The organism is Vibrio mytili (assembly GCF_000830505.1).
GTDB classification, from domain to species: domain Bacteria; phylum Pseudomonadota; class Gammaproteobacteria; order Enterobacterales; family Vibrionaceae; genus Vibrio; species Vibrio mytili.
Genome location: NZ_JXOK01000082.1, coordinates 57,672 through 115,342, shown reverse-complemented (window position 1 = coordinate 115,342; position 57,671 = coordinate 57,672). Strand labels below are relative to the sequence as shown.

The window sequence follows — 57,671 nt, the reverse complement described above, 5'->3', positions numbered from 1 at the left end:
GTGCATGGTGAATATTCGATTACAAGGGCAAATCGCTCTTTGCATTCTAAATGTGAGCTATGTACAATCTGTGTTCCGATAATGGTCCGGTATTCGTGTTACCGAGAGGCCGTTAACGCTCTCCAAAATATCTTTTAATTTGAATAACATGTGTTGCTTGGTATGCAACACCACTGTAAAGGACATAGCATGCCTATAATTACTCTTCCTGACGGTAGTCAGCGTCAATTTGACAATCCAGTATCTACAATGGAAGTTGCGCAATCGATCGGTCCTGGTCTTGCAAAAGCAACCATCGCTGGCCGTGTTAATGGTAATCGCGTTGATGCGTGTGACCCTATCGAAGAAGATGCAAGCCTAGAAATCATCACAGCAAAAGATGAAGTAGACGGTCTGGAAATCGTTCGTCACTCTTGTGCTCACCTTCTTGGTCACGCCTTAAAACAACTTTATCCGCACGCTAAAATGGCGATCGGTCCAACGATTGATAGCGGTTTCTACTACGATATCGACTTAGACGAGTCTCTAACGCAAGACGATCTTGAAAAGATTGAAAAGCGTATGAAAGAGCTTGCGAAAACCAAGTACGAAGTCGTTAAGAAGAAAGTCAGCTGGCAGGAAGCACGTGATACGTTTGAATCACGTGGCGAACCGTACAAAGTGGAAATCCTAGACGAAAACGTTTCTCGTGACGATCGTCCAGGCCTTTACCACCACGAAGAATACATCGACATGTGTCGTGGTCCTCACGTTCCTAATATGAGCTTTTGTCAACATTTCACGCTATTGAATGTTGCAGGTGCATACTGGCGTGGTAACAGCGACAACAAAATGCTTCAGCGTATCTATGGTACAGCCTTCCACGACAAGAAAGCATTGAAAGCTCACCTAACTCGTCTTGAAGAAGCTGCGAAGCGTGACCACCGTAAAATCGGTAAGCAACTAGACCTGTTCCATATGCAGCAAGAAGCGCCGGGTATGGTGTTCTGGCATCACAATGGTTGGTCAATCTTCCGTGATCTTGAGGTTTTCATTCGAGCGAAGCTAGACGAATATGGTTACCAAGAAGTAAAAGGTCCACTTATGATGGATCGTGTACTTTGGGAGCGCTCTGGTCACTGGGATAAATACGCAGATGCCATGTTCACGACTTCTTCTGAGAACCGTGAATACGCAATTAAACCAATGAACTGCCCTGGTCACGTACAGATCTTTAATCAAGGTCTAAAATCATACCGTGATCTACCGCTACGTATGGCTGAGTTTGGCTCATGTCACCGTAATGAACCATCAGGTGCACTACACGGTATTATGCGTGTACGTGGCTTTACTCAGGATGACGCTCATATCTTCTGTACAGAGAGTCAGATCCAAGAGGAAGTAACAAACTGCATTAAGATGGTTTATGATACGTACCAAACTTTCGGTTTTGACAATATCGTAGTGAAGCTGTCTACTCGTCCAGAAAAACGTGTAGGTTCTGATGAAATCTGGGACCAATCTGAAGAAGCATTGAAACTGTCGCTTGAATCAATGGAAATTCCATATGAGATTCAAGAAGGCGAGGGTGCATTCTACGGTCCTAAGATTGAGTTCACGCTATATGACTGTCTAGACCGTGCATGGCAATGTGGTACTGTTCAATTAGACTTCAATCTACCAGGTCGCCTAGGTGCAACTTATGTAGGTGAAAACAATGAACGTCTTGTTCCGGTAATGATTCACCGTGCGATTCTAGGTTCACTAGAACGTTTTATCGGTATTCTTATCGAAGAGTATGCTGGTTTCTTCCCAACGTGGTTGGCGCCAGAACAAGCAGTTCTTATGAATATTACTGATAAGCAGTCAGATTATGTTCATGAAATCGTACAAAAACTGCAAAAAAGTGGAATTAGAGCAAAAGCGGACTTGAGAAATGAGAAGATTGGCTTTAAAATCCGCGAACACACTTTGAAGCGTGTACCATATATGCTTGTTGTCGGTGACCAAGAAATGGAAGCTGGCGAAATTGCAGTTCGTACTCGCAAAGGTAAAGATCTCGGTAAATTTAAAGTGGATGACTTTATTGCATACATCCAAGACGAGATTTCAAGCCGTAAGCTCAATCTGGAGGAATAAGCTATTAAAGGCGGAAGACGCGGCCAACAGCCGGTAAAACAAAACCCACACCGTTTAAACGGTGAAATTCGTGGCGTTCGTGAAGTTCGACTAACAGGTGCTGATGGTGAATCAGTTGGTGTTGTATCGATCCAAGAAGCGATTGCTGCTGCTGAAGAAGCAGGTATGGATCTTGTTGAGATTAGTCCTAACGCTGAGCCGCCAGTTTGTCGTGTGATGGACTACGGTAAATTCCTCTTTGAGAAGAGCAAAGCTGCGAAAGAGCAGAAGAAGAAGCAAAAGCAGATCCAGATTAAGGAAGTTAAATTCCGTCCTGGGACTGATATCGGAGACTATCAGGTAAAACTACGCAACCTGACTGGTTTCCTTGAAGACGGCAACAAAGTGAAGGTAACAATTCGCTTCCGTGGCCGCGAGATGGCACACCAAGACATCGGTGTCGACGTTCTAAACCGCTTGAAAGAAGACACTGCAGAAATTGCTGTAGTGGAATCTTTCCCTAGCCGTATTGAAGGTCGTCAGATGATCATGGTGCTAGCCCCTAAAAAGAAGTAATTAACGGCTCATCAAGTAATTAAAGCCTAGCCGGTTCCTTATAATAAAGGTATATACGGCTAGGTTTTGTTCGCCCTAATTACATTGTTATTAAACTACTACAATGCGGAGTTATTCATCATGCCTAAGATGAAAACCAACAAAGGTGCTGCTAAGCGTTTCAAGAAAACTGCTGGTGGTATTAAGTACAAGCACGCTACAAAACGTCACATCCTGACTAAGCGTACTACTAAGAACAAGCGTCAACTACGTCCTAATGCAATCCTTCCTAAATGTGAAGTGGCTGCAGTAATTCGTATGTTGCCATACGCTTAATTCTTTTTAGTTATCAATCGTTTAGTTTAGGAGAAGCATAATGCCTCGCGTAAAACGTGGTGTACAAGCTCGTGCACGTCATAAGAAAGTTCTAAAACAAGCTAAAGGTTACTACGGAGCACGTTCACGTGTTTACCGCGTAGCTTTCCAAGCAATCACTAAAGCTGGTCAATACGCTTACCGTGACCGTCGCGCTAAGAAACGTCAATTCCGTCAACTTTGGATTGCACGTATCAATGCGGCATCTCGTCAAAATGGTCTATCTTACAGCCGTTTCATCAACGGTCTTAAGAAAGCATCTATCGAGATCGACCGTAAGATCCTAGCGGACATCGCAGTATTCGACAAATCTGCATTTGCAGTTCTAGTTGAAAAAGCGAAAGCTGCTCTTTAATTAGCAGTTTAGGTTTAAGAAAAGGAGAGCATTCGCTCTCCTTTTTTATTTTTATTTTTATTTTTATTTTTATTTTTCTATACCCTACAAAGTCACTTTTTCCAGTCTATGCTTGTCTCTAATCTCTGGTCAGCCCACCTCACCGTCTCTCTCATACAATAACCTTGTTTGTCGCAATAACCCTATCATTGTCTTATCCAGACCTAATTTTAATGCTAGATTAATTCAGGTAAGTTTTAATGCGCTAGGAGAATCAAATGATTTATACAACAACGGACACTATTCCCGGAAAAAACATTGCTGAAATCAAAGGGGTCGTTACAGGGAACGTGGTTCAATCTAAACATATTGGTCGTGACTTAATGGCTGGAATAAAAAGCATTGTTGGTGGGGAGATCCGCGGCTATACCGAAATGATGACTGAGGCAAGGGACATCGCAATCCAGCGCATGGTAGAAGAAGCGACGAACAAGGGGGCTGATGCTATTGTCGGGATTCGTTTTACAACAAGCTCTATTGTTGATGGTTCCTCTGAAATCCTGGCTTTTGGTACTGCGGTGAAGCTTGCAGACTAGTCGTTTATTTGCGATGACTGCATGGTATAAGTGAAGTATCAAAAAGTATGATGGGGCTTGAGTGAAAGCCTCATTTGTTAATGTCTCTTAAAAGCTTTCTGCGTCATTCTAAATCCAACTATAAACAACTCGACCAATGAGTATATTTGTGAATTATTATTCACAATTCCTGCCTTTTATTGCATTGGATTATCCACGTATCTTAACGTTATTTTTCTTAGTACGCCTTTTAATGATGTTTTATTAACGCAAAGTGTGATTTTGTGCCAAGCATTTGTGTCTTTAATAAGTGATGTAGACCATAAACCTATCAATAATATCAATGAAATTGAGCGAAGTAATATGTCATGGAAATGTGAAAACTGATATATTGATGAATAATTATTATAACAATTAAATTGTACAAACTGGTTATTATCAAAAGGAAAATGAATGCGAGATTTGACTCCTGAATATTTGCTCGCGGCTCTACGACAAGCAATTAAAACGAAAGGGCTCACATATCGAGAACTGTCAGAGAAAATGGGGATGCCTCTATCTACACTCAAAAGGCATTTGACGAGTAGTAACTTAGGGGTGGATAAGTTACTTGAGTATTGTCGCGCCGTTGATTGTACTTTAGATGAGCTACAAAAATTAGCCGACCAACTTCAAGGTGATGACGAAGATTACTTCAGTCGAACGCAAGATGAAGTCTTCTTCCAATTTCCTCGCCTTTATGATTTTTACCGCGAGCTGCGCATGCTACGAGGCAAAGACGGGTACTCAATTATTAAGAAAAAGTATGAACTAAGTGAACAGAGTATGTCTGATTACCTTAATGCTTTAGAGTTGCTTGATCTGGTTTATGTTGATGAAAACAATAACATCACACTTCACGGTCCGCTTTACTACAGTTATGCAGAGAACTCAAAGCTCAACGACAAATACACAGAAATCATTAAGAAGCAGGCGACCTCACACGATAAATGCGTTCGCGTAGCGCTAGCTCGGATGAAGATAACTGAAGAGCAACTACTGCAGTTAGAAGAGCAAGTGGCGAAAGCAGTACTTGATTTCCATTCTGAAAACATGGTGGCGGAAAACTTTGATGTGTCAGATTTTAGCAATGTTGTCTTGTTGGCAGGTCCGCATCAACCTGTCACGTTTTCTGATGGTATCACTGAAACCGAAGCGCGCTTTATCGACGATATTCGTTATGCGATAGCTTCCGCTGGAGAAAAACCAAGTTTGTCCATTTAGGACAAATCTGTCCCTCGGACTCAGCCAATATTTTTCGGAATCTGTTTACCGGAGCGTCATTGGTTGGGTTCTGGCGCTTTACCTCTTCACACTTGTTCCCATTTCTCAACAGACCCTAGATAAGTATTAGATCAGATTCATACTTGTAATACGTAATTTATGTATTATTATGACGATGTGTCATTTATGACGGTTCGTCATTTTTCATCTGGCGTTCCTGCATTGCATAATCGTGTTACAATTACCAAGAATGTGTTGGTATACGGATCAAAGGATTATGTTTAACTTTCTCAGTGAGAAGGATAGTAAGCAAGATGGGTTGTGTACTTCTTCCGGATTAACGAAAAAGCAACAGGCGATTGCGGATCGAGAGGTAGAGCTGATTCAGTTGGCAAAGTCTCTGGTTCAAGAGCAAGGTTTTGCTAACTTAACGATGGATAAGCTGACAGCGGCTAGCCCTTATTCGAAGGGGACGATCTACAATCACTTTTGTAGCAAAGAAGATGTCATCTTAGCGCTTTGTATTCATTCGTTAAAAAGTGAGGCATTGTTTTTTCAGCGGGCTATTAACTTTGAGGGTAATACCCGGGAGAAAATTATCGCTATGCACGTTGGTTATCGCATCTATGCTCGTATGGAGCCGGTGCTTTCTACCTGTGCTATTGTCGCTAAGACCCCTTGGGTGCTGGAGAAAGCATCACCTAAGCGCGTGAATGAGTTGAATAACTTGGAAGAGCAGGTGATAGACGGCGCTGATTCGTTGGTCAACAGTGCTGTAGAGTGTGGAGACCTTAAGTTTTCGCCCGCAATTGGTGCTGATGCTATCGTTTTCGCCAATTGGTCTATTGCTTTTGGTTCCAATGCGCTCGCGCAAAATGCATCAAATAGCCGGTGCATTCAACGCATTCAAGACCCATTCTCGGTATTGCATAACGCGAACATGTTGCTCGATGGCTTGGGCTGGACTCCATTATCAACCGAATGGGATTACCGGAAAACTTGGCGTCGTGTCGAGCAGGAGTTGTTCGGTGACGAGCTTGCTTATTTAGAATCAGTGAATCGCTAAGTGGATAAGCCAGTCTGAGGTTAGATTGGCTTTTTAATACAACTAAGTGACGAATCGTCAAAAACTATCATTCAGTCTTGAGGCTATATCGAGGCTTATTGAGTACTGAGGGCTAAAATCCTCAACACAAAACGATGTCATGCAGCAATTGCTGTTTTTTTAGTTATTAAATTTGACGAAACGTCACAAAGGAGAGTGTGATGCCTGATCATAACGTCCACAAGAGTGAAGAAGCCGGATGGGGTAAGGTTCCAATCAAGTACAGTGTTTGGGTCGTTATGGCCACGATTATACTGATTACCATTGCAACCATTGGAGGGAAGAATCTCTATTTTCGCGGAGATTACGATATCTTCTTCGATGAAAGTAACCCCCAACTGCTAGCATTTGATGAAATCCAAACAACGTTTGCAAAGTCAGATAGCCTAGCATTAGTGATTGCACCTGAGAGTGGCACCGTTTTTACGCCAACGACTTTAACTCTGATTCAAGAAATTACGGATGAAGCATGGCAGGTTCCGTATTCGACCCGTGTTGATTCTATGGCTAACTATCAACATACAGAAGCATCGGATCATGATCTCCTTGTAGAAGATTTACTCTATCAAGACTACCCACTGACTCCGGAAAGAATAGACAAAATCAAGCAAGTCGCACTCAGTGAACCGTTATTGAAAAACGGACTCGTTTCAGAAAATGGCGATGTGGCAGTGGTGAATATCACGGTGAATCTTCCAGAAGTTGATAAAACTGCAGAAGTGCAAGAGGTGGTGGCCTATATCGACAAAATGGTCGCACGTTACCAGCAAGCGTATCCCAATATGGTGTTTCACAAAGCGGGTATCATCGCAATGAATCATGCCTTTATGACCGCCGCTCAAGATGACAGCTCGGTATTAGTACCAACGATGTTGTTGGTTATCTTGGTGTTTCTGACCTTGATGTTGCGTTCATTTCTGAGCGTTATCGCAACACTCATTGTGATTGTTGGCTCTGTGATGGTCACAATGGGGTTATCCGGTTGGGCGGGCATGTTCTTGAGCACAGCAACGGTAAATGTCCCTACGTTGATCATGACACTCGCAGTCGCTGACTGTGTGCACGTTATTGCCTCGATGCGTCAATCGATGCAAAACGGTATGAGTAAAGCCAGTTCTATTCAACGCAGCATCACGCTTAACTTCATGCCTATCTTGATTACTTCTGTGACCACCGCGATTGGATTTTTGATGATGAATATGTCGGATTCTCCAATCCTAAGAGACTTTGGCAATTTGTCTGCGCTAGGTGTAATTATTGCGTTCTTACTTTCGATTACTTTGCTTCCTGCATTACTTAACCTATTGCCAATTAAGGTAAAACCTCACCAAGCAGACAAACGTAAACACGTTATGGACCATTTAGGTGACTTTGTGGTGTCAAAGAGACGCACGTTGTTGCCGTTATCTGTGCTCGTCATTGCTGTGAGCGCGAGTTTGATTCCATTAAATAGCGTGAATGATGAATCGGTGGAGTACTTTGATAACAGTAACGAATTTCGCCGAGCGGCTGATTTTATGGAAGAGCGAATCAGTGGCATGACAAATATCAGTATTGCGATTAAAACCAATGAGTCACAAGGAATCGCAGCGCCAGAATTTCTCAATACCGTAGGAGACTTTTCAGATTGGTTAAGAGAGCAGCCAGAAGCGGATCACGTGGCGACACTCAGTGATGTTTATAAACGTCTGAATAAAAACATGCATGGAGACGATCACTCGTTTTATTCGCTGCCACAAGATCGGGAGCTCGCCGCACAGTATTTACTCCTGTATGAAATGTCATTGCCATACGGGTTGGATCTCAACAATCAAATCAATGTCGACAAGTCGTCGCTCAAAATGGTTCTTACCGTAGAAAACTTAGGTAGTGTCGAACTTGTCGACTTGGAAAATCGAATCTATCAATGGTTTGAGACAAACGCGCCGCAGTATGAGGTTGTAGCGTCTAGCCCTTCATTGATGTTTGCGCATATTGGCGAAACGAACATGGCCAGTATGTTGTCGACTTTGCCAATTACACTGGTGTTGATTTCTGCACTGCTAATTTTTGCGCTTCGCTCACTGAAACTTGGTGTTGTCAGCCTTGTACCTAATGTTGCTCCCGCGATCATAGGGTTTGGTATATGGGCTTTATTCTCCGGTGAAATCAATTTGGGACTGTCGGTGGTTGTTACTCTCACACTTGGCATTGTAGTAGATGATGCGGTTCACTTTCTGTCCAAATACCAAAGGGCGCGTAAGGCAGGCCAAAATGCAGAACAGGCGGTTCGTTATGCATTTCACACTGTTGGGCGAGCGTTGTGGATAACCACAGTGGTACTTGTCGCTGGTTTTTCTGTGCTTGCGATGTCCAGTTTTCGTCTTAACGCGGATATGGGGCAACTCAGCGCTATCGTTATATTCATCGCACTGGTCGTGGACTTTGTGTTCTTGCCAACCTTGTTGATGTTGTTTGACAAAGCCTCTTATGGCGATGTGGCGAATCATCACAAATTGAAATCAAACGACGCTCAAAATATCACCGCGACTCAGTTATAGCGGATCAAAGTCAATTACCACTAAGCAAAGGAGTGAACAATGAGTTTATTAAAACATGTCGTAACGGTATCGACGATCATGGTTTCATTATGTGCCAGCCATGTCTCGTTAGCGGATGAAACCAAAGGTTTAGAAATCGCAAAAGAGCGCAAAGCCCGAGATGAAGGCTGGGGAGATTCGGTAGCAACAATGGAGATGATTTTACGAAACGCTCAGGGCGAAAGCAGCACACGATTAATTCGATTGAATTCACTTGAGGTCGCCGATGACGGTGATAAAGGGTTGACCATATTTGATGAGCCAAGAGACGTTAAAGGAACGGCTTTCTTAAATCACTCGCATACGGTCGGAGCCGATGATCAATGGCTTTATCTTCCTGCACTGAAACGAGTGAAGCGCATCTCTTCACGCAACAAATCAGGGCCGTTTATGGGCAGTGAGTTTGCGTATGAGGATCTCAGTTCATTTGAGATTGAAAAGTATCACTTTAATTACCTCAAAGATGACTCGATAAACGGTCAAGATGCGTTTGTTGTAGAGCAAATTCCTACGGATAAGAACTCGGGTTATACAAAGCAAATTGTATGGGTAGACAAGGCTTATTATCGTCCTCTAAAGGTGGAGTATTATGACCGAAAGGGCACGTTGCTGAAGACCTTGACGTATTCGGATTACCAACACTATCTCGACCAATATTGGCGCGCTCACACCATGGCGATGATCAATCATCAAACAGGAAAAAGTACCGAGCTAACGACAACCGAAATGACGTTTAAGACCGGGCTAACTGATAATGATTTTCATAAAAACGTGTTAAAGCGAGTGAGGTAGTGGGGGAGACATGAAGAGATCAAACATTGGGTGGTTGCTGATTACAGCAGTCACCCTCTGCCCGGTGCCTCTAATGGCCGCTGAGCTAGCAGGTCAAGTGAACGTAGAGCATCGTCAGTTTTTTGAGCAAGGTTTGCAAGGCCAGGGAAAAGCGCAGACATCACTGGTGTTGCAGCCAGAATGGTACTGGGAAATACAAAATGGTGATGCGAGTTTTACCTTCACGCCTTTTTACCGTTTGGATAGTCTCGATGATGAGCGAAGCCATGGCGACATAAGGGAGGCTCTGTATCTTACCTATTGGGAGGATTATGAGTTTCGAGTTGGCATCAGCAAAGTATTTTGGGGAGTGACAGAGTCAGCACATTTAGTTGATGTCGTAAACCAGACGGATGCGATTGAAGCGGTGGATGGCGAAGACAAACTCGGTCAGCCAATGGTCCATTTTACTGCGTTCAAAGAGTGGGGAACCGTCCACGCCATGTTACTGCCTTATTTTAGGGAGCGCACGTTTGCGGGCAGTGACGGAAGGTTACGCACCGAACCGGTAGTGTCAGACGATGCTATGTACGAATCAAACCGAGAAGAAAAGCAGCTGGATGTGGCGCTTCGCTACTCAAAAATGCTTGGTGACTGGGACGTCGGGCTGAGTTATTTGTATGGGACAAACCGAGATCCTTACTTTCGTTTTAAAGATGGTGAGCTTAAGCCCTATTACGCTCTGATGAGTCACGTAGGTCTCGATGTACAAGGTATTGTTGGGGACTGGTTATGGAAGCTTGAAAGTGTGTATCGAGATAGTACCGATCACCATGTTGGGCTTGTCACCGGTTTTGAGTATACGGTCGTCGGTGCATTTGACACCGTATGGGATGTAGGGTTGATTGGTGAGTACCTCTATGACAGTCGTGGAAATAACGCACAAACTATTGGTCAAAATGACGTATTTGCTGGAGTTCGTCTGGCGTTCAATGACGAGGATGGAACGGAAGTACTAACAGGAATCACTCAGGATCTCGATAACGCTGACGTATACAACGCCAAATTGGAAGCATCAAGCCGACTATCTAATCACCTTAAATGGCAAATCGATGCTTGGTTGTTCAAAAATGAAACGCCGACGGATTTGCTCTATTTCGCTCGAGATGATGACTTTATCGAGTTTTCCATTCAGTACTATTTCTAAAACAAATCCCGAATACAAAAGGGCGCAATTTAACGAAAGATGACATTTTTGACGTTTTTGTGCTCTTTTTATTCAATAACCTCTTCTTTTCGTAATTCAATTTGGCATTGGTGTCCGGTTTGGCTACTATGTACAGCTATCAAAAAACCAATCACTCCCTTATGGATACTACCAGCAGGTAGATGAGGAAACGATGCAACATCTAGAAGAGATCATTGCTAGCGCGAGCACTGCAATTGAAGCTGCCGAATCGCTAGTCGCACTTGATGAAGTGCGTGTTCAGTATCTGGGTAAAAAAGGTGAGCTCACTGCTCAACTTCAAAGCTAGGCAAACTACCACCAGAAGAACGCCGTGAAGCTGGTCAAGAGATCAACAAAGCGAAAGGCGCTGTTCAGCAAGCGATCGCAGCTCGTAAAGATGCACTACAACGTGCTGAGCTAGAAGCGAAACTAGCGGCTGAAACTATCGACGTAACACTACCAGGTCGTCGTATTGAAAACGGTGGTTTACACCCAGTCACTCGCACGGTAGAGCGTATTGAAAAGTTCTTTGGTGAGCTCGGCTTTAACACTGAAGCGGGTCCTGAAATCGAAGATGCATTCCACAACTTTGATGCGCTAAACATTGCCGCTGATCACCCAGCGCGTACTGATCATGATACCTTCTTCTTTAATCCAGACTTGATGCTTCGTACTCATACGTCTGGCGTACAGATCCGTACGATGGAAAATGGCAAACCACCATTCCGTTTCATCGCACCGGGCCGCGTATACCGTAACGACTACGACCAAACACACACGCCAATGTTCCACCAAGTGGAAGGTATGCTGGTTGATGAGAACGTAAACTTTGCCCAATTGAAAGGTATTCTGCACGATTTCTTATGTAACTTCTTCGAAGAGGAAGTGGAAGTGCGTTTCCGTCCATCTTACTTCCCATTCACTGAGCCTTCAGCTGAAGTAGACGTGAAAGGCAAAAACGGTAAATGGTTAGAAGTTCTAGGCTGCGGTATGGTTCACCCGAACGTACTACGTAGCGTAGGCATCGATCCTGAAAAATACTCTGGTTTCGCATTCGGTATGGGTGTTGAGCGTCTAACGATGCTTCGTTACGGCGTGAACGATCTACGTGCGTTCTTCGAGAACGATCTTCGTTTCCTAAAACAGTTCAAGTAATCCAGAGGGTTCATCAACATGAAATTCAGCGAATCATGGCTTCGTGAGTGGGTAAACCCAGCGGTTACTACTGACGAACTCACTCATCAAATTACAATGGCCGGCCTAGAGGTAGACGACGTTCTTCCTGTCGCGGGTTCTTTCACTGGCGTTAAAGTGGGTCACGTTGTTGAATGTGGTCAACACCCTGACGCAGACAAACTACGCGTGACTAAAATCGATGTTGGCGAAGAAGAGCTTCTAGACATCGTGTGTGGCGCACCTAACTGTCGCCAAGGTCTGAAAGTAGCAGTAGCAACCGTTGGTGCTGTTCTTCCAGGCGATTTCAAAATCAAAAAAGCGAAACTACGTGGTCAGCCATCTCACGGCATGCTTTGTTCATTCACTGAACTAGGCATCGACGTTGAGTCAGACGGCATCATGGAACTAGCAGAAGACGCAGTAATCGGTACTGATTTCCGTGAATTCCTAGGTCTAAACGACGTCACGGTAGACGTTGACCTAACAGCAAACCGCGCTGACTGTTTCAGCATCCGTGGTATGGCTCGTGAAGTGGGCGTACTTAACCGCGCTGATGTGACTGAGCCAGCAGTAGAATCCGTTGCCCCTTCCATCGACGACAAAATCTCTATTGAAGTTAGCGCGCCTGCTGCGTGTCCACGTTACCTAGGTCGAGTGGTTAAAAACGTAAATGTTCAAGCAGAAACACCACTGTGGATGCAAGAAAAGCTGCGTCGTTGTGGTATTCGCTCTATCGATCCGGTAGTGGACATCACTAACTACGTGCTGCTAGAGCAAGGCCAACCAATGCACGCGTTTGATCTTGCGAAGATTGACGGTGGCATCGTGGTTCGTATGGCTGAGCAAGGCGAGAAGCTAACCCTTCTAGACGGCAGCGAAGCAGAGCTAAATGCTGATACTCTAGTGGTTGCTGACCACAACAAAGCCCTAGCAATTGCAGGTATCTTTGGTGGTGAAGAGTCTGGTGTAACTTCAGAAACAAAAGACGTTCTACTTGAGTGTGCATTCTTTGCACCTGACCACATCCGTGGTCGCGCTCGTAACTACGGTCTACACACCGATTCTTCTATGCGTTTTGAGCGTGGTGTGGATTACGCACTGCAAGTAAGCGCAATGGAACGTGCAACTCAGCTTCTTGTTGAAATTTGTGGCGGTGAAGTAGCACCTGTTGTTGCTGTTGAGTCTGAAGCAGACCTACCTAAGCCAAACAAAGTTGCTCTACGTCGTACTAAACTAGACAACCTACTAGGTCATCACATCGCTGATGCTGACGTAGTAGAAATTCTAGAGCGCCTAGGTTTAACTGTTGAAGCTTCAGAAGAAGGTTGGATGGCAGTAGCGCCAACATGGCGTTTCGATATCGCTATCGAGCAAGATCTGATTGAAGAAGTTGGCCGTATCTACGGTTACGACAACATTCCTAACCAACACCCAGCAGCAGCACTTAAGATGCACAACCACGTTGAAGCGGATATGCCACTTAAACGCGTTCGTGATCTTCTTGTTGACCGTGGTTACCACGAAGCCATCACTTACAGCTTCGTTGAGCCTGAGCAACAAAAGCTAGTTGTACCTGGTGTTGAGCCTCTAGTGCTTCCAAACCCAATTTCTGCAGACATGTCAGCAATGCGTCTTGGTCTTATCCAAGGTCTGCTGAACACGGTTGTTCACAACCAGAAGCGTCAACAGCCACGCGTTCGTTTATTTGAATACGGTCTACGTTTTATCCCATGTGAATCTGCAGAAAACGGTATGCGCCAAGAGCCTATGCTGGCCGGTGTAATTGCTGGTACTCGTAGTGAAGAGCATTGGGATATCGAAACAAACACGGTTGATTTCTTCGACCTTAAGGGCGATCTAGAAGCGATTCTAGAGCTATCTGCGAACGAAAAAGCGTACTCTTTTGCAGCAGCGAAGCATCCGGCACTTCACCCTGGTCAATCAGCGACAATCATCGTTGATGGCAAAGAGGTTGGTGTTATCGGTACCGTTCACCCAGAACTAGAGCGTAAGTTCGGTCTAAATGGTCGTACTATCGTATTCGAAATCGAATGGTCTGCAATCAACTCGAAAGTGATCCCTGAAGCGGTTCAGCTTTCTAAGTTCCCATCAAACCGTCGTGATATCGCGGTCGTTGTGGATGAAACAGTCGCATCTGGTGACATCGTTAACGCTTGTCTTGAGCAAGGCGGTGAGTTCCTAAAAGATGCAAAACTATTCGACGTTTACGTAGGTAAAGGCGTTGAAGAAGGTAAGAAGAGCTTAGCTATTGCGCTGACTCTGCAGTCCGTTGAGCGCACGCTTGAAGATGCAGATATCGCTGGTGCGGTAGACGCGATTGTTGCTCATGTTTCTGAGAAGTTTGGTGCAGCACTACGTGACTAAACGTTAGGTGGTTACCTTTCTTAAGAGACAAGAAACCCTGCTGATTCAGCAGGGTTTTTTTATGCTTATACGGAATACGGAACAGGTAATTGCCCTGTTCGACGCTCGACATAGGAACGATTGTACGTACGCGCAATTTATCCCAACGACAAGGTGTAAGTTAAGAGAATTGGCAACGTTAATATGCTGAAAAAGTTACCGAAGAGGACCATGGAGGCGACTTTCATTGGTTCAATATTCAGACGTTCTGCAAACAGGTAGTTCATCACCGCTGGTGGTAACATGGTAAACAAGACCATCATCTGCAGTTGCATCGTCGGAAGAGGGATAAACCAATAAATTAATCCAAACGCAATGGCGCCTGTGGTTAATGACTGTACACTGCATATCACACCCACTTTTAAACCATCCAACCTTAAGTGACACATCTGTGCGCCAAGGGACAGTAACATGACCGGAATGGCGGCTTGGCCCAAAAGCGCTGTGGCTTCATACAGCGGACCCCATGCACCAAAGCCAGATAAGTTCAGCGCCATTGCAAGCGAAGCAGACAAAAATATCGGCATCTTAATCATTTGTTTGAAAGGGTTTCCGTTACTCAATATAGAGACACCCAAACTAACGTGAAGACAGCCAGAAACCACAAATAGCATGACTGCAGAAGAAAGAGCAACATCTCCAAAGGTATAAGTAAACAGGGGAATGGCTAGGTTGCCGCTGTTTCGGAACATGTGTGGTGGTGCCCAAGATTTAAAAGATAACCCAGTGATTTTACATACAGGGAGCATCACTAAACCAGGCACGACAACTGCCACAATTGCAGCCAACAGAAGAGGGCCTTGGTTTGAATTTAATGGCATACTCACCAGCGATGAGAATACGAGGGCGGGAGTAAACACCTCCATATTGATGCGATTAATCGGCCGAAAGTCAGGCTTAATATATCGTCCGACAAGATAGCCAACGCCAACTAGAGCGAACACTGGGAACAGAATGCTGATGACTTGGTGAATCATGAATGCTCTTAAAAATGAGTAATTTGAAGAGGAACAAACAAAAGACACTAGCAGCCTTTATTCAAACCGTCACGAATAACCCTTGAGAACTTTGGGTTCAATCATTCTTTATCATCGCTTAGTTGTACTGCGCAAAATTAGAGACTTAGATGTGAAATTGAGACAATCCTCTGAATTTACGTGAGATTTTATGTCAATTGTCCGTCAAATTAGCAATCTCTGATATTTTTATTGAGTAGTGGTTAATATTGGCAATGTATTTATTTATAGTTTTATAAACTATAAATAAATTTAATAAACAGTGGTATGAAATAGTTTATGTTAGATTGTTGGTTTTTAACAATGTTTTGATTGTGGTTGTTGTATTTCTACGTGGTCAAAAAAAGTTGGCGAAAATCAGAAGCTTGTCATACACTTCCTGATGTAACCCCGATATGTTGTTGAATTGGTAGGGTAAAACTGCTCTGGCGCTACACTAAGTAGCATTGTTAAACATAGCTTTGAGGAAAGTTTTATGGCGCTCACAAAAGCCGAACTGGCAGAAAACCTGTTTGATAAGCTGGGATTTAGTAAACGGGACGCCAAGGAAACGGTGGAAGTGTTCTTTGAAGAAATTCGTAAGGCACTGGAAAGTGGCGAACAGGTAAAACTGTCAGGTTTTGGTAACTTTGATCTTCGAGACAAGAATGAACGTCCTGGTCGTAACCCAAAGACCGGTGAAGATATTCCTATTACTGCTCGACGTGTAGTTACATTTCGCCCGGGTCAAAAATTGAAAGCTCGTGTAGAAAACTTGAAGAAATAACCGTAACTGCGACCCCGAACAAAAGATCACACTAAATGGTGATCTTTTGTTGTATTTAACCTTTGTTAATACCTTCACCCCATTAAAAAACCACCGCTCTTCGGAGCGGTGGTTTTGTTTCTTGCTCAAAGTAAGACGATAGTCTTGCGTTAGGCTGCTTCCAAGTGTGTAGTTAAGTACGGCTGCCACGCTTGTTGATACAGGTTTTTGGATTGAGTACGCATACGCTGAATTGACGCCATCTCAATCTCATTTAAATCACGTTTCTCCTGCATGGCTAGTCTTTCAAGTTTTTGAATTTTTTCATACAAGTCGTGTTCTGGCCCACTTTTTACGTCTGCAATGGCTTTTAGGTGAAGTTGAACTTCAGCGATAAGATTCGTTTTGGGTAACCGAACCAATAAGTTTAAATCACGGTAGCCCGATGGACCTGGTTTCTTGAAACGGTTTTTGACTTTTACGATCGTCGTCTCTCGTTCGAGGGTCTCATAAATCGAGATTAAACTAGGCACATCGTCCGCCACAATTGTGCCTCGGGCAAGGTCAGTAATCCTTTCTACTTGGTTATTGAGTTCAATACGTACTTTTTCTTCGGCGCGATGTTGGGATTTTACTCCCGCGAAAAGTGGTAGGGCATTATTTAATAACGCTGAACTTTTGCAGATGGTTTCAAGCTCAAACTGTGCTTGATGTGCTTTGCTGTAGATAATGTCGAAATCGGAGTAGGGTTGAGTTGCTTGGGTATCGAATGATTGAATGCCATATAAGCCGCTAAGGCTGTGTTTGAATCGTTTCGGACACACTTCGTTTTGGCTGGCAGAACGATTTTGTATGTTGCTCGTCGTTGACGTGTTAGGGATTGCAGCGAATGCTGGGGCACGGCTTAGTACTAAAAGCATCAAAGCGGTAGTACGTAAAAATAAGCTCATTCACACTCCTTTAGTTGCTTGCACTTAGAAAATTGGGAACAAAATGTCACTAAGTGTGGCAAGTTAGGTACTCATATTATGAATGGGGTCTTGTCGACAGATTCCAAGGTTATAAATAAACTTAATAGTAGAATCGTGCGCTAGGTCGCCATTTATATTTTTATTATTCTGATATTTCGGTATCAGAGCTTTCACTTAAGGTATGGAAATATCCTATCACTTGAGTATTAACGAAAGATGAACGGCATAGACAAATTCTGAAAAACCATTAGGCTTAACGCACAAAATGACAATCAGCTAACAAGAAGAAAACGATGAGAGACCCAGAATTTTGGCACAACAAATGGGCCAGTAATAAAATCGGATTTCACCTGGAAGATGTGAACCCATTATTGCCAACACATTGGCATCATACGCAACCAACACGTAGTGACCGGGTGCTGGTTCCTTTATGTGGTAAATCGGAAGATCTCGCTTGGCTTGCAACCAAACATGAAGAAGTTGTCGGCGTAGAGCTAAGTCAAATTGCCGTTCGCGCTTTCTTTGCTGAGCACTTCTACACACCAATGGTCACGCCAATCAACGGCATGCACGAGCTGTATCAGTTTGATGAGTTGTCCATTTATACGGGTGACTTCTTTACTGCGCCGCTTTCACAAGTTGATATTATTTACGACCGAGCCGCTCTTGTGGCACTGCCGCAAGATATGAGAGAAGAATACGCAAGTCGACTAAAACAGTTACTTAACCCAGGTGGACGAATTCTATTGATCACGTTGAACTACGTACAAGAAGAAATGGCGGGCCCACCGTTTAGTGTGCCTGTGAGTGAAATAGAGCAGTTGTTCTCGGGTTATAAAGTAACGTGCTTGAACGTTGATGAAGCAGATGAGAACCACCCAAAAATCAAAGACAAAGGATTAAGTCGTTTCTCTGAAGAAGTGTATTTAATTGAAGCTCCGTAGTTCTCAATTCTGAGCATTACGAAATACGTAAAGCAACGAAAAAGCGCAGCCCTTGAGCTGCGCTATTGTTTCTATCCTTAAAATGGCAGACGTCATTATCATCGCTTGATGAATAAGTCACTTAGTAGATAACGTTAACTTTAGCCGCGCTTGCGACCGCATCTTGAACGGACTCTTCCGTCGAGTTTCGGCGAGTCAATACCACGCCCAAACGACGACGTCCGTCGATTTCTGGCTTACCAAATAGACGAACTTGCGTTTGAGGTTGCGCCACCGCTTCAGCAACATTATCAAAACGAATGTTCGTTGAGGTACCTTGACCAAGGATAACAGCGGATGCCGATGGGCCATATTGAACAATGCTATTGATAGGCATACCCGTAAACGCGCGCACGTGAAGTGCAAACTCAGACATCTCTTGAGAAATCATAGTGACCATGCCGGTATCGTGTGGGCGAGGGGAGACTTCATTGAAGATGACTTCATCACCTTTAACAAATAGCTCCACGCCAAAAATCCCGTAGCCTCCAAGCGCATTCACCACTTTCTCAGCGGCATACTCAGCGGCTTTTATCGCATTCTCGGACATAACTTGTGGCTGCCAAGACTCACGGTAGTCTCCGTCTTCTTGACGATGACCGATAGGTGCACAGAAGTGAACGCCATCGACCGCGCGAACCGTTAACAGGGTGATTTCGTAATCGAAGTCGATAAAGCCTTCAACAATGACACGTCCCGCACCAGTACGACCGCCTTCTTGCGCGTAGTTCCAAGCGTTTTCTATATCTTCTTCGGATTTAATAACGCTTTGGCCTTTACCTGACGAGCTCATCACTGGCTTAACTACGCAAGGAATACCCGCAAAATCGACAGCTGCTTTGAAGTCTTCGTAGTTATCCGCAAAACGGTAAGGCGATGTTGTTAAGCCAAGCTCTTCTGCTGCTAGACGACGAATACCTTCACGGTTCATTGTGAGCTTGGTGGCTTTTGCCGTCGGGACAACATTCAGTCCTTTCTCTTCGAGTTCAACCAGTTTATCGGTCGCGATAGCTTCGATTTCAGGGACTACGTAAGCCGGCTGTTCTTTGTTAATGATTGCTTCCAAAGCTTGGCCGTCTAGCATGTCGATTACATAACTACGGTGGGCGACTTGCATTGCCGGGGCGTCAGCGTAACGATCACAGGCGATCACTTCTAAGCCAAGTCTTTGGCATTCGATCGCGACCTCTTTACCTAGTTCTCCAGAGCCAAGAAGTAATACGCGGGTAGCATTTGAGCTGGTTGCAGTACCGAACATAGTGTTCCCTTACAAAATATGGATACCAATCGTAGAAAATGACTGTGATTAGTATGATGAGACAGAATTTGCAGGGGATCATACTGAATTTTGTCAGTGAAGCAAACGTTTGCGCAAGGTTTTTGTCAATAAAAAAGCTCTACCTGTTGTAGAGCTCTTATCTTTGTCACGTGTTCTATACGTTAACGAAACTTAACGGTATATCCGGGTTTAACGACTCTAATGTGGACTGAGTATCCGCAAGGTGGCTAATTTTACCCTGTGAGTTTTCTACCAACGCCGCGGCTTGAATATTCTCGAATGTTTCACCGGCAAGCAATACTTGAATCAAGGCGACTTGAAGCGGCGGTAAGCTTGGATTAAACGCTGCGTTTTCAGCGTATGCACCTTGGAATTGGCGACCATTTTTGAGCTCTAATGCTAAACCGCTTAAGTTGTTTGTATAAGGGGCATGACTCATATTCATCGCCTCTACGGCTTTTTGAATCAACGCATCTTGATCATCACAGCTGAACTGATGATTCACTTCTGCCATCAGCGCAGATTCGATGCCTAAGTCACTCGGTCCAAATGCCTCTGGTAGGTATTCGTGCAGTGTCTTTTCTTCACGTTCGGGTAATTGAACCTTGAGCTCTTTCGCAGTGGAAAGCTCATTCATAAATTGGCGGCAGTGGCCACATGGACTGAAGTTAATGGTTATATCTTTCACACCACGTTCGCCTTTCATCCAGGCATGACTGATCGCCGCCTGCTCGGCATGAACGGTTTGTCCTAACTGGACGTGGAGAAATTCCATATTTCCGCCAAAGTACAGACGACCGGAAAGGCCACGGACAATGGCACCGACATAGAATTCTGAAATAGGCGTATAGGCATAAGCGGCAGCAAAAGGCAGTAGGGCAACGCGAAGATCTTTATCTGATAAGCCAGTAGTTGCGCGCAACTGTTCGAACTGTTGTGCTGAAATAGTAGCATCAAAATCGTCCGATTGGACAATTGGCGCAAGTTGAGTTGAAAGTGCTTCAGGAGCGCTTGCGAGCGCCTGTTCAATGCGACTTTTCATGTTGAATCCTTGTTATTGCATGGAACATTATTGTATGTGAGACAGAAAAATGTTCCGTGCCTCCCGTCACATTGTGAAATGCAATGGTTACATCTGTTACATAATTAGAGAGAGCTCACACATGTATTCGATTGCATCTCATTTTACTGCGACAAGTTTAACGATTCTCTATCCATCGAAGTGGAGAATGACGAGTTAATTATAGGGTAAAACTCTTTTTTAGTTGTTTCACAAGCCGTGTAGGTTGGAGGCTTATTGATACAGCCACACCGCGAGTGCAAAAAAGCTTGGTGCCAGTATCGACGTAATAATGCCGCACAAAACCAAAGCGAGTGAGGAAAAGGCGGCATCTTCTGGCTGCTTTTCTGCACAAGTAGCGGTGCCAAGCGCGTGAGAAACCGTCCCCATCGTCAGACCACGAGCAATAGGGTGTTTGATGCCAATAAGGTTGTAAATGGGATAAGCGATGATAGACCCTAACAGCCCAGCAATCAGTACCAGAATCGCCGCAACGGCTGCCTCACCGCCAAGGTGGCTCGAGATTTCCATTGCAATAGGCGTCGTCACCGATTTACCTAATAAACTGGCGATCAAGGTAATATCGGCTTTAAACACTACCGCAATTAAGGTTGTCGTCAGCATCGACATAATACTGCCTAGCGTGCAAGCAAACGTAATGATGCGCCAATTCGCTTTAATCTGAGGTAACTGCTCATAAAGTGGGTAAGCAAGCGCGACAACAGCGGGTTGCAGTAAAAAACTCACCACACTATTGTCTGCGTAATACGTCTCGTATGGGATGTCTAAATAGATCAACAGAGGAATGAGCACCGCAATACAGATAAGCAGTGGGTTAGCAAGGGGTGAGTTAAGTTTGATAGCGATTGTACGAGCGATCAGGAAAACAACAATAGTGACAATTAACCACATATTAATAGTTCTCCTTTAGCAGGTAATCCAATAGCCATGCCAAGCTCACTAGTACGATAAGGGAGCCACCAACCGCACTAGCAAGGACGGGTAACGCATTGGCGATCAGCATGTCAAAATGCTCCATTAACCCGACACTAATGGGAACAAACAGCAAAATCATGTAGCGGATAAACAAGCTCGCGCCGGGTTTAACCCACTCGACTTTTACAATGCCCAGTGTCATAGAGAAGAACAATACCAGCATGCCAATCACACTACCCGGTACTGAAACGTTGGTGAATTTTTGAATAGTCAGGCCGATCCCAAGTGCGCCCATGATAAGAAAGAGGGAGATGAGCAGTTGGATCAGTTGTAAGAATCGATCTTTAATCATTTTGACAGCATTAAAAGATCAAGCACACCAGCGGGTGCGCTTGAATAGGTAAAATTACGAAGCCAAACTCTCAACGTAACGATAAACAGACTTGAGTATGGCGATTTTCTTTTCGTCACTTTCGTGCTCGTGCACTAAGTTTTCTAAGTTCAGCATATACTCTTCAAGTTGATTTTCAAATACTTCGCGACAGTGTGATGCCCAACGTTGTTGCTCTTGGTCATCCAAAGTGCTCGGATAATTGCGTGCACGGTAACGGAACAGTAACGGCTTAATACGCTTATCATCGAACTCGATATCCAATGCGGCAAGGTTGTTGGGGTCTGTTTCTCGGATAATGTCCATCGCAGCGCGATCAGCAGGTGAGAAGAATCCGTCGTAAAGCTGAGTGTCCACATCGTCACTCTTATCAAACTGACGCTCGATAGAGAACACACCGATGAGTTTCTCACGAATCTCAGGATGTTTACGCAACAAAGCAAGATTGTCTAGACAGCGCTGGCGATCAATGCCAATCGACTCGGCATTTTCCGCAGTCAGGGTTTTCGCTGGCGCCAGAATCGGGCACTTGTTGAGATGAACCAGTTTTACCGGGACTGGCAATAAGTCACCCAATTCATCTTTCTTGGTATAAAGCCTTTGTTGTAGTTCTTCTGCTGACAAGTCAAGAATCGGCTGAGGATCTTTGGCTAAATCTATCGTGATCACCGCGTTGTTGTTCGTTGGGTGCCATGCAACTGGCACGATCCAACTGGTGTACTGGCATTCACGACCCAACATACCCGACACGTGCATTAACGGTGTCATATTAACGATGTCGACCAATTCATTGAGCTTGCGTTTCTGGCGCATTGAGAAAAAATAATCGAACAGCTTAGGCTGCGCGGCTTTCACCTTTTTTGCCATCTCAATCGTCGCGATAACATCCGCCATCGCATCGTGCGCGTTGCTGTGTTCGATGCCGTTCGCAACAGACAAGTGCTCTAACTTAAAGCTGGTAAAGCCTTCATCATTCTCAGGCCATTCAACGCCTTCTGGGCGCAGCGCATGACAAGCACGCATCACATCCAGTAAATCCCAACGAGAGTTTCCGTTTTGCCAGCTCCAAGCATAAGGATCAATGAAATTGCGGTAGCAGGTGTAACGTGTGACTTCATCATCAAAGCGAATACTGTTGTAGCCTAAGCTGGTTGTCTTCGGTTTGGATAACTCAGCATGAATCTTGGCAATAAACTCGGGTTCTGGCAGGCCTTCTTGCACGGCTTTTTGTGGCGTAATTCCCGTTATCAAAGCCGCTTCAGGAGAAGGAAGATAATCAGCTGGTGGCTGACAGTACATTACTAAAGGCTCACCGATGATATTGAAGTTTTCATCCGTGCGAACGCCAGCAAATTGGCTGGGTCTATCTTTTGCCGGGTTTGTTCCCCAAGTCTCATAGTCAAAGAAGAAAAAAGTGGGCTGATGATCTTGGTGCATTCTACTTACCGTTTAGGGAACCGATACCAGTATTAGACCACTCAACGCTTTGACTCGCAACGAAAGATGCATAAAGCAGCCGCCAAACAAAGAAAAAACGCGGGTTTGTGGTGAGTAGGGGATAGTCACATCACCATATCCGCAGCAAACCGCTACATAAGAAGGTTACGCGATAACCTGAACTTACCTCACTGGCGAACCCACGACTTCCGCCGCAGTATTTCTACCACTTGTTCAGGACTTGGCATCATGCCACACGTGACCGAGAAAATACTCGGGCATGAGCTGGTCGGCGTAATGGCGATATATAACAAGCATGATTGGCTATCAGACCAAAAAGAAGCATACGAAAAGTTTGCAGAAGCGTTGTTTGCGCAAGTGCAAAAAGAGTTGGGACATGAAACGTTCGCATTGAAATAGTCTGCTTGTTGCTGACCAATTAGTCTCATAGATCACTAACTCGCTGATTAGCTTTTGAACCTACCACTGAAAGGCGGCATGATGATGGAAGAAAGTGCGGCTATAAGTCGTCTAAGTAAGTGTTATACGATTCGTTAGATTAGGAGTAATTGATGCAATATGCAAAATGTACTCAAGACGGAAAAACTTGGGAAATTTCGAAATTTAACGAACTCGAGCCGAGTTTGCTTGACATAAAAAGACGTAGCCTCGTTTGTACTGAATGCGGCGAGTTTGCGTGGTATAGAAGAGAGAGTCGTCACGGGCATCCAGCTCATTTCTGCGCCCATCATGACCCAGAATGTGATTTAAAAGTGCAATACATTTCATCAGACGAGCACCGCGATGATGCTACGGAAGTTGAGGGTGAGGTAGAGAGTGATGACACAATTATTGTACGTTTAGACCAAGAGCAAGGCGGTGCTATTGATGTTGCAGAGGTATCTAAGCCTCCATTGCCTGGCTTAGGAGAAGGGGGGAAGCGTTATGTTCTAAAAGATAAGAATCGACGTTCTGCGCAGCAATTTACCCTCAGACGAATACTTCATCGTTTGGTTAAAAGTAAAGATTTTCGAAATTCTGAAAGCAATATAATTTTCTATCGAAATAACGAAGAAATAATGCTTAGTGGTCACGTTAAAGATATTGTCTTTGGGTTTAATCAAATTGAGAAAGATATACATCATGGTAAAACTAATTTTTACTGGGGACCAATAGCATCTGCGCGAGAATCCAGTGATGGAAAAATTTGGCTAAATTCGAGCTCTGAGTATATGTCTGCCTCAGTTGCAATATTCGAAGATATTTCAGATGATTTTAAAGAACTTTTCGAGGTCGACGATCTAGAGGACCTTTTGGGAGCACATGTTTTGGTTGCGGGTAACTGTTATTTTAGTGGTGAAGGTGAGGGAAAACCAATTATTTGGTGTGGGACACCAAATTACATCTTTGTACGCAAATACAAAGATCCTGCGATTGTAAATTAATCTTATAACAAAGCCTTTAAGAGGGGTTTTGCACGCGTGACATTTTTAATATGCGTTAGGTTTTGTGTCTAAGGCATTATGCGGTAACTTTGTATTGCGTGCCTGCTCTCCCTTAACGTGGGGTTCGGTCTACACACTTTCAAAGGAGTTTTTATGAATATTAACGAGGAATTAGAAATACAGCCAAGGCTCTTTGATCCTGTTTCTATCGCGACGATTGGGAGCGCTGTTGTAGGTGCATTTGGTGCAATTGAAAATACTTTGTCAAATGTTCGCTCTAGAGAATACTTACAAGCAATGGCAAATGATATTTCTCAAATGAAAATACAATTAGCAACAGTCCTTTCTGAACTTGATGAGCTTCCCGTTACTATAAGAAGTATCATTAAAGAAGAAGTAAGTTTAGCAATGTTATCAGATAAATATATTGAGCTAGAAAGTATAGAGATAACAGCTTATTCTTTAATGGAAGACTCTACATATGTTTTGAGTGAAAGAGCATGGTACAGAAGTTGCTACTTGTTGAGGTATATTTGCAATTGCGAAAATCGGTTAAGTTATATTCCGGATTTTTTGAGAGCCTGTGAAATCATTATGTTTATTTCTAATTCTGGAGGGAAAGATATTGTTCTTAGAAATGTGGAAGATAAATATAATTTGATAGAGCCTCTGTATAAAGATCTAAAACAATCATGTATTGAAGCCATATCCGAATTAACCTCATATTTAAATCATCCTGAATTCATTAAGTCTTACTATTTTGATGAGGTGTCTCTTAATGTTGATGGCATAAAATACACCCCTTTGCCAGATAAAAATACTGTTGAAACATATAGCTATAAGGAGTGTTATTGGGTGACGCTTCCTGCTGAAGGTGAAATAAGTGATAAGCCTGGTCATAAAAATCCACCTATGCTAAAAGAGCGACGCAGTGTTACAAAAACAGGGAAAAGAACAGTAGATAGTGCAGTAAGATTTAATCATGATAAAAATGAACATATAATAAAAATTGAAGCATTTAAGTCTACAGCTAAACTAGCGTTAAAGAAATTCAGAGATGTTTCTGCTGTTATTGAATTGTTGGATAAGTACCGATCAAAGCTCATTCTACAAAACGATCTTCCGTTAGTTTTAAAAGTAGAAGAAAATTTCACCAATTTTGAATAAGCTAACAAACGCTTTAAGACGGATTCGCAACGCTTGGCGGTTTTGGTTTGAATCGGCTTTATTGTTTAAGGTGTAATATTTTAGGTGGGTGCTTGCGTTGTTCAGACCTTAATGTGGCGTTAGGTAATTTATGTGTAGTTGGGTGTAAATTTGAATAAAAATTCGTTTGTAGTGATCTTTGGTTCAGTAGCAAGAGGTGATTCACACAAAAATAGTGATATTGACGTGCTACTCATCGACTGTAATATCAGAGATGCAGACCTTATATTAGATAAATACGATTTGCCTGGCTTGCCGGTTAATTACATTGAATACGATTTTTGCCAGTTTGAAAAGTATTTTAGAATGGGAAGTTTGTTTCTTTATCATATTTTTAAACAAGGATTTCTTCTTTACGGAAATGAGGATTTATGGGCAGGATATGTTGAAAATTTCAAATTGAAGAGCAGCTTTTGCGAAGAGATAGATAAAATAAAATCTGACATTGAAATATATAAGGATATCTCTATTTTTAATGGCAAGTTTTACTTGCCATTGGTGAATATTTTTCCTATGGTGAAAAATTATTGTATTTTTTCTTTAGCTAATATGGGTATATTTGAGTTTAATAAAGTAGAATGTATGAAAAAAATGGTAGCTTCTGATGATATTTTATCGGACTTTCTGTTGCTACAATCATTTTATGATTCTAGTGTAAGAGGGCTAAATGTTGACTTGGGAGTGGATCCTTATTCAAGTGAAGCTGGGTTATTGCTTCAAAGTGTTTATGAGTATGTATCGAAAGGCAAAGTATGATAAATGACAACATGATTGCAGCGCTATCAGAAATTTTTTTTGAATACTATGAAAGTGATGATCGTCAACAAAAGTCATATAAAATGCGAAAAAGAGTCAAAGTTCTTTTTGATTCAATATATGAGCAAGTTATAAAAAATTTTTTCAATAAAAGAGCAAATAATGAAGCTCATGCTTTGATTATAATTAATCGTGCTGATAAATCCAGCATGTCAAGTTATCAAAGTAATGTTTTGGAGTGCCTTCATAGTTCACTTGGTGTTTATAGTGCGCTATCTGATAAAAATTACACAGAAGAAGGTGAAGATTTAATGAATTTTATGGAGAACCATTTTACAGATCTTATACTAAGTATTCTAAGTAGTGGTTTTGATAGTAGTAATAATGCTAGGATTCTTACAAAATATTTAGAGGACTAATTATGGACGAAAGTAGTATAAAAGATGTACTATTAAAATCTTGGGAGTTGACTCAAAATATTGCTAAAAATAATGCTGAAACAGCATGGAAAGTTAGAATGTGGGGAGTTGCGATTTGGAGTGCATTGATAGCTTATGCATTCAAGAACAACTCATGCGAAATTGTCTTATTATCAGGCTTTATTTTGATGCCTATTGCTTGGTTTGAGTTTGGTATCCGTACTGTGGAATATAAGCTTATATCTAGGTCTCATGAAATTGAGAATAGTATTAATTCTCTTTTTCTTGGTGGGGAATTTGTTCCTCCTACTGAAGGCGTGAAAATAAAAATCGATCCACCGTCGTTATCTGACTACTTATTACTGTTTGATAAGAGAAGGTGGCTTGTATGGGGGCCTTATTTGGCTTTATTCATTTCGAGTATTTTAGCTCTCTTAGTTGTATTGAATAAAGTTCCAACTCCAGTCGCCTAAGAACTCGTTTAAGAGGGGGCGCAACGTGTGGTATTTTTGCTATGCGTTGAATTTATTGATTAAGGTGGTATGCAGCAACTTCGGTATTGCGTTATTCACCTTAACGCAGCATCGATATGAAGGAGATGCTATGGAGCAATTTAAATGTAGCGGCTGTGATGAGCTATTTTCTTGCAACACTGAAAGGAATCATCATCAATTAAATTGTAAAAAATACTTTCTGAAAATTGAGCCCTCGTTTAGAGCTCAATTATCCAAAAAGAAGCGACGGGCACGTGCTTCAGTTCAGGGAACTTACGAATGGGCATTAAGACAACCTTTACCTAAAAACTCGAAGAAATTTCGTTTGGCTACAGATTCGAAATACATTCAATCAGATCTTGAAGAAATGGTGTTGCAGCTAGAACGAGAAATCGCGTTGACACAACTAGTATCTGAAAAGAACTTAAACCGTCAAATTGTAGTGTCGCACGTTCTTAAGCAAAAAATCCTCGAAGCTTCCGAAATTATGGCTGATACTGACTTACAGAAGAAAGTAGAAGCAGAACACAAAAAATTGAAAGAGCAGAGAAAACGAGATCGCTCTCAGGGGAGTGCCCTTGGTGGTGACTTTGAAACCAAATTTAGTTTATTTGTGCCAGGTGGTGCACCTGGGTTAGGTAAGCGATCGTAATTCACATGACAATATTTTACGAGTGATTCCCGCTGCTCAAGTGATTTAGGAAAAGCACCCTAAACCCCAGCCTTAAACCCACCTTCATGCTCAACCCATTCCATCACCGCTGCGCGAATCCAACGCAGCGGTGATTTGCTAATTGGCTCTGGGAAGTTGCGGTTCTTCCGCCAGGCGATGATGGTGGTTCGTTTCTTATTAAAGAAATCCAGCACCTCTTGGTGGCACATGATTTTGTTGGACGACTCTGGGTAACGTTTTTGAGTTATTCAAGAAAAGCATCAAGAGCTTGAGTAGGCTGGCGCGTATTCGGATCCCATGCACCCAAGGTATAACCTTGCCAACTATATGCCTGTGGCTCCCAATAGAAAATCCCAATGCCTTTATTTTGATTAACACGACGTACTTTTTGGATCATATCGGCAACGATAGTCTTTGCTTGAGGTTCATCCCAAGGCACGCCAATTTCAGTGATCATGACTTCAGTACCGTAGCGATCGACCAAATCATTGAGATTAGAGAGGCATTGATTGTTTGCTTCTTGCCAAGTAAGGCCTGTTGCATTCTTGGGATAAGATGATGCGCCAATAACATCCCACCAAGCACTATTGGATTGTAAGCCATCAAGAATCCACCTGAAATTAGCGTTGTCGTGACAGTTTGCTAAGTGGACAATGACCTTAGCATCTGGGAATACTTCTTTGGCTGCGTTGCGTCCGCTATTAAACAACCACGCATAGTTACGCATGTTGCTTGAAGCCATTCCTTCATTCCATAGCATTCCGTTGTTAGTTTCATTACCGACTTGAATCCATTTTGGTGTTATACCAGCAGCTTTTAAGGTGTTGAGAGAATCTCTAGTGTAAGACCATACTTGTCCCATTAAATCTTCGAAGCTCAGTTGTTGCCATGCTGCAGGTTTCCACTGGTTGCCTGGATCGGCCCAAGTGTCGCTGTAGTGGAAGTCAATCATCACGTCCATGTTTGCATCTTTGGCCCACTGCGCTTTGACAATTACATCATCCAGCGAGCTGTAATATCCATCACTGGGATTTACCCAAACACGAAGACGTACTGCGTTCATACCATGGTCTCGCAATATTGAAAGGACATCTTGTCGATATCCCCAATCGTTGTAGAACTCGTAACCATTGTCTTCCATCTGAGTTATCCAACTAATATCTGCGCCTTTAACAAACGCGTTAGAATGGGTCGAGGCTACTAATGAGCCGAAGATTGTTAGTATTTTTAAGGTATTGTTCATCGTGTCACCGTTTTTATATATTCACGTTTTTTGTTTTTTAAGCGTAAAGAATATAGCAACGGATTTTAGTATTGAGGTGATGTATAAAAGTGTTGGTGATTATTTTAGTAAGGTGATTTACGTAGTTGTGATTATGGATAAATTATCTAAGTAAATTTACTTAGATAACTGTGACTATGATCTATGTGAAAATGTTTCAAATAAAATTCATCATCCTTGATGTATTGCAGAGTCATAATTTAGCTCGAAGCTAGTTAATTTTAAAACTGTCTCGCCATATAAATTCATGACCAAATAAAACCGTTTTTTTGTATTTTCTGCCTTCCATTTTTTCAATGAACATATCAATTGCTACTTCTCCCATTTCAAACGGGAACAGTCGCATTGTAGTGAGGCTTGGGCTCATATGTCGGGCTGACGAGATATCATTGGTTCCGATAACTTGTATGTCCCCTGGAATGGTTAAACCAGCCTCATAAATGGCTCGATAAACACCAACGGCCACCATATCTGTCGCAGCGTAGACCACGTCAGGAAGTTCATCGAGTTGTAGCATTTCTTTCATTGCTTGATACCCCGACTCGATGCAATACTCTTTACTCACTTTACATAATGCATCGTGGTACAAGCCGTTTTCTTTGGTGACTTTACGAAAAGTATGTAAGCGCTCTTCGTTATTACCAATAAAAGCAGGTCGTTTACAACGGCTTTTTAGTACATTTTGCATAACCTCATTGGACAACGCCAACCGGTCAATTAAAACTGCATCGGTTTTGCTACCTAAAGGGTTCGAGTCAACAAATATAATATTGTGGTTAGCTTGATATAAGGTATCCACAACATGCTTGGAGAAATGTCCGACTGCAATGACGGCTGGAGCGTTTTCTATTAGATTTATATTAGTATCGATCTGGTCTAAATGAAGTGTTCTTAAATCGACGCCTTTTTCTAAGCAACGATTTTGAATGCCAGCACGAATAGAAGTGAAATACGGGTCGTCTATTTCCTGCGTGGGAGTTAAAAAGTTCAACATAACAACATCACGTATGCCATCTGGCTCGTTCGTTTTGGCTACTTCATGATGAACAAACTGTTTTTTACTGCGTTTAGGGGATTGATAACCAAGAGCCTCTACCGCCTCCAAAATCGCCCGCTTTTTGTCTTCACTTACAGACAAAGTAGGGTCTTCATTAAGAAAGCGAGAAATAGTTGAAGTAGAAATATTCGCTCTTTGTGCAATGTCTTTGAGTGTAGCCAAAAGATTACCCTATAGTATATTTATTGGACGGCTCTATCATGCCAAAGAGCATTTTGAATGCTCTTTGGCGTTAAAACGTTAATGCGTTGATTGTACAGAATCAAATGTAATGACGTTTCCATCAGGTTCAAAAATGTGTAAATGGGAAAGTGATGTAAATAGCGAAATTGACTCACCAGGTTGGACTTGCGTGTCCCCATGATGAAGGTATTTGAAGTCATCCACGCCGCCACATTGCCCAAAGATGTACGTCATTCCGCCCAGTCTTTCAACCACTTCACATTGGAAGGCGAGTGTGATCATATCTGGATTTGTTGTGAGGTGCTCTGGTCTAATACCTAATGTTAACTTTTTACCTATTTCAATCTGAGCTGTTTTTATTGGTAAGGTGATTGAGCCGCCCACATGCAACCTTACTGTCAAGCTGGTTTCATCCCACGCTTCAACGCTGCAAGGAAGAAAATTCATCTTAGGTGAGCCAATAAATCCGGCCACAAATCTGTTAATAGGATTATGGTACAGATCCATTGGTGAGCCAACTTGTTCCACTTTGCCATCACGAAGCACGACTATTTTGTCCGCTAATGTCATGGCTTCGACTTGGTCGTGCGTTACATAGACCATGGTTGACTTAAGCTCTTGGTGTAGCTTTGCAATATGCAGACGCATATCCACACGCAGTTCTGCATCAAGGTTTGATAGCGGCTCATCAAACAAAAATACTTCAGGATCTCGAACGATTGCGCGACCGATAGCAACGCGCTGACGTTGGCCGCCTGATAGTTGGGCTGGTTTACGATCGAGCAGGTGCTCTAACTGCAGTGCTTTACCGACCAACTTTACTTTTTTCTCTCGCTCTTCTTTTGGCACTTTGTTTACTTTTAATGAGTAACCCATGTTTTCCTCGACGGTCATATGCGGGTACAGAGCATAAGACTGAAATACCATCGCTACTCCTCGTTCTGATGGCGGAGTGTCGTTAACGACATTTCCGGAAATGGATATCGCCCCATCACTGATATCTTCCAGGCCAGCAATCATACGCAAGAGTGTTGATTTGCCACAGCCTGACGGACCAACAAACACCACAAACTCGCCTTCTTCTATCGACAAGTTTACGTTATGAATGGTTTGGGTATCGTCAAAACGTTTTACGACATTGGATAATTGGATCGAAGACATTTTAAATTCCTCTTAAATGATAATGAATAAAGTATGTGATCTAATTCGTCTTTTATTTAGTAAATTTTATTTTTACTTGTTTGTTTTATCACAATAACTAATAGGTATAGTGATTCAAATCACATCAATGAATAGCCTGTATGGAAAAAATAACACAAAGGAGCATATTTGCACCATAAATTTTATTTTTTACCAAAAACGAAGGCGTGAAATTTTATGGATAATAATAAATTTAGTAAAAAACTATCTGCTATCGCAGTTACTGCTCTATTTTGTTCACCGATGGTGTTGGCGCAGCAGTCCTTATTAGTCTGGGAAGACATTCAAAAGTCTTTTGGTAATGAAGAAGCGGTAGCAGCGTTTGAAAAACAACACGATGTAAAAGTGAATGTGCTTGAAATGCCTTATGGTGGTCAGGTCGAATCTCTACGTATGGACGGCCCAGCGGGTACTGGACCTGACGTCGTCTTGATTCCACATGATCAGATTGGTGGTGCTGTTATCCAAGGTTTACTTGCTCCAATTCAGGTCGATAAAGCTGTTACCGATACATTTAGTCAATCTTCTATTAATGCATTGACTTACAATGGTGTGCTTTACGGTTTACCTAAATCTGTTGAAACGGTATTTATGGTTTATAACAAAGATCTTATTTCTGAATTGCCTGATACGATGGACGAAATATTTGAGCTTTCCAAGAAGCTTCGTGAGGATAAAAAATACGGCTTACTGGCAAAATGGGATGAACTTTATTACACCTACGGAATTTTAAACGGTATGGGTGGTGATGTTTTTGCTAAAAACGACGACGGCTCATACAACCCAAATAAAATATTACTGAATACTCCAGGAGCTGTAGAAGGAGCAAAATTCATTCAGAAGTTCTATGAGTCAAAAGTATTTCCTACGGGCATTATTGGTAATAACGGGCTTAATGCCATCGATTCACTATTCACATCGGGCAAAGCCGCGATTGTTCAAACAGGTCCTTGGGCGCTCCAGCCATACAAAGAAGCGGGCATCAACTATGGTGTAGCACCACTTCCGAAATTACCATCTGGTGAGCAAATGGGTTCATTTATGGGGGTTAAGAGTTACAGCATCTCCACTTTCTCGAAGAATAAACCATTAGCGCAAGAGTTTATTACGTTCGTTAATAATTATGACAACGCCAAGCGCCGCTTTGAGCTAACTGGAGAGGTTCCAGCAGTGAAAAAATTGATCGACGATCCTGTTATCAAGAATGACCCGGGTGCAAGTGCTGTAGCAATGCAATCCATTCACGCTACGTCTATGCCTTCTATTCCTGAAATGAATGAAGTGTGGGGTCCTGCGAACAGCGCGCTTCAGTTGATCGCAACGAATAAACAAGATGCGAAAAGTGCACTCGACTCCGCGGTAGACAGCATCAATATGCAAATCGAAGCTAACCACGCAATGATGGGTCAATAATTCAAAGATATTGTTCTGGCGACAGTAATTGTCGGCCCTATATACCTTTCTGGTCTGGGGCTGACAGACGCCAGAAGTTTTCCGAAATGGAGTTGTAAGTGATGTCTGACATGAGTGAACATTTTGAGCATAACCCGGGGTTATATCGATCCCAACGGTTTATTGCCTCTTTACTTGCGTTAATTCCCGCTTTGGCCAGTTTTATAATCGACAGTTTGTAAAAGGCATGATGTTCTTCATCTTGCTAACAAGTTTTTATGCAGTAACTCGTGATTTTATTGCCCACGGTATGTGGGGCCTTTTAACACTTGGAGAAAACCTACCAGAGGACAACTCAGTTTTCCTACTCGCAGAAGGTATTATTGCTTCGTTAGTGGTGGTATTTGGTTTAGCGGTTTATGTACTCAGCATTAATGACGCATACAAAAACGGTCAACGACTTGATGAAGGCCGCCCACTGAACTCACTGCGTGTACAGTATCGCAATGTTATAAATGCTGGCTTCCCGTACCTGATGATTAGCCCGGGTTTTATCCTTTTAGTCTTTGTTGTTGTGTTTCCGATCATCTTCGGTTTTGCGATTGGTTTTACCAACTACAACCTATACAACTCACCACCTGCGAAGCTGGTTGACTGGGTTGGATTGAAGAACTTCTTCAACATTTTCCAAATTAACTTGTGGCGTAACACCTTTATCGATGTGTTGCAGTGGACGGTCGTTTGGACATTAGTTGCATCAACATTGCAATGTACAGTCGGGGTTCTGCTGGCGATTCTGGTGAACCAAAAAGACCTTAAATTTAAGCCTCTGATCCGTACTATCTTTATTCTTCCTTGGGCGGTACCTGGCTTTGTTACCATCCTTATTTTTACCGGGATGTTTAATGACAGCTTTGGTGTCATCAACAACGTGATCCTCGACTTCTTTGGTATTGAGCCTAAAGCTTGGCTTACAGACCCGTTCTGGACGAAAGTCGCGCTCATCATGATCCAAACCTGGTTAGGGTTTCCGTTTGTATTCGCCATGACAACGGGGGTTCTACAGGCGATCCCTAATGATCTTTATGAAGCTGCGACGATGGACGGTGCAAGCAAATTCCAGCAGTTAAGAACCATTACTTTACCACTGGTACTGTACTCAATTGCTCCAATTTTGATTACTCAATATACGTTTAACTTCAACAACTTCAATATTATTTATCTGTTTAACAATGGTGGTCCTGCTGTTATTGGTAGCAACGCGGGCGGCACCGATATCTTGGTGTCATGGATTTACAAACTGACGATGTCCTCATCGCAATACGGTATTGCATCTGCAATCACTTTATTATTGTCGATTTTCGTTGTGGGCATTGCGCTTTGGCAATTCCGGATGACTAAGTCGTTCAAAGAAGAAGCGAGATAACAATATGAGTATTAAACGTAGTAATCGCATCCGATTGACATTGAGTTACGGCCTGATTTTGTTGGTATCAGTAATCATTATTTACCCGTTAGTGTGGACGGTTGGTGCGTCGTTCTATCCGGGTAACAGTATTATGGGTGAGTCCATTTTCCCGGATAAACCGACTTTGAGTCACTATGCAACTTTGTTTGCTAATGACAAAGTGGCTTACCTGACTTGGTTCTGGAATAGTTTGAAAATCAGCTTTTTGACCATGGTACTGACGTTGATCAGTGTGTCATGTACGTCATATGCGTTTTCACGCTTTCGTTTTAAAGGCAGGAAAAATGGTCTAATGCTGTTCCTTCTGTTGCAGATGATCCCTCAATTCTCTGCCCTGATTGCGATATTTGTCCTAGCGCAGATGTTGGGATTAATTAATAGCCATCTTGCATTAGTACTGGTTTATGTTGGCGGTATGATCCCGATGAACACGTATTTAATGAAAGGTTACTTGGACGCGATACCTAAAGATCTTGATGAGTCGGCAAAAATGGATGGCGCGAGTAATATTCGTATTTTTTTGGAAATTATACTACCAATTTCAAAACCAATTATTGCGGTAGTGGCATTGTTCTCTTTCACGGGGCCACTAGGCGACTTTATTCTCGCAACAACGATTTTAAGAACGCCTGAAAATTATACGTTGCCAATCGGGTTATATAATTTGGTCGTAGAAAAAATGGGGGCGAGTTATACCACATATGCAGCAGGTGCGGTGCTTATTTCAATACCTGTAGCGCTTCTTTATCTATCACTACAAAAATACTTTGTATCTGGCTTAACAGCAGGTAGTACCAAAGGCTAATACTAGAGAGAAAGATATGAACACAAAATTTAAGGTTGCACTTATTAGTGCGGCAGTGGCTTTGGCTGGCTGTCAATCTGTAAATTCTTCAAATAATAATAGCTCTGATATTAATTCTGATACGGATAATATTGTTATAACTGCTCCTAAGCTGAGAGCTGATTTTATTCGTGGTATGGATATTTCCATGTTGCCGGAAATAGAAAAATTAGGTGGAAAATATTACCAAGATGGTAATGAAGAAGACCTGATTAAAATATTAAAAGATAGTGGGGTTAATTCTATCCGCGCACGTTTGTGGGTAGACCCGATGTCAGCTACTGGTGAAGTATTTGGTGGTGGTAATAACACGTTAGAACGTTCCATTGAGCTTGGTAAACGCGCACAAGCAAACGGTATGTCATTCCTACTTGATATCCATTACAGCGATTTTTGGGCTGATCCTAAAAAGCAACAAAAGCCAAAAGAGTGGGAGCAACTTACGTTTGAGAATCTAACACAGAAAGTCTACGACTATACAGCAGAGGTGATGAAAGCACACCAAGCTGCTGGTGTCGTACCAGACATGGTTCAAGTTGGTAACGAACTGAATGGTGGCATGCTTTGGCCTGAAGGGAAAAGTTGGGGTCAAGATGGTAAGGAATTCGACCGTCTATCACTTCTTTTAAAAACCGGCATCCAAGCGGTGCATGACAATGACAGTGGTAAAGACATTCAAATCATGTTGCACCTCGCTGAAGCAGGTGACAACGGTCTATTCCGTTGGTGGTTTGATGAAATCACCCAACGTGGTGTCGATTTTGATGTGATTGGTATGTCTTACTACCCGTGGTGGCACGGTTCAATCGATAAAGTAAAAGCCAATATGAATGACGTCATCAGTCGCTACAACAAGCCGGTTGTCTTAGTCGAAACGTCTTTCCCGTTTACTACTGAAAATGGTGATGCGTTAGGTAATAGCTACTCCGAGGCAGGACCGATTGAGGGATACAGTGTTTCAATTGAAGGTCAGGCGCAATACCTGGCTGACATCATGACGCTGCTGAATGAACTGCCTAACGAACAAGGCCTGGGGATTTATTACTGGGAGCCTGCATGGTTACCAATCAATGGGGCAACCTGGTCAACGGGCGCTGGCATGGACTATAGCGGGGACAAATGGGACATGGGCAACTCATGGGAGAACCAAGCGCTATTTGATTTTGAAGGTAACGCACTACCGTCTTTGAAAGTATTTAAAGGTCAATAATGAACAATAAAAAACACATCATTCCCAAGATAAAAGGCTTGCTCCATGGAGCAGATTACAACCCTGAGCAATGGTTAGACAGACCAGATATTTTAGCGAAAGATATTGAACTGATGAAGCAGACGAATTGCAACGTTATGTCTGTCGGTATCTTCAGTTGGTCTGCTCTTGAACCTGTAGAAGGTGAGTTTCAGTTTGAATGGCTGGATAACGTACTGGATAACTTGGCAGAAAATGGGATTTCTGTATTCCTGGCGACACCGAGTGGTGCGCGTCCTGCATGGTTGTCTGAACGATACCCTGACGTACTTCGAGTCAACAGCGCACGCGTTAAACAGCTGCATGGAGAGCGTCATAACCATTGTTACAACTCACCTAATTATCGTGAGAAAGTAAGCATCATGAACGCTAAATTGGCTGAACGTTACAGTCAACATCCTGCGGTGATAGGCTGGCACGTCTCAAACGAATATGGTGGCGATTGTCACTGTAATTACTGCCAAGAAGAGTTTCGTTTCTGGCTGAAAAACAAATACGGCTCTCTACACAATCTTAATAAGCTGTGGTGGAGTGCTTTTTGGAGTCACACCTATACCAGTTGGGAACAGATTGAGTCGCCATCTCCCGTTGGTGAGAACTCAGTTCACGCACTTAAGTTGGACTGGAAACGGTTTTGTACCGATCGCGTCTCCAACTTCTGTGAACACGAGATTGCACCACTTAAAGCGATAAATCCTGAGTTGCCAACAACAGCAAACTTTATGGAGTATTTCTACGACTACAACTACTGGGAACTCGCGAAGTCAATTGATGTTGTTTCTTGGGACAGCTATCCACTTTGGCACCGCGACAGCGATGAGGTTGCGCTAGCTTGCTATACCGGGATGTACCATGATTTGATGCGTACACTGAAAAACCAGCCGTTTTTACTGATGGAATCAACCCCAAGCCAAACCAACTGGCAGCCAATCACTAAGCTCAAAAAAGACGGTGTTCATCTACTTTCCTCATTGCAAGCAGTGGCTCATGGTTCAGATTCTGTTCAGTACTTCCAGTGGCGAAAAAGCCGCGGCTCTGTGGAGAAGTTCCATGGTGCGGTCATTGACCACGTTGGTCATGCAAATACTCGTACTGGCCGAGAAGTGACAGCCGTCGGTGAGTATCTTAAACAAATTAATGATGTGGCGGGAACGAACACGCAGGCCGAAGTGGCGATCATTTTTGATTGGGAAAACCGTTGGGCAATGGATGATGCTTCAGGTCCTCGCAATGAAGGCATGCATTACGAGCAAACCGTGTGTGACCATTATCGAGGGTTTTGGCAGCAAGGTATTAGCTGCGACATCATAGAGCAGCTATGTGATTTTACTCCCTACAAGGTCATTGTTGCGCCTATGCTGTACTTACTAAAACCTGGCGTAGCAGAGCGTCTGGAAGCGTTTGTGGAGCAGGGTGGGACGTTAGTCGCGACTTATTGGAGTGGCATCGTTGATCAGAATGATTTGTGCTTCTTGGGAGGTTTCCCTGGTGGAGAAGGCAGCCCATTGCGCCGCACATTAGGTATTTGGGCTGAAGAGATTGACTCACTCTATGACCATGAACGCGTATTGTTTGAAATGGAAACGCACTCTGGTTTTGGCTTCAGTGGTGAATTTAAGGCCAAGCACTTAATGGAACATATTCATTTAGAGACGGCAGAAGCTTTGGCTTATTACCGCGAGGATCTATTTGATGGTTGCCCTGTCATTACTAAGAACCAGCTTGGTAAAGGTTGTGCTTACTACATCGCTGCTCGTACAGAGACAGAGTTTAACGAATTGTTTTACATCTCTCTTGCTCATTTACATGGTATTCGCAAGCCAATTGAAAACGTGCCTTACGGAGTGTCAGTGACAACTCGTGAGGACGAACAGTCTCGCTATTTGTTCATTATGAACTTTTTGAATGAGCCGCGAGATTTGAAAGTTCCGCACGGGAATTGGGTAAATGCCAATTCAGGTGACGATATTGAGGAAAATATTACACTTCAACCCTATAAAGTTATCGTTCTCCAAAATAATAAATAACTCTCCCGCCTGATTATTTAGGCGGGCAATGAATAACAATATTTATAAATAAGATGAAATTCATCTTACGGGTAAGTATTGCCTAAACAAAGGATATGGCGATATTTACCCAGCCAATAACTCAAAAGTAATACAAAAGGAAATTAAAATGAAAAAAGCAACATTGACAGTCGCTATTTTAGGTTCTTTATTCGCCACTCAAGTTTCAGCAGTCGATTTCTACGGTTACGTACGTGCTGGTTTGGGAGCCAGTGCTGATGGAGGCGGTACCAAGGGAGGCGATGAGTTTAATAAAACGACATTGGGCCGTTTGGGCAATGAGTTTGACACTTATTCAGAAATTGGATTAGGCCAAGAATTATTCAATGCAGATGGTCGTTCAATGTACTTTGAAAGTATGTTTGAAATGTCATCGGACGGGAACCTAGAGTCTGAAAATAGTAAAGATGACAGCGCTAACTTTGGAATTAAACAGTTAAATGTTCAAGCTAAGGGTTATATTCCTGCTTCACCTGATGCCGTTATCTGGGCTGGTAAACGCTTTTATCAACGTCATGATATTCACATTATAGATACCAAGTACTGGAATATTTCTGGATACGGTGTGGGTATCGAAAATATAAAGTTAAATACCGGTGCGGTTTCAGCAGCGGTTATCCGAGCTGATAATGAGTTGGCCGAGTGGGATAATACTGGCAATAAAACGAGTTACGGAGATCTGAATACTTACTTCTTAGATCTACGTTACGCCGGGTTTAGCCCATGGGAAGGATCTTGGACTGAGTTCGGTGTTGACTATGCAATGGTTAACCCAACTGATGAGCAAGAAGACGCCGCTGAAAACTTCGATAACGGTCTAATGGTAACTGCTGAACTTAGCCAGAGCTTCGCGTTGGGGTATAACAAGTTTGTACTCCAATATATGGACAAAGGGCTTGCACAGAACGCTATCTCACAAGGTGGTGGATGGTATGACATCTGGAGTGGTGATGTCAGCGATGCAAAAGGGTTCCGTTTTATCAGCACTGGTGATTTGAACTTAGGCGAAAATGTCTTGATCAATCATGTTTTAACTTACGGCAACGTGAAAGATCATGGTGACTGGTTAGATAAGGAAAAGTTGTTCTCGTTTGTAGCTCGCCCAACTTACAACTGGTCGTCATACAACAAGACCATGTTAGAAGTAGGCTACTTTGACCAAGAAAAAACGTGGGATTCAGGCTCTGAAGACAAGTTTAGTGGTACAAAATTCACTATTGCACATGCTATCTCTACGGGAGAGTCTTTCTTTGCTCGTCCAGAAATTCGATTCTTCGCGACTTATTTGAAAGACAATGAGGGTGACTCTTTTGACAACAATAAGAGTAACGACACCATCAACTACGGTGTACAAGTTGAGGCTTGGTGGTAACCAATAAAAATTGCCATTTTTCTGCCATGGTAGCGGGAAGGTATTGCGCTAAAACCCGCCACTACCGTAAGTGCTGCATTGCAATGATGACGGATTAGCGTGGGAACTATAAAGCCGCTTCGCTGCAATGCAGGCGCTAATATTACAGAGAAGGAGAAGGTGGCGTAGCCAGAGCGTGACCTGCCAGTGTTTAACTCTTGATTATATGGGAGTTGGCAGGTTTGCTCTCATTAACTCATTAACTCATTAACTCATTAACTCATTAACTCATTAACTCATTAACTCACTAACTCACTAACTTCACTGATTATGCTTTGAAGAAACCAATGAAGGGCGGCATGATAATGGAAAGCGACGTTAAATTGGTTAACAAGCGCGATAACCCTCAGTTGGAGAGTGATATGGAAACAGAAAGACTCAAATTAGTGCCTCCTTCAATGGAGCTCCAACCTTTGGTGCTGGAAGCGATACAAGAGAGTCAGGATGAGCTTGGTGTTTTTCTTCCTTGGGTGCCCTATGCTTTAACAGAAGCTGAATCCATCGAAAACACAAAGCAGGCGATCAAAAACTTTGAGAACTTCGAAGATGAATTACGTTATTCAATCATAGAGAAGAAAACGGGTTGTTTGCTTGGTGCGATAGGGTTAACTATCCGAGACAAAACTGTGCCGTTCTTTGAAATAGGGTACTGGCTACGCAGCGCCAGTGTCGGCTATGGTTTTGTTACGGAAGCGGTTAAAGCGGTTGAGACGTATGCATTTTCAGAACTTAACGCGAATCGGATTGAAATTAAAGCGGTCGAATATAACGCAAAAAGCAGAGCGGTTGCGGAGCGTTGTGGTTACGTATTCGAAGGATTACTTCGCAATGATTGCAGGCTTCCGTCGGGTGAGCTAAGTAGCACCGCGGTGTATTCAAAAATAAGCTTATAACGCTTAGCTAAACAGTAAGGAGATTGACATGAATAATAAGCATCAAGGCTCGTGTCTTTGTGGTTCGGTGAAGTATGAGCTATCTGGTGACTTCCAGTCTTTCTTCTTGTGTCACTGTTCTCGCTGCCAAAAGGACACTGGCTCCGGTCATGCTGCGAATCTGTTTGCCAAAGACAGTTCGCTGACTTGGCTGCAGGGTGAAAGAGAGGTTAAAACCTATCAGCATCCAAACTCACTTCATACAAAAAGCTTTTGTCAGAAGTGTGGGTCTGCACTCCCGACTGTGATTGAAAGTATAAACAGCGTCATGGTCCCTGCGGGCAGTCTCGATAGTCCTGTCCCAATAATGCCTACCGCCAAAATTTTTGTTGGAAGTGGAGCAAGTTGGGCTGCGAATTTAGATGATATACCGAGCTACGAGGCGCTACCCGATCAATCTAAAAGCTAAAGGAATATCAAGTGAGTTAAGTGATACCACGGTGTATTCAAACCCAATCCTGCAAGTAACTCTGGCGTTACGTTCAGACTATATTTAAGCAGTCAGTCGTTGCTCGAACTTCCAGATACGCTTTGAAGTCCATCGCAGTATTAAAAATCCCATTCTCGACAAATCGATTTAGGTCATCAGGATATAGATAACAGGCAAGTCAAGTTATGAGGTTATGATGAACAAGCTCGAATTTATCCAGCTACATCTTATTGAAAAAGGTGTTCCGGCTGATTTAACGGGACCAAACCTATTTATTTGGTCAAAACACAAAGACAGCACAAGTATGCCTTTGGTCTTTCAATCCCTTACGAAAGTCATCTTAGTCGGGGGCGTATTTATGGGGTTAGTATGGGGCGCTATGATGTGGATTATGTGGTGGCACAGCGAACCTGAACGTTGGTCAAACTACCTTGTTTCATCTGTCTTTTTTGGGATAGGGATGGGACTGATCACTGCGTTTAGGATATACAGGGCTCGGAAAAGGCTAGGAACTGATGATTGGGAAAGCTGGTGTGAACGTAACTATTAATGAACTGGTTGTTCGATTACCTAACAAACTGTGCTCATCAACAAACAAAAAGCCGATGGAAAAACCATCGGCTTGATTTTATGCGTTGTTTCTTAGTGAGAAACGAGCAAACTAGGCATTTGCCTCTTCGGCGGTTCCTTGCTCTTGCTCAGATTTCAATACTCGGCTTGTAATAGTACCTGCCGTCATTGCACCTGAAACGTTCAGTGCAGTACGTGCCATGTCAATCAATGGTTCGATTGAGATAAGTAGGGCCGCGATAGTCACGGGTAAGCCCATTGCAGGGAGTACAATCAATGCGGCAAATGTCGCACCGCCACCAACGCCTGCAATACCAAATGAGCTGATGGTAATAATGCCGACCAATGACAGAATGAAGTTAATGTCTAACGGGTTGATGCCCATTGTTGGCGCAACCATCACGGCAAGCATCGCTGGGTAAATACCCGCACAACCATTTTGACCAATTGTGGCACCAAATGAAGCGGATAGGTTGGCGATAGCTGGTGGCACATTCAGTTTGGTGATCTGCGCTTCTACATTCAATGGAATGGTAGCGGCTGAACTGCGTGAAGTGAACGCAAAGGTCAACACTGGCCAAATTTTCTTAAAGTATTCTGCTGGGCTTACACCAACAAAAGAAACCAGAATGCCGTGTACAACGAACATCAGTGCAATGGCAACGTAGGACGCAACGATGAAGCCAAGTAGGTTAAGAATGTCAGAAGCACTCGATGTTGCGACTACTTTGGTCATCAACGCAGCGATACCGTAAGGCGTTAGCGCCATGATCATTTTAACTAGACGCATTACGATAGATTGTGCAGCTTCAACAAAAGTGCGAATTGGTGTTTCCAGTTCCGCTTTTTCTTGCATGACCTTACGTGCAGCAATACCGGTTAGAACGCCGAAGATTACGACCGCGATAATCGAGGTTGAACGAGAACCTGTCAGGTCTGCAAATGGGTTGGTTGGAATGAAGCTGACCAGCATCTGAGGAATCGTTAGGTCGCTCACTGCACCTACACGGCTTTCTAGCACGGCAATGCGAGCGGTTTCTCGCGCACCCTCGGTAAGCCCTTCTGCTGACAGACCAAAGGCGGAAGCTACGCCGATACCAATCAATGCGGCGATAGCGGTTGTGACAAGTAACACTGAAATTGTCAGACCAGAAATCTTACCCAGTGAGCCGCCTTTTTCCAGTTTTACAACCGCGGAAATCATCGACACCAAGACTAATGGCATGATCACCATTTTTAGCAGCCCAACATAGCCGTTACCGACGATGGCGACCCAAGACAACACGTCTGATATCACGCTGCCGTTTTCAGCATGAATGAGGTGAAGCGCTAAGCCAAACAAAGAGCCAGTAACAAGACCAATTAAAACGAGACGAGAAAGAGTGTGTTGTTTTTGTTGCTGGCGAAATAGAAAAAATAATATGCCAACAAATACAACAAGAGAGGCAACTACTGCGAAATTCATAACCTTACCTTATTATTCAGCGAAACATGCTGCAATTTACTAACGAAGCGGGGACGGTAAGATACCCCTCTGTCTTTCAGTTTAAAAATGAAAAACAGGAATGATATAGTTCTTAATGTTATATGATTCGCGATTATATTAACTGCTAAGGCAGGGTGTTTTAGAGAATGTCTCTATTTTGATGCTTAATCATAGTGCCTTACTAAATCGAGCATGTCTTTTCGGGTTAGGTATGTCGTTTTATCTTCTTGATAGCTGAATACTTGATAAATCATGGCCTTAGCAACGTCGTCCGCAGCAATTGGCACGAAATTAGATAGTTTCCCAATCATCAAAGGGCGAAGGATTTTCAACAGGCTCTGAACCAGTTTTTCATCGCCTCGTGGTTGTTCTCTTTGACCGACTAGAGGACCAGGGCGGACGAAGACTAGCTCATCGAACCCCAGCTTTTCTATGTTGCTTTCCATCTGTCCTTTACAAGCAAGATAATGAGAGCGTGATTGGCTGTTTGCACCCAGGCTGGAAACCACCGCTAACCGTTTCACGCCAATCATCTTCATTTGACGGGCAACTTTCGTGACGAGCTCTACGTCCACTTTACGTAAGTTCTCTTTGCTGCCAGCTTGCTTTAATGTTGTGCCCAAACAGATAAACCCCACTTGTGGCGAAGGTTGCTCTTCATCCCAATCGTAAATCGAAAGGTCGGCGTCAATGAGTGGAATGATTTTTTTGTCTGGGTCGGCAATACCAGTGAGTGGGCGTCTAGAGAGAGCATATACAGCAGGGATACCGGGCTGAGTGAGTAAGTTGGTTAAAACCTGTTGGCCAATTAAGCCCGTGGCACCCGCAATGATGGCATAAGTATTGACGCTGCTGTTCATGAGTCTTCTCCGAAGTGAGAACGTACGTGATTATATTGTTATACGCAGGTTTTCATATCGGGTAAAGCGAGGCTGTCATGTTATAAAAAAATCACGTGAATTTGCGTAAGAGATACGTACACTGTTTCTCTCTTCCGTTGACGTTGAATAAAACGTAAACCGCATTTATAAGGAAAATGGACATATGGATCGCTCTTTTGCTGCTGATATCCAAGCGCGCATTGATAATAAAACCAAGCCATTGGGCTCGCTAGGGTTACTCGAGAAGGTGGCCTTGGAACTCGCGCTCATACAAAGCCAGGGTAAAACGCAAGCGGTGGAACACATCACCATTCGTCAACCAACGATGTTAGTGTTTGCTGGTGATCACGGAGTCGCAGAAGAGGGGATCAGTATCGCACCAAGTGCTGTTACTCAGCAGATGGTGGCCAACTTTTTGGCCGGTGGTGCGGCGATCAATTGTTTTTGTGATTTGAACCAAATCGAATTCAAAGTGATTGACTGTGGCATGCTGGAGCCGATTAACGTCCTGGTTCCAGAGTTTCAGTCACACCCAAATCTGGTCGAGCAACGCTTAGGCAATGGTACGGCCAATTTTTCTAAACAAAGTGCAATGTCCTTAGAGCAAGTGGCGCTGGGTCTGGATTACGGCGCAAAAATCGCAGAACAAAGTATTGCCGAAGGTTCGAATCTATTGATGTTTGGTGAGATGGGGATTGGCAATACCAGTTCTGCGTCGGCGTTGTTGACTGCACTTAGCCCGTTGGAAGTGGACCACTGTGTTGGGCTAGGAACGGGTATCAATAAAGAGCAACTTAACCGAAAGATCAAACTGGTTGCAAAAGGTGCTCACCGATGTCACGACCTAGATACCAAAGCGGTTTTAGCTCAAGTCGGCGGTTATGAGATTGTTCAAATGGTGGGGGCATTCCTAGAAGCTAAGCGCTTGAAAACACCAGTTCTAGTTGACGGCTTTATTGTCTCAGTCGCGGCGTACATTGCGACGTTACTTGATGAAGAAACGCGTGACTACATGTTGTTTGCCCACCGTTCTGAAGAGAGCGGGCATAAATTTGTACTCGAATACTTAAAAGCTGAGCCTTTGTTGGATCTTGGTCTGCGTCTGGGAGAAGGGACTGGTGCTGCACTTGCGTTACCACTGCTAAAAGCGGCAGCCCAGTTTTATAACAACATGGCGAGTTTTGAGAGCGCGGGAGTCACCGTCTAGTGTCAGTTCTGAAAACGCCAGAGGATAAAGTACGCGGCTCTTTACGTTATCAAGGTGAACTTTTTCTGTTGGCGGTGAGCTTTTTTAGTCGTTTACCTGTCCCGGCTAACTTACCTTACAGCGAAGAACGTATGAACCAGGCTGGACGCTATTTTGCGTTGGTTGGTGTTGTTTTAGGTGGATTATGTGCCTTGGCTTTTTGGCTGTTCAACACATTGCTTCCTGATGCAGTAGCGCTAGTTCTAACTATGGCCTTTAGTTTGCTGCTTACCGGTGCTTTTCATGAAGATGGACTGACCGACATGGCCGATGGCATTGGCGGAGGGATGACGCAAGAACGTCGCCTCACGATAATGAAAGACAGCCGTATCGGGACGTATGGCGCAGCAACCTTAATCATGGCGTTGTTGGCCAAGTATGTGTTTTGGAGTGAGTTGGTTTCATTACCGGAATTCGAATTGATTATCGTGGTGGCCTATACGGTAAGCCGAACGTTAGCCGCGACGCTGATTTATGACATGCCTTATGTGAGTGACAGCGATACATCAAAGAGCAAGCCGCTTGCAAATAAACAGTCGTCGCTAGAAGTGGCGATTTTACTGTTCACTGGTGGTGTCGTCGCGCTTTTCCTCGGGGTGGCTCAGGCGGCGTTAATCACTGTGGTGCTTGCATTATTTCGCTTTGGTTTTAAGCGTTGGCTCACTCAGCGAATTGGCGGTTTTACGGGTGACTGTCTCGGAGCGGCTCAGCAACTCGCAGAATTACTGGTATATCTTACTTTAATCGCGTGGTGCCTCGGTTCTTAATGTCATTGACCTCATAGAACGACTTATCTCATGGAACGACTAATCGCATGAAGCAACTAATATTAGGTGGAGCTCGCTCCGGAAAATCCCGACTTGCAGAGCAGTCCGCGCAAGCGCTGGCACATACTTCAGGGGCAACGCTGCATTACGTCGCTACGGCATTGCCATTTGATGACGAAATGCGCGAACGGATCGCGCATCATAAAAAGCAACGCGGAGCAGGGTGGCAAGAGCATGAATGTCCCCGGCGCTTGGCGGCGTTACTGTTAAGCTTAGGTCGTGATGATGTTGTGTTAGTCGATTGTCTCACGTTGTGGCTCAATAACTGGATATTTGAGTTGGGTGATGACTGCACGAATGAAAAACTCGAGGTAGAAATCAATCGGTTGGTTGAGGCCGCCTCTCACTGTGAAGCATCGGTGATTTTTGTTTCCAACGAAGTTGGTATGGGTGTGGTTCCGCTTGGCGCGGTCAGTCGTTATTTTGTCGATAATGCGGGTCGAATGAATCAGAGACTCGCAGAGGTATGTGACCGTGTCACGTTTGTGGCTGCTGGGTTGCCTCTCGTCCTAAAAGAATAGGGTTAGGAAGATATGAAAACGCTGAATATCTATTTAGTGCGGCACGGAAAAGTGAACGCTGCACCCGGCATGCATGGTCAAACCGACTTAAAAGTCGATGACAAAGAGCAACAGCGAATTGCTCATGCATGGAAAGAATATGGGCTAGAGGTCGGGGCGATTATTTCGTCACCGCTTTCACGTTGTTACGACCTCGCGCAAATGATCGGTGAACAACAGTTGCTGCCTGTCGTGCAAGATCAAGATCTGCAGGAGATGGGCTTTGGTGACTTTGATGGTGTGCCATTTGATATGCTGACGGAGAAGTGGAAGAAGCTCGACGCGTTTTGGCAAGCGCCTGCCAAGCACCCATTGCCAAACGCAGAGCGCTTAGATGCATTCTCTTTACGAGTAAATAACGCATGGTCTCGAATCGTTAACGACGCAAGCGACAACGTGTTAATCGTCACTCATGGCGGTGTCATTAGGATGATATTGGCTCATGTATTAGAACTCGATTGGCGAAACCCTAAGTGGTATTCGACGCTAGCCATTGGCAATGGCTCAATGACGCACATAACGCTGACCGTGGACGACCAAATATACCCGTCAGTGCGAGCGATTGGCGTTTCCTTCGCTCAATAATTGTCTGCGTTTTAGCCGTTATTGCCGAATTAGAACACATACTGTGAATCGGTTGGCGAATCGAGACAAAAAGTTGATCAAATCATAATGATATCGATAGTGCCTGTGGTAAAGTTCATCGATTAACACTTTGTAATCGTTTAAATAACAGACAATTTAATGCTTGGTTTGAGATTACGGGGCTAAAAGGTATCAGATTTTCGGAGAAAATAATGGTTACTGCTTATATGTGGGATCGCAGCAACAAAAATTCTTTGTACAATTTATTAACATACCCGCCGTGCAATTAAGGAGTAACGCATGACGAAATCTCTCTTTCGCCAATCGTTTTTGACTGACACGTTAGACCTGCATATTGATGCGGCTCCTAAGGAGCAGGTGTTGTCTAATGGCGTCAAACTGAAACTTTGTCAGCGTGGTGTGCTAGAGGTTATCCCAGCGAACTACACGCAGGATACCAAGAACATCATCATCTCGTGTGGCATTCATGGTGACGAAACCGCTCCGATGGAACTGGTTGATTCGATCATTAAAGATATTGAATCCGGTTTTGGCAGTGTTGAAGCGCGCTGTTTATTTATCATCGCTCATCCAGAGTCGACTTTAGCTCACACACGATTTCTAGAAGAAAATCTCAACCGTTTGTTTGATGAAAAAGACCACGTTCAAACGAAAGAGTTGGACATTGCTAAGGCATTAAAGCAGTTGGTCACCAATTTCTATCAAGACACCGACCCAACAACGCGTTGGCATCTCGATTTACATTGCGCTATCCGCGGTTCGAAACACTATACGTTTGCGGTCAGTCCGAAAACTCGCCATCCGGTCCGAAGTGCAGATTTGATGAGTTTTCTGGACAGCGCACACATTGAAGCGCTTCTGCTTTCAAACTCACCATCGAGCACATTTAGCTGGTACAGCGCGGAAAACTTTGGTGCTCAAGCCCTTACTATGGAGCTTGGCCGTGTGGCTAAGGTCGGGGAGAATGACTTAGACAGGTTAACTGCGTTTGATTTAGCACTGCGTAATTTGATCGCAGAATCACAGCCAGAGCATTTGCCAAAGCCTTGTATTAAGTATCGCGTTAGTCGAACGATTGTTCGCTTAAACGAAGATTTCGATTTTATGTTTGCTGACGATGTCGATAATTTTACGTCGTTTGTTCATGGTGAAGTGTTTGGTCATGATGGTGATAAACCATTGATGGCGAAGAACGACAACGAAGCGATTGTGTTCCCAAATAGACACGTTGCGATTGGCCAACGAGCAGCATTAATGGTGTGTGAAGTAAAAACCCGCTTTGAAGATGGTGAACTCGTCTACGATTAATAAGCAGTTTTAGGCGACTAGTCTGTTTTTATGGGCGATTTGCTGGTAACCGAATCGAAGTCATTTGCAATTTACCGGGGCTTAACTGTAAGGTTAGGCCTCGTTTGTTTTTTCTGGCCATTATGGATTTTCAACAACTTATCCTGAATAAGGAACGTCGCTGGCAACGAAATCTTTTGATTATGTCGGCCGTGCTCATACTGCTCTCTGCTATACATGTGATGGTCGGAGAGATTTTTCTTTCTCCTTTTCAATCTTTATCTTCATTTGAGCACAAGCTGCTGGTGGACCTTCGACTACCAAGATTGCTTTCTGCCGCGATTATCGGCGCCGCGCTTGCTGTTTCTGGTGCGACTTTGCAGGTGTTACTGGGCAATGTCTTAGCTGAACCGGGTGTATTGGGCATTTCTGGTGGTGCCAGCCTGGCTATGGTGCTGGTGATGTTTGCTTCGCCTGCCTTACCCACACCAATCATATTTATGTTGGCCGCGATCGCGGGAACCATGGTTTTTACCTTCATCTTAGTGGCGATCGCAAGAGCGATGCATCTGACGACAGCACGCTTACTTCTTGTTGGTGTTGCTTTAGGCATTCTCTCGAGTGCGGTGGTGACCTGGGCATTTTACTTCAGTGATGATTTAAGCCTTCGACAACTTATGTATTGGTTGATGGGCAGTATTGGTGGTGCAAGTTGGTATCAACATACGGTCACTTTAGTGATGCTGCCTGTCTTAATATGGCTTTGTTGCAAAGGCAAGCCCCTTGATAAGTTGATGCTTGGAGAAATTCATGCAGCCCAGTTAGGTATTGATGTTCATCAGCTGCGTTGGAAGCTGATTTTGGCCGTTTCTGTTCTGGTCGGAGGCTCAGTTGCGCTTGGAGGGGTGATCAGTTTTGTTGGTTTGGTGGTGCCTCATCTACTTCGTTTGGCGTTTGGTACCGAAAATCGCTATTTATTGCCTCTGTCTGCGATTTCTGGTGCTGCTTTACTGGTATTTGCGGATATTGGTGCAAGATTATTACTCGACTCTGCTGAGTTACCATTAGGAGTTATGACGACCTCTATTGGTGCCCCGATTTTTATTTGGATGTTGGTAAAGAGCCATGATGCACGTTAAGCACATAGCGGTAGGTAAACGACTTCTGCCACTGTCATTCGAATGCGATGAGGGTCAAGTCGTTCATGTCGTTGGTCCCAATGGTTCAGGCAAGAGTACGTTACTTGCGGCTGTATCAGGCACGCTAACGCACCAAGCGAGCGTCAGTGGAGAAGTGTGTGTCAACGGTAATGATTTGCTTCGCTTACCGTTGTCGGAACAAGCACATCAACGAAGTTATTTATGCCAGCAGTCCCGACCCGCATTTAATGTCGATGTCTTTCAATATCTTGCTTTATCGTTACCAAGCGGAGCGGTGATTACGGAGAGTAAGGTTCGAGATGCGGTGAACAAGATTGTCGAACTTGTGCAATTGCAAGATAAGCTTCATCGCAGTATTCAAACGCTTTCTGGCGGGGAGTGGCAACGTGTTCGTCTCGCCGGGGTGTGCTTACAAGTCTGGCGTACTATTAATCCATACTCAAAGTTATTGGTGTTGGATGAGCCAGCAGCGCCGCTGGATATTGCGCAAGAAGGGCTACTTTACAAGCTGATCAGTGCTGTCGCAGCGCAAGGACTTTGCGTATTAGTGGCGAACCACGATCTCAATCGCACGTTAAAGCATGCTGATAAAGTGCTGCTGTTAAGTAACGGCGTTCTTCATGCCTCTGGTCGTGCGGAAGATGTATTAACAGAAGAAAGGGTTGGAGAGGTGTTCAATACGTCGGTAAGAAAGGTCATTTTAGAAGACAGGCCTTACTTAATCTTTGACTAATACGTTGAGCGTTATCCTTTTATCGGCTATTTGACTATATATAAAAACGACCTGCTTGAGGTCGTTTTTTGTTGTCTGCTTACTGCTTACTGCTTGGTGATTATTGCGTCAGTGGCTTTAAATCTGCAGGGCGGTAGTAAACCGATTTTAGTACTTTGCCTTTACGAACTGTTTTGCCTTCGGAAACAAAATCTTCTGCACATTTCGCAATGATGTATTCGCCCTGATGAACGGCCATTAATTTGATGCCTTGATCAGCGTAAAATGCTTCAGTTTCCGTGTATTCCTGCTCATTGCGGCACACTTTGCTCATGTTGCTAGAATGCACTTCATCCCAGCACGGAATAAAGTCGATACCACGGTTAACTGCGACGTTCAGCAAGAGATCGATTAGATAACTGATTGCCAGGTTGTCTTCCACTTTGCTGTTGCCAAGATGAACAAGGCGACCCATCAGTACGTAAACACTATCGATAATTGCATCGGCTTGCTCGGTCTTACAATCCGCTTCTGCTAACTCAGTCAGTTCTTCGATCGCTAAAGACGTGTGTAGTGTATCTGCCTGACTATCTAGGCTCGCTTCGTCTGCGACTGGTAGGTCGAATGTGCTACGGAACTCGGTAATGTCACGGTATAAGTGATCAAAAATCTCTTGGGTTAGCTTTGACAGTTGCATTCTGATATCCATTGAATCGATTGAAGCCGCAATGATAACAAACCGCACTTTAATCCCCAAGCGATCAGGCTCTGACTGCTTATAAATCTGCCTAGTGGGTTTAAGGGGACACGGTTTGGTAAACGTATGTGAACGGCTTTTTAAATAATTTATTTAAATAAATAGGGGAAAAGCTTTTTGCGCTGATCTTCAGTCAAAGAAGAGACGCGCTCTATGTTCGTGTCTGGGATGGACTCTGGATCTGGGTAGTGTTTGAGAACCTTTTCCATACTCTCTTCACGAATCAGATGGAATATCGGAAATGGCGATCGATTCGTCAGGTTTTCATCGTCTTCTGGCTTCGCACCACCAAAACAGTAGTCTGGATGGAATGTCGCCAATTGGAACACGCCTTCCCAATCTTGTTGTTTAATCAAACCTTCAACCCAATCAATAAAAAAGTTGTAGTCCCAGAAATCATCCAGCATGTTAGGTACCACGACTAACGTGGTTTCCAGGTCTTCTGGGTCGGTGTTGCTGAGTTCCATCAACTGCAACAAAATATCTTCCAACAACGCTTCCTCTTGAGTAGCTTCGCTGACAAAGATTTTAATTTGGTTATTACGTTGTGGTTTTGCAGCAAAAGGGCAGAGATTCAAACCGATAACCACATCATTGAGCCACTGTTCGACTTGTTGTGTGATTCCCGCTATCTCTTTGTTTTGTGTTTCTGGTGTTGAGCTCGTTGACATACGACGTTTTAAAACATTTTCTAGGTGACGCAAGCATAGCAGATAGCGATTCAAATAGCCGCAAGAAGCTGATGTTGAGGGTTCGGCTTAGTCTGCAACACTAGCCATGCTGTGAACCCTGCACGCTAAAGTAAGCTAGGGCGTGACCTAACTTCTTTTTAAACTCACAGTGGTTGAACTACCTCTCATGTCATGGGCCTGCGTAATCCGTTTTAAATAAACAATCGCGCTAAACATGGCGATGTATAACGCGCTGCCGCCAATCAAGACCGTTGACCATCCGCCATGTTGCCAGCAATACAGCAGTAAGAATCCACCCAAACTTCCGCCTACATAATAGTGAACAAGGTACAGCGCTGTTGCCGTGGCTTTCGCTGTTGTGGCTTTTTGCCCAACCCAACCGTATGCCAAGGTGTGAGTGAAAAATGCGCCAAAGCTAATCAGTAGCAAACCGAATAACATGGCTGCAATACTTTCGAATGCCGCTATCCACATGCCACTCATGCTGAGAACAGCACCTAAGAACATGCCCAAAATAGATGAGTAACGTTTGCTCCAGTGGCCCGCACAACGTGATGAAAATGTGCCGCCCAAGTAGCAAACAAATATGAGTGACGCTAAACCAACAGGAATGTTATGAGGGTCGCTGACCAGCCTGAATCCCATTACTGAATACAGGTTGACGAATAACGCGAAGTTAAGACCGCCTATTAGCATGGCAAACCACACACGTTGGTTTCTGAAGTGACCGATAATGGCACGGTTTTGTTGGCGCAGACCGCTGGAAGATGGGGTGAAATTGCGCTGTTTTGGCAGCAAATAGTAAACGCAGATGACGCCAATCAGTGTCACGACCATAATGGCTTCTATCGCGATATCGACGCTAAAGTTATCGGCCAATAACCCACCGCTGATTCGACCCGCAATGCCGCCGAGAGAGTTTGCCGCAATGTAGGTTCCTATGGCCATGGAAAACGCATGTTTATCCAGCTCTTCGGCCATGTAGCAACGGCAACGGCAGCAAATGCGGCCAATGCAATGCCGATCAGGGCACGACAGACCACCAAGAACAGAAAGGAGTCGCCAAATAGCATCAGTAGCGACAATACAGGAATGGAGAAGAGCCCTGCGGTCATCACGGGTTTTCGTCCGACAGACTCCGACAATACGGCCAACGGCACGAGGCTAAAAGAAAGCGCTAAAGTAGAAGACGCAAATAGCCAATTCACTTGTGTTTCTGAAATCGTAAACAGCTCGGCGAAGGTCGGCAGCATCGGCTGAAACAGATATAAGTTGGAGAATACTAAAAACGAACCCAGCGCGAGCGCCAGTGTGATTCGTTTGTATTCTGGAGTACCGAAGGTGACCATGTTTCCTGCCTGTCGCGTGAGCGCAAATGTATCTAAAGTGTGATCAATTTATCAGCTGAAAGTAAATAAAAAAAATATATTAAAAATATGGAAACCATATATATATGATCTAGTGGAATCGAAACAACTCAAACACTTTCTCGCTGTTGCAGAACACGGCAATATTACTCATGCCGCCAAGGCTTTGAATATTGCTCAGCCAGCGTTGAGCATCTCTATTAAAAAGTTCGAGCAATCATTGGGTGTCACTCTGTTTCGTCGTGACGATAAGAAAATTAGTCTGACTCAAGAGGGTGAAATACTGCTCGTGCACGCTAGGCGTGTAATTCAGCAGTTACATGACGCTCAACTTGCGATTGATGAACTTAAAGGTCTGGCGAAAGGTGAGGTAAGACTGGGGACGCCGTCAATGATGGGAAGCTACTTTTTCCCACGTATTGTTATGGCCTTTAAGAGCCAGTTCCCCGATCTGAAGTTAACATTGGTTGAAGCCGGGACTCAATCCATCAGGCGTATGCTACTCAATGGACAACTCGATATTGGCGTGATCAGTTGTGATAATGTTCCTGACGATCTTGAAACCGACCATTTATTTACCAGCCAAATGGTCGCGGTGGTTGCGCCGGAGCATGATCTTGCCGAGCGTCAGTCACTATCGTTTAACGAGTTTTTTGAACATGAACTGGTGATGTTTCAACATGGTTATTTCCACCGAGAGTTTCTCGATCACGTCAGTGAAGAACATGGCTTTACCATGAAGTCTTCATTTGAAACTAACTTATTGCCGTTGATATTGAGTATCGTAAAACAAGAATTTGCTATTACTGCATTATTAGAACTGGTGACGCAGAATGAGCAAGGCGTAGTCGGTATCCCTTTTGATCCGCCTGTCACGCTCGATCTCGCGTTGGCATGGCGGAAACAAGGGTATTTATCGATTGCCGATAGAACGTTTATTGATTTTATTAAGCGGTACTTGTAGCCCACTTTGAAAGGGCGCTAATCACCTTTGTACATTTTCTCAAAGTTTTTTGGATTCCAACCGATCATCACGCTATCACCAATCTTCAACACTGGTAATGAACGGGCTCCCAGCGCATCTAGCTCTTTACGACCGCGTTGCATTTTGGCATTACACAGACGGTAAGTAATATTTTTAGAGTCAAGATAACGTTGAGCATCTTTGCAATGGGGGCATTTGTCTTTGATGTAAAGAACGACACGTTTCATGGAGTTTCTCTCAATTATCTTTGGGATGCGAAGTGTAACCAAAGCAATGACGAGATGAAAGTCTTAGGACTCTCAGGTATATTGAGCGCCTTTCTATTGTCATAGCAGACTTTACATCATGCATCCGTCACTTCGATACATTCAGGGGTATCCTCCGCATATTGTCGAGCAAGTTAGCTCATTGGTCGATAAGGGTACGCTCATTCCTTGGTTCGAAAAACGCTACCCAGAACGCCATCAAATCAAGAGTGAGAAAGCGCTCTACGAATACGCTATGGGGATCAAAAATCGCTACATGAAGAAAGCCGCACCGATCAGCAAAGTGGTCTACGATAAGAAGATTCACTTGATCAATAACGCGCTAGGGTTGCATAGCGTGATCAGCCGTAATCATGGCGGAAAGCTTAAATCGAAAAATGAAATTCGTATTGCGAACGTGTTTAAAGATGCGCCAGAGCCATTGTTGCGAATGCTGGTGGTTCATGAGTTGGCGCATACCCGTGAGAAAAACCACGATAAAGCGTTCTATCAACTCTGCTGCTATATGGAACCTGAATACCATCAGTTAGAGTTTGATGCACGTCTGTTTATGATTTACCTCGATTTAAAAGCGAACTCGAATGAAGAACAATAACCATACCGCTAAGCCAAAAAAGTCTAGAAAACCTGCACCATCAAAGCAGGAAAATAAAGGCGCTAAAGAAGAAAAGCGAGTTAAAAACAAACCCTCAGGCAAAGCAAAATCACCCGCAGAAAAAAGCGATGTGGACTTTATAAAAATTGCCAAAAGCGGATTGCATGAGCGTAACCCGCATCGTGGTCGTTACGACTTTAAAAAGCTGACCGCGAGTGAGCCTCGGTTAAAATCCTTTGTCATTAAGAACCCAAAAGGGGAAGACTCGATCAATTTCTCCGATCCAAAAGCGGTAAAAATGCTCAATAAAGCGTTGCTAACGGCTTATTACGATATCGATTTTTGGGATATCCCTGAGCACTATTTATGCCCACCAATCCCGGGGCGTGCTGATTACATTCACCGTGTCGCTGAGCTGCTAGATGGTGAACAAAAAGGTAAATATCCACATCATGAAGTGCGTGCATTGGACATTGGCGTCGGCGCGAACTGCATTTACCCAATTGTCGGTGTTACTGAGTACGGGTGGCACTATACCGGCAGTGATGTTGATGCTAAATCGATCCAGTCAGCTCAAGCAATTGTCGATCGAAATGCCGCTTTATCTGGTCGGATTGTACTGATCAAGCAGGTGAACCAAAGCAATATTTATCGCGGTGTTATTCGCCCTGGTGAGCGTTACGATGTCACTACTTGTAACCCTCCGTTTCATCGTTCAGCACAAGAAGCCGCGATGGGCAGCCAACGCAAAGTGGACAACTTAAAAGCCAATCAGCGTAAAAAAGGCGCGAAGCCAACAAGTGCAGACCCGGTTAAGCCAACGCTGAATTTCGGTGGTCAAAATGCCGAACTTTGGTGTGAGGGTGGGGAAGCCGCGTTTGTCCGTAAAATGGCCAATGAAAGCCAGGCATTCAGCGCTCAAGTGCTTTGGTTTACGACCCTAATTTCTAAGAAAGACAATGTACGCCCTATGCGCAAACAATTGGAAAAACTGGGTGTGAAATCAATCCGAGTTGTCGAAATGAGCCAAGGACAAAAAATCAGTCGATTCATTGCTTGGTCGTACATGGACAAAGAACAAAGAAAGGTATGGCGGTCTCTGAGCTCGCATTAAACCAATCAATAGAGATTCATTCCCGCTTACTAAAATGCTCATTCACTCCGGATCAATGTTATCGAGCCAAAGTGATTGAGCATTGTTATTGCGTGTTGTGTTATTGAGCTGTGAGCATCAATGAGGTGTGAGCCCCGATGGACTGCATTTCGGCAAAGCGTTTTCTTTGCAGTACTTTTTAACTGGCCTTCATGGTCCGAACGAAGGGCACGCCATTATCATCATGATGGACGCTTGCTTCCACTTGATAGATATCTTTGACTAACTCAGTGGTCAACACGTCTTTTGGCGATCCTACACAGATTAGCTCACCTTGTTTGATAACTAATAGGTTATCGGCGTATTGAGCCGCGAGATTGAGGTCATGGAGTACCATCACACTCACGTAGTTCTGCTCGCGCGTTTGAGTGACAAGATGGTCGAGCAAAACATGCTGGTGATGGAGGTCCAGCGCACTGACGGGTTCATCAAGCAACATAATTTGCGGATTACGCATAATGGCTTGAGCGAACAAGATCATTTGGCGCTGACCACCACTCAGGGAACTGACGTCACGGTTCGCTAAGTGCGCCATGCCGATGCTGTTTAATATGTGCAAGCCTTCAGCCAGTAATTGGTCATCGATCCGCAAACTCAAGCAGTCTAAGCGCCCCATCAAAACCACTTCAATTACACTCAGACTCACTTGCAGGCCAATATCTTGTGGCATGTAGCCAAATTTGGCTCGCCATGAGGACAGCGACGTTGTGTCGA

At 43.8% G+C, this 57,671-nt stretch carries 55 protein-coding genes and 3 pseudogenes (1 of these 58 only partly in view); 40 read left to right on the top strand and 18 right to left on the bottom strand.

Annotation, left to right across the window (positions count from 1 at the left end; genetic code table 11):
- The first annotated feature begins 189 nt into the window (after positions 1 to 189).
- From thrS to pheT, 12 genes and pseudogenes are all read left to right on the top strand, one after another.
- Positions 190 to 2,118 carry a threonine--tRNA ligase gene (gene thrS, locus SU60_RS20255; protein WP_041157110.1) on the top strand — a complete coding sequence of 643 codons (1,929 nt, stop codon included), beginning with the start codon at positions 190 to 192 and terminating at the stop codon, positions 2,116 to 2,118.
- Between the two features lie 3 nt (positions 2,119 to 2,121).
- Positions 2,122 to 2,673: a translation initiation factor IF-3 gene (infC, locus tag SU60_RS20250; protein WP_084735982.1), complete on the top strand. Its 552-nt coding sequence runs from the start codon at positions 2,122 to 2,124 to the stop codon at positions 2,671 to 2,673.
- 120 nt (positions 2,674 to 2,793) lie between these two features.
- Positions 2,794 to 2,988 carry a 50S ribosomal protein L35 gene (gene rpmI, locus SU60_RS20245; RefSeq protein WP_005377932.1) on the top strand — a complete coding sequence of 65 codons (195 nt, stop codon included), beginning with the start codon at positions 2,794 to 2,796 and terminating at the stop codon, positions 2,986 to 2,988.
- Between the two features lie 40 nt (positions 2,989 to 3,028).
- A complete protein-coding gene (gene rplT, locus SU60_RS20240) occupies positions 3,029 to 3,382 on the top strand; it encodes a 50S ribosomal protein L20 (RefSeq protein WP_041157108.1) in 354 nt (117 codons plus the stop codon).
- 257 nt (positions 3,383 to 3,639) lie between these two features.
- Positions 3,640 to 3,957 (top strand): heavy metal-binding domain-containing protein, encoded by a 318-nt coding sequence (locus SU60_RS20235; protein ID WP_041157107.1) that lies wholly within the window; start codon positions 3,640 to 3,642, stop codon positions 3,955 to 3,957.
- Positions 3,958 to 4,389: 432 nt separating this feature from the next.
- Positions 4,390 to 5,199 (top strand): helix-turn-helix domain-containing protein, encoded by an 810-nt coding sequence (locus tag SU60_RS20230; protein WP_041157106.1) that lies wholly within the window; start codon positions 4,390 to 4,392, stop codon positions 5,197 to 5,199.
- A gap of 277 nt (positions 5,200 to 5,476) precedes the next feature.
- Entirely contained in the window at positions 5,477 to 6,265 is a 789-nt protein-coding gene (locus tag SU60_RS20225) for a TetR/AcrR family transcriptional regulator (RefSeq protein WP_041157105.1), read from the top strand.
- A gap of 200 nt (positions 6,266 to 6,465) precedes the next feature.
- Positions 6,466 to 8,844 (top strand): efflux RND transporter permease subunit, encoded by a 2,379-nt coding sequence (locus tag SU60_RS20220; protein WP_041157104.1) that lies wholly within the window; start codon positions 6,466 to 6,468, stop codon positions 8,842 to 8,844.
- A 39-nt stretch (positions 8,845 to 8,883) separates the two neighbouring features.
- The gene (locus SU60_RS20215; protein ID WP_041157103.1) at positions 8,884 to 9,675 is read left to right on the top strand and encodes an outer membrane lipoprotein-sorting protein; all 792 of its coding nucleotides are present in this window, start codon (positions 8,884 to 8,886) and stop codon (positions 9,673 to 9,675) included.
- Positions 9,676 to 9,685: 10 nt separating this feature from the next.
- Entirely contained in the window at positions 9,686 to 10,861 is a 1,176-nt protein-coding gene (locus tag SU60_RS20210; RefSeq protein ID WP_041157102.1) for a hypothetical protein, read from the top strand.
- A 193-nt stretch (positions 10,862 to 11,054) separates the two neighbouring features.
- A pseudogene (pheS, locus tag SU60_RS20205) lies at positions 11,055 to 12,037 on the top strand (phenylalanine--tRNA ligase subunit alpha).
- An 18-nt stretch (positions 12,038 to 12,055) separates the two neighbouring features.
- Positions 12,056 to 14,443: a phenylalanine--tRNA ligase subunit beta gene (gene pheT / locus SU60_RS20200; protein WP_041157101.1), complete on the top strand. Its 2,388-nt coding sequence runs from the start codon at positions 12,056 to 12,058 to the stop codon at positions 14,441 to 14,443.
- Positions 14,444 to 14,580: 137 nt separating this feature from the next.
- Here pheT and SU60_RS20195 read toward each other — a convergent pair whose 3' ends face one another.
- Entirely contained in the window at positions 14,581 to 15,459 is an 879-nt protein-coding gene (locus SU60_RS20195; RefSeq protein ID WP_041157100.1) for an AEC family transporter, read from the bottom strand.
- A 514-nt stretch (positions 15,460 to 15,973) separates the two neighbouring features.
- Here SU60_RS20195 and ihfA point away from each other — a divergent pair.
- On the top strand, positions 15,974 to 16,264 hold the full coding sequence (gene ihfA, locus SU60_RS20190) for an integration host factor subunit alpha (RefSeq protein ID WP_041157099.1): 291 nt from the start codon (positions 15,974 to 15,976) through the stop codon (positions 16,262 to 16,264).
- A gap of 149 nt (positions 16,265 to 16,413) precedes the next feature.
- On the opposite strand, the gene SU60_RS20185 is transcribed toward ihfA, so the two are convergent.
- Positions 16,414 to 17,193, bottom strand: a complete 780-nt coding sequence (locus tag SU60_RS20185; RefSeq protein ID WP_041157098.1) for a nucleotidyltransferase family protein — start codon at positions 17,191 to 17,193, stop codon at positions 16,414 to 16,416.
- Positions 17,194 to 17,507: 314 nt separating this feature from the next.
- Here SU60_RS20185 and SU60_RS20180 point away from each other — a divergent pair, with 314 nt between their 5' ends.
- Positions 17,508 to 18,158, top strand: coding sequence for a thiopurine S-methyltransferase (locus tag SU60_RS20180; RefSeq protein WP_041157097.1), 651 nt, complete (start codon positions 17,508 to 17,510; stop codon positions 18,156 to 18,158).
- 121 nt (positions 18,159 to 18,279) lie between these two features.
- On the opposite strand, the gene purT is transcribed toward SU60_RS20180, so the two are convergent.
- The 5 genes from purT to sbcB all read right to left on the bottom strand — a co-directional run bounded on the left by purT (position 18,280) and on the right by sbcB (position 23,300).
- The gene (gene purT, locus SU60_RS20175; RefSeq protein ID WP_041157096.1) at positions 18,280 to 19,455 is read right to left on the bottom strand and encodes a formate-dependent phosphoribosylglycinamide formyltransferase; all 1,176 of its coding nucleotides are present in this window, start codon (positions 19,453 to 19,455) and stop codon (positions 18,280 to 18,282) included.
- A gap of 175 nt (positions 19,456 to 19,630) precedes the next feature.
- Positions 19,631 to 20,518 (bottom strand): cytidine deaminase, encoded by an 888-nt coding sequence (gene cdd / locus SU60_RS20170; RefSeq protein ID WP_041157095.1) that lies wholly within the window; start codon positions 20,516 to 20,518, stop codon positions 19,631 to 19,633.
- Between the two features lie 252 nt (positions 20,519 to 20,770).
- Positions 20,771 to 21,448 (bottom strand): LrgB family protein, encoded by a 678-nt coding sequence (locus SU60_RS20165; protein WP_041157094.1) that lies wholly within the window; start codon positions 21,446 to 21,448, stop codon positions 20,771 to 20,773.
- A 1-nt stretch (position 21,449) separates the two neighbouring features.
- On the bottom strand, positions 21,450 to 21,824 hold the full coding sequence (locus SU60_RS20160; RefSeq protein ID WP_041157093.1) for a CidA/LrgA family protein: 375 nt from the start codon (positions 21,822 to 21,824) through the stop codon (positions 21,450 to 21,452).
- Positions 21,825 to 21,878: 54 nt separating this feature from the next.
- Positions 21,879 to 23,300: an exodeoxyribonuclease I gene (sbcB, locus tag SU60_RS20155; RefSeq protein WP_041157092.1), complete on the bottom strand. Its 1,422-nt coding sequence runs from the start codon at positions 23,298 to 23,300 to the stop codon at positions 21,879 to 21,881.
- Positions 23,301 to 23,429: 129 nt separating this feature from the next.
- Between sbcB and SU60_RS21505 the strand changes: the two are divergent.
- The 7 genes and pseudogenes from SU60_RS21505 to SU60_RS20125 all read left to right on the top strand — a co-directional run.
- Positions 23,430 to 23,720: pseudogene (locus SU60_RS21505) on the top strand (tyrosine-type recombinase/integrase); the annotation flags it as partial.
- A 152-nt stretch (positions 23,721 to 23,872) separates the two neighbouring features.
- Complete coding sequence (locus SU60_RS20150; protein ID WP_041157091.1) at positions 23,873 to 24,745, top strand: hypothetical protein; 873 nt, start codon at positions 23,873 to 23,875, stop codon at positions 24,743 to 24,745.
- Positions 24,746 to 24,898: 153 nt separating this feature from the next.
- On the top strand, positions 24,899 to 25,912 hold the full coding sequence (locus SU60_RS20145; RefSeq protein WP_041157090.1) for a hypothetical protein: 1,014 nt from the start codon (positions 24,899 to 24,901) through the stop codon (positions 25,910 to 25,912).
- Positions 25,913 to 26,062: 150 nt separating this feature from the next.
- Entirely contained in the window at positions 26,063 to 26,707 is a 645-nt protein-coding gene (locus SU60_RS20140; protein WP_164833059.1) for a nucleotidyltransferase domain-containing protein, read from the top strand.
- On the top strand, positions 26,704 to 27,126 hold the full coding sequence (locus tag SU60_RS20135; RefSeq protein ID WP_041157088.1) for a hypothetical protein: 423 nt from the start codon (positions 26,704 to 26,706) through the stop codon (positions 27,124 to 27,126). Before SU60_RS20140 ends, SU60_RS20135 begins: the two co-directional genes overlap by 4 nt.
- Positions 27,127 to 27,128: 2 nt before the next feature.
- The gene (locus SU60_RS20130) at positions 27,129 to 27,599 is read left to right on the top strand and encodes a hypothetical protein (protein ID WP_041157087.1); all 471 of its coding nucleotides are present in this window, start codon (positions 27,129 to 27,131) and stop codon (positions 27,597 to 27,599) included.
- 130 nt (positions 27,600 to 27,729) lie between these two features.
- Positions 27,730 to 28,272, top strand: coding sequence for a hypothetical protein (locus tag SU60_RS20125; RefSeq protein WP_041157086.1), 543 nt, complete (start codon positions 27,730 to 27,732; stop codon positions 28,270 to 28,272).
- A gap of 59 nt (positions 28,273 to 28,331) precedes the next feature.
- Here the strand turns inward: SU60_RS20125 and SU60_RS20120 are convergent, their stop codons facing one another.
- The 4 genes from SU60_RS20120 to SU60_RS20105 form a co-directional block, all read right to left on the bottom strand.
- Positions 28,332 to 28,502, bottom strand: a complete 171-nt coding sequence (locus SU60_RS20120) for a helix-turn-helix transcriptional regulator (RefSeq protein WP_245228441.1) — start codon at positions 28,500 to 28,502, stop codon at positions 28,332 to 28,334.
- A gap of 35 nt (positions 28,503 to 28,537) precedes the next feature.
- Positions 28,538 to 29,536 (bottom strand): glycoside hydrolase family 53 protein, encoded by a 999-nt coding sequence (locus SU60_RS20115; RefSeq protein WP_041157085.1) that lies wholly within the window; start codon positions 29,534 to 29,536, stop codon positions 28,538 to 28,540.
- 250 nt (positions 29,537 to 29,786) lie between these two features.
- Entirely contained in the window at positions 29,787 to 30,794 is a 1,008-nt protein-coding gene (locus SU60_RS20110) for a LacI family DNA-binding transcriptional regulator (RefSeq protein ID WP_041157084.1), read from the bottom strand.
- 78 nt (positions 30,795 to 30,872) lie between these two features.
- Positions 30,873 to 31,976, bottom strand: a complete 1,104-nt coding sequence (locus tag SU60_RS20105) for an ABC transporter ATP-binding protein (protein ID WP_041157083.1) — start codon at positions 31,974 to 31,976, stop codon at positions 30,873 to 30,875.
- Between the two features lie 216 nt (positions 31,977 to 32,192).
- Here SU60_RS20105 and SU60_RS20100 point away from each other — a divergent pair, with 216 nt between their 5' ends.
- The 9 genes from SU60_RS20100 to SU60_RS20060 all read left to right on the top strand — a co-directional run bounded on the left by SU60_RS20100 (position 32,193) and on the right by SU60_RS20060 (position 42,357).
- A complete protein-coding gene (locus SU60_RS20100) occupies positions 32,193 to 33,428 on the top strand; it encodes an extracellular solute-binding protein (RefSeq protein ID WP_041157082.1) in 1,236 nt (411 codons plus the stop codon).
- Between the two features lie 226 nt (positions 33,429 to 33,654).
- Entirely contained in the window at positions 33,655 to 34,833 is a 1,179-nt protein-coding gene (locus tag SU60_RS20095; RefSeq protein ID WP_280806736.1) for a carbohydrate ABC transporter permease, read from the top strand.
- A 4-nt stretch (positions 34,834 to 34,837) separates the two neighbouring features.
- Positions 34,838 to 35,680, top strand: coding sequence for a sugar ABC transporter permease (locus SU60_RS20090; protein ID WP_041157081.1), 843 nt, complete (start codon positions 34,838 to 34,840; stop codon positions 35,678 to 35,680).
- 16 nt (positions 35,681 to 35,696) lie between these two features.
- Positions 35,697 to 36,929, top strand: coding sequence for a glycoside hydrolase family 53 protein (locus SU60_RS20085; protein ID WP_041157080.1), 1,233 nt, complete (start codon positions 35,697 to 35,699; stop codon positions 36,927 to 36,929).
- Positions 36,929 to 38,995 (top strand): beta-galactosidase, encoded by a 2,067-nt coding sequence (locus SU60_RS20080; protein ID WP_041157079.1) that lies wholly within the window; start codon positions 36,929 to 36,931, stop codon positions 38,993 to 38,995. Before SU60_RS20085 ends, SU60_RS20080 begins: the two co-directional genes overlap by 1 nt.
- Positions 38,996 to 39,143: 148 nt before the next feature.
- The gene (locus SU60_RS20075) at positions 39,144 to 40,406 is read left to right on the top strand and encodes a maltoporin (protein ID WP_041157078.1); all 1,263 of its coding nucleotides are present in this window, start codon (positions 39,144 to 39,146) and stop codon (positions 40,404 to 40,406) included.
- Between the two features lie 401 nt (positions 40,407 to 40,807).
- Positions 40,808 to 41,338 carry a GNAT family N-acetyltransferase gene (locus SU60_RS20070; RefSeq protein WP_041157117.1) on the top strand — a complete coding sequence of 177 codons (531 nt, stop codon included), beginning with the start codon at positions 40,808 to 40,810 and terminating at the stop codon, positions 41,336 to 41,338.
- A 28-nt stretch (positions 41,339 to 41,366) separates the two neighbouring features.
- Entirely contained in the window at positions 41,367 to 41,786 is a 420-nt protein-coding gene (locus tag SU60_RS20065; RefSeq protein ID WP_041157077.1) for a GFA family protein, read from the top strand.
- Between the two features lie 214 nt (positions 41,787 to 42,000).
- On the top strand, positions 42,001 to 42,357 hold the full coding sequence (locus SU60_RS20060; protein WP_342418121.1) for a DUF6404 family protein: 357 nt from the start codon (positions 42,001 to 42,003) through the stop codon (positions 42,355 to 42,357).
- 111 nt (positions 42,358 to 42,468) lie between these two features.
- On the opposite strand, the gene SU60_RS20055 is transcribed toward SU60_RS20060, so the two are convergent.
- Both SU60_RS20055 and SU60_RS20050 read right to left on the bottom strand, forming a co-directional pair.
- On the bottom strand, positions 42,469 to 43,842 hold the full coding sequence (locus SU60_RS20055) for an L-cystine transporter (RefSeq protein ID WP_041157075.1): 1,374 nt from the start codon (positions 43,840 to 43,842) through the stop codon (positions 42,469 to 42,471).
- 185 nt (positions 43,843 to 44,027) lie between these two features.
- Entirely contained in the window at positions 44,028 to 44,723 is a 696-nt protein-coding gene (locus SU60_RS20050) for an NAD(P)H-binding protein (protein ID WP_041157074.1), read from the bottom strand.
- A gap of 163 nt (positions 44,724 to 44,886) precedes the next feature.
- On the opposite strand from SU60_RS20050, the gene cobT reads away from it, so the two are divergent.
- From cobT to btuD, 7 genes are all read left to right on the top strand, one after another.
- The gene (gene cobT / locus SU60_RS20045; protein WP_342418122.1) at positions 44,887 to 45,951 is read left to right on the top strand and encodes a nicotinate-nucleotide--dimethylbenzimidazole phosphoribosyltransferase; all 1,065 of its coding nucleotides are present in this window, start codon (positions 44,887 to 44,889) and stop codon (positions 45,949 to 45,951) included.
- Positions 45,952 to 45,959: 8 nt separating this feature from the next.
- Positions 45,960 to 46,757 (top strand): adenosylcobinamide-GDP ribazoletransferase, encoded by a 798-nt coding sequence (locus SU60_RS20040; RefSeq protein ID WP_041157116.1) that lies wholly within the window; start codon positions 45,960 to 45,962, stop codon positions 46,755 to 46,757.
- 47 nt (positions 46,758 to 46,804) lie between these two features.
- Positions 46,805 to 47,338, top strand: coding sequence for a bifunctional adenosylcobinamide kinase/adenosylcobinamide-phosphate guanylyltransferase (gene cobU / locus SU60_RS20035; protein WP_041157072.1), 534 nt, complete (start codon positions 46,805 to 46,807; stop codon positions 47,336 to 47,338).
- A gap of 12 nt (positions 47,339 to 47,350) precedes the next feature.
- On the top strand, positions 47,351 to 47,962 hold the full coding sequence (gene cobC / locus SU60_RS20030; protein ID WP_041157071.1) for an alpha-ribazole phosphatase: 612 nt from the start codon (positions 47,351 to 47,353) through the stop codon (positions 47,960 to 47,962).
- 300 nt (positions 47,963 to 48,262) lie between these two features.
- Positions 48,263 to 49,291, top strand: coding sequence for a succinylglutamate desuccinylase (locus tag SU60_RS20025; protein ID WP_041157070.1), 1,029 nt, complete (start codon positions 48,263 to 48,265; stop codon positions 49,289 to 49,291).
- Positions 49,292 to 49,413: 122 nt separating this feature from the next.
- Entirely contained in the window at positions 49,414 to 50,409 is a 996-nt protein-coding gene (gene btuC / locus SU60_RS20020) for a vitamin B12 ABC transporter permease BtuC (RefSeq protein ID WP_041157069.1), read from the top strand.
- Positions 50,396 to 51,163, top strand: coding sequence for a vitamin B12 ABC transporter ATP-binding protein BtuD (gene btuD, locus SU60_RS20015; protein ID WP_084735972.1), 768 nt, complete (start codon positions 50,396 to 50,398; stop codon positions 51,161 to 51,163). The genes btuC and btuD overlap by 14 nt, the downstream gene beginning before the upstream one ends.
- Positions 51,164 to 51,263: 100 nt before the next feature.
- Here btuD and SU60_RS20010 read toward each other — a convergent pair whose 3' ends face one another.
- The 3 genes and pseudogenes from SU60_RS20010 to SU60_RS20000 form a co-directional block, all read right to left on the bottom strand.
- Entirely contained in the window at positions 51,264 to 51,839 is a 576-nt protein-coding gene (locus tag SU60_RS20010; protein ID WP_041157067.1) for a nucleoside triphosphate pyrophosphohydrolase family protein, read from the bottom strand.
- A gap of 149 nt (positions 51,840 to 51,988) precedes the next feature.
- Entirely contained in the window at positions 51,989 to 52,570 is a 582-nt protein-coding gene (locus SU60_RS20005; protein WP_041157066.1) for a DUF1415 domain-containing protein, read from the bottom strand.
- Between the two features lie 147 nt (positions 52,571 to 52,717).
- Positions 52,718 to 53,940: pseudogene (locus SU60_RS20000) on the bottom strand (MFS transporter).
- Between the two features lie 112 nt (positions 53,941 to 54,052).
- Between SU60_RS20000 and SU60_RS19995 the strand changes: the two are divergent.
- Positions 54,053 to 54,922, top strand: a complete 870-nt coding sequence (locus tag SU60_RS19995; RefSeq protein ID WP_041157065.1) for a LysR family transcriptional regulator — start codon at positions 54,053 to 54,055, stop codon at positions 54,920 to 54,922.
- Between the two features lie 17 nt (positions 54,923 to 54,939).
- Here the strand turns inward: SU60_RS19995 and SU60_RS19990 are convergent, their stop codons facing one another.
- Positions 54,940 to 55,170 carry a glutaredoxin family protein gene (locus tag SU60_RS19990; protein ID WP_041157064.1) on the bottom strand — a complete coding sequence of 77 codons (231 nt, stop codon included), beginning with the start codon at positions 55,168 to 55,170 and terminating at the stop codon, positions 54,940 to 54,942.
- A 118-nt stretch (positions 55,171 to 55,288) separates the two neighbouring features.
- Between SU60_RS19990 and SU60_RS19985 the strand changes: the two genes are divergently transcribed.
- Positions 55,289 to 55,804, top strand: coding sequence for a M48 metallopeptidase family protein (locus tag SU60_RS19985; protein WP_041157063.1), 516 nt, complete (start codon positions 55,289 to 55,291; stop codon positions 55,802 to 55,804).
- Positions 55,791 to 56,918: a 23S rRNA (adenine(1618)-N(6))-methyltransferase RlmF gene (rlmF, locus tag SU60_RS19980; RefSeq protein WP_041157062.1), complete on the top strand. Its 1,128-nt coding sequence runs from the start codon at positions 55,791 to 55,793 to the stop codon at positions 56,916 to 56,918. Before SU60_RS19985 ends, rlmF begins: the two co-directional genes overlap by 14 nt.
- A 178-nt stretch (positions 56,919 to 57,096) precedes the next feature.
- On the opposite strand, the gene SU60_RS19975 is transcribed toward rlmF, so the two are convergent.
- Positions 57,097 to 57,671: the 3' portion of an ABC transporter ATP-binding protein gene (locus tag SU60_RS19975; protein WP_041157061.1), read on the bottom strand. It continues 193 nt past the right edge of the window; the window shows 575 of its 768 coding nt (coding positions 194–768); the start codon falls outside the window, past its right edge; the stop codon is at positions 57,097 to 57,099.

Coding starts and splice junctions, on each gene's coding strand:
- thrS (WP_041157110.1), top strand. CDS start 190: ATGCCTATAATTACTCTTCCTGACGGTAGTCAGCGTCAATTTGACAAT.
- rpmI (WP_005377932.1), top strand. CDS start 2,794: ATGCCTAAGATGAAAACCAACAAAGGTGCTGCTAAGCGTTTCAAGAAA.
- rplT (WP_041157108.1), top strand. CDS start 3,029: ATGCCTCGCGTAAAACGTGGTGTACAAGCTCGTGCACGTCATAAGAAA.
- SU60_RS20235 (WP_041157107.1), top strand. CDS start 3,640: ATGATTTATACAACAACGGACACTATTCCCGGAAAAAACATTGCTGAA.
- SU60_RS20230 (WP_041157106.1), top strand. CDS start 4,390: ATGCGAGATTTGACTCCTGAATATTTGCTCGCGGCTCTACGACAAGCA.
- SU60_RS20225 (WP_041157105.1), top strand. CDS start 5,477: ATGTTTAACTTTCTCAGTGAGAAGGATAGTAAGCAAGATGGGTTGTGT.
- SU60_RS20220 (WP_041157104.1), top strand. CDS start 6,466: ATGCCTGATCATAACGTCCACAAGAGTGAAGAAGCCGGATGGGGTAAG.
- SU60_RS20215 (WP_041157103.1), top strand. CDS start 8,884: ATGAGTTTATTAAAACATGTCGTAACGGTATCGACGATCATGGTTTCA.
- SU60_RS20210 (WP_041157102.1), top strand. CDS start 9,686: ATGAAGAGATCAAACATTGGGTGGTTGCTGATTACAGCAGTCACCCTC.
- pheT (WP_041157101.1), top strand. CDS start 12,056: ATGAAATTCAGCGAATCATGGCTTCGTGAGTGGGTAAACCCAGCGGTT.
- SU60_RS20195 (WP_041157100.1), bottom strand. CDS start 15,459: ATGATTCACCAAGTCATCAGCATTCTGTTCCCAGTGTTCGCTCTAGTT.
- ihfA (WP_041157099.1), top strand. CDS start 15,974: ATGGCGCTCACAAAAGCCGAACTGGCAGAAAACCTGTTTGATAAGCTG.
- SU60_RS20185 (WP_041157098.1), bottom strand. CDS start 17,193: ATGAGCTTATTTTTACGTACTACCGCTTTGATGCTTTTAGTACTAAGC.
- SU60_RS20180 (WP_041157097.1), top strand. CDS start 17,508: ATGAGAGACCCAGAATTTTGGCACAACAAATGGGCCAGTAATAAAATC.
- purT (WP_041157096.1), bottom strand. CDS start 19,455: ATGTTCGGTACTGCAACCAGCTCAAATGCTACCCGCGTATTACTTCTT.
- cdd (WP_041157095.1), bottom strand. CDS start 20,518: ATGAAAAGTCGCATTGAACAGGCGCTCGCAAGCGCTCCTGAAGCACTT.
- SU60_RS20165 (WP_041157094.1), bottom strand. CDS start 21,448: ATGTGGTTAATTGTCACTATTGTTGTTTTCCTGATCGCTCGTACAATC.
- SU60_RS20160 (WP_041157093.1), bottom strand. CDS start 21,824: ATGATTAAAGATCGATTCTTACAACTGATCCAACTGCTCATCTCCCTC.
- sbcB (WP_041157092.1), bottom strand. CDS start 23,300: ATGCACCAAGATCATCAGCCCACTTTTTTCTTCTTTGACTATGAGACT.
- SU60_RS20150 (WP_041157091.1), top strand. CDS start 23,873: ATGCAATATGCAAAATGTACTCAAGACGGAAAAACTTGGGAAATTTCG.
- SU60_RS20145 (WP_041157090.1), top strand. CDS start 24,899: ATGAATATTAACGAGGAATTAGAAATACAGCCAAGGCTCTTTGATCCT.
- SU60_RS20135 (WP_041157088.1), top strand. CDS start 26,704: ATGATAAATGACAACATGATTGCAGCGCTATCAGAAATTTTTTTTGAA.
- SU60_RS20130 (WP_041157087.1), top strand. CDS start 27,129: ATGGACGAAAGTAGTATAAAAGATGTACTATTAAAATCTTGGGAGTTG.
- SU60_RS20125 (WP_041157086.1), top strand. CDS start 27,730: ATGGAGCAATTTAAATGTAGCGGCTGTGATGAGCTATTTTCTTGCAAC.
- SU60_RS20120 (WP_245228441.1), bottom strand. CDS start 28,502: ATGTGCCACCAAGAGGTGCTGGATTTCTTTAATAAGAAACGAACCACC.
- SU60_RS20115 (WP_041157085.1), bottom strand. CDS start 29,536: ATGAACAATACCTTAAAAATACTAACAATCTTCGGCTCATTAGTAGCC.
- SU60_RS20105 (WP_041157083.1), bottom strand. CDS start 31,976: ATGTCTTCGATCCAATTATCCAATGTCGTAAAACGTTTTGACGATACC.
- SU60_RS20100 (WP_041157082.1), top strand. CDS start 32,193: ATGGATAATAATAAATTTAGTAAAAAACTATCTGCTATCGCAGTTACT.
- SU60_RS20095 (WP_280806736.1), top strand. CDS start 33,655: ATGATGTTCTTCATCTTGCTAACAAGTTTTTATGCAGTAACTCGTGAT.
- SU60_RS20090 (WP_041157081.1), top strand. CDS start 34,838: ATGAGTATTAAACGTAGTAATCGCATCCGATTGACATTGAGTTACGGC.
- SU60_RS20085 (WP_041157080.1), top strand. CDS start 35,697: ATGAACACAAAATTTAAGGTTGCACTTATTAGTGCGGCAGTGGCTTTG.
- SU60_RS20080 (WP_041157079.1), top strand. CDS start 36,929: ATGAACAATAAAAAACACATCATTCCCAAGATAAAAGGCTTGCTCCAT.
- SU60_RS20075 (WP_041157078.1), top strand. CDS start 39,144: ATGAAAAAAGCAACATTGACAGTCGCTATTTTAGGTTCTTTATTCGCC.
- SU60_RS20070 (WP_041157117.1), top strand. CDS start 40,808: ATGGAAACAGAAAGACTCAAATTAGTGCCTCCTTCAATGGAGCTCCAA.
- SU60_RS20065 (WP_041157077.1), top strand. CDS start 41,367: ATGAATAATAAGCATCAAGGCTCGTGTCTTTGTGGTTCGGTGAAGTAT.
- SU60_RS20060 (WP_342418121.1), top strand. CDS start 42,001: ATGATGAACAAGCTCGAATTTATCCAGCTACATCTTATTGAAAAAGGT.
- SU60_RS20055 (WP_041157075.1), bottom strand. CDS start 43,842: ATGAATTTCGCAGTAGTTGCCTCTCTTGTTGTATTTGTTGGCATATTA.
- SU60_RS20050 (WP_041157074.1), bottom strand. CDS start 44,723: ATGAACAGCAGCGTCAATACTTATGCCATCATTGCGGGTGCCACGGGC.
- cobU (WP_041157072.1), top strand. CDS start 46,805: ATGAAGCAACTAATATTAGGTGGAGCTCGCTCCGGAAAATCCCGACTT.
- cobC (WP_041157071.1), top strand. CDS start 47,351: ATGAAAACGCTGAATATCTATTTAGTGCGGCACGGAAAAGTGAACGCT.
- SU60_RS20025 (WP_041157070.1), top strand. CDS start 48,263: ATGACGAAATCTCTCTTTCGCCAATCGTTTTTGACTGACACGTTAGAC.
- btuC (WP_041157069.1), top strand. CDS start 49,414: ATGGATTTTCAACAACTTATCCTGAATAAGGAACGTCGCTGGCAACGA.
- btuD (WP_084735972.1), top strand. CDS start 50,396: ATGATGCACGTTAAGCACATAGCGGTAGGTAAACGACTTCTGCCACTG.
- SU60_RS20010 (WP_041157067.1), bottom strand. CDS start 51,839: ATGCAACTGTCAAAGCTAACCCAAGAGATTTTTGATCACTTATACCGT.
- SU60_RS20005 (WP_041157066.1), bottom strand. CDS start 52,570: ATGTCAACGAGCTCAACACCAGAAACACAAAACAAAGAGATAGCGGGA.
- SU60_RS19990 (WP_041157064.1), bottom strand. CDS start 55,170: ATGAAACGTGTCGTTCTTTACATCAAAGACAAATGCCCCCATTGCAAA.
- SU60_RS19985 (WP_041157063.1), top strand. CDS start 55,289: ATGCATCCGTCACTTCGATACATTCAGGGGTATCCTCCGCATATTGTC.
- rlmF (WP_041157062.1), top strand. CDS start 55,791: ATGAAGAACAATAACCATACCGCTAAGCCAAAAAAGTCTAGAAAACCT.